Source organism: Polymorphospora sp. A560 (assembly GCF_045781765.1).
Classification (GTDB): domain Bacteria; phylum Actinomycetota; class Actinomycetes; order Mycobacteriales; family Micromonosporaceae; genus Polymorphospora; species Polymorphospora lycopeni.
The window spans coordinates 3,437,452-3,495,122 of the sequence record NZ_CP122282.1; the positions used below are offsets into that span (position 1 = coordinate 3,437,452).

Annotated in this window: 43 protein-coding genes (2 of these 43 only partly in view); 27 read left to right on the forward strand and 16 right to left on the reverse strand. The window is 72.1% G+C overall.

The genetic code is table 11. From position 1 onward, the window contains the following. Positions 1-226, forward strand: the 3' end of a protein-coding gene (locus QCD66_RS15550; protein ID WP_375733537.1) for a ricin-type beta-trefoil lectin domain protein. The gene continues 1,400 nt to the left of window position 1, outside the view; the window shows 226 of its 1,626 coding nt (coding positions 1,401-1,626); its start codon lies beyond the left edge, outside the window; the stop codon is at positions 224-226. Between the two features lie 629 nt (positions 227-855). Here the strand turns inward: QCD66_RS15550 and QCD66_RS15555 are convergent. The 3 genes from QCD66_RS15555 to QCD66_RS15565 all read right to left on the reverse strand — a co-directional run bounded on the left by QCD66_RS15555 (position 856) and on the right by QCD66_RS15565 (position 3,273). Continuing rightward, the gene (locus QCD66_RS15555) at positions 856-1,782 is read right to left on the reverse strand and encodes an NAD-dependent epimerase/dehydratase family protein (RefSeq protein WP_375733538.1); all 927 of its coding nucleotides are present in this window, start codon (positions 1,780-1,782) and stop codon (positions 856-858) included. After that, the gene (locus tag QCD66_RS15560; protein ID WP_375733539.1) at positions 1,779-2,423 is read right to left on the reverse strand and encodes a MerR family transcriptional regulator; all 645 of its coding nucleotides are present in this window, start codon (positions 2,421-2,423) and stop codon (positions 1,779-1,781) included. Before QCD66_RS15560 ends, QCD66_RS15555 begins: the two co-directional genes overlap by 4 nt. Before the next feature lie 454 nt (positions 2,424-2,877). Continuing rightward, on the reverse strand, positions 2,878-3,273 hold the full coding sequence (locus tag QCD66_RS15565; protein WP_364222439.1) for a VOC family protein: 396 nt from the start codon (positions 3,271-3,273) through the stop codon (positions 2,878-2,880). Positions 3,274-3,744: 471 nt separating this feature from the next. On the opposite strand from QCD66_RS15565, the gene QCD66_RS15570 reads away from it, so the two are divergent. The 4 genes from QCD66_RS15570 (at position 3,745) to QCD66_RS15585 (ending at position 7,582) form a co-directional block, all read left to right on the forward strand. Next, a complete protein-coding gene (locus tag QCD66_RS15570) occupies positions 3,745-5,043 on the forward strand; it encodes a CobW family GTP-binding protein (RefSeq protein ID WP_375733540.1) in 1,299 nt (432 codons plus the stop codon). Next, entirely contained in the window at positions 5,040-5,294 is a 255-nt protein-coding gene (locus QCD66_RS15575) for a type B 50S ribosomal protein L31 (RefSeq protein WP_364222445.1), read from the forward strand. The genes QCD66_RS15570 and QCD66_RS15575 overlap by 4 nt, the downstream gene beginning before the upstream one ends. Positions 5,295-5,548: 254 nt before the next feature. Further along, positions 5,549-6,580, forward strand: coding sequence for an LLM class flavin-dependent oxidoreductase (locus tag QCD66_RS15580; RefSeq protein ID WP_375733541.1), 1,032 nt, complete (start codon positions 5,549-5,551; stop codon positions 6,578-6,580). A gap of 279 nt (positions 6,581-6,859) precedes the next feature. Further along, complete coding sequence (locus QCD66_RS15585) at positions 6,860-7,582, forward strand: class I SAM-dependent methyltransferase (RefSeq protein ID WP_375733542.1); 723 nt, start codon at positions 6,860-6,862, stop codon at positions 7,580-7,582. A gap of 11 nt (positions 7,583-7,593) precedes the next feature. Here QCD66_RS15585 and QCD66_RS15590 read toward each other — a convergent pair whose 3' ends face one another. After that, entirely contained in the window at positions 7,594-8,838 is a 1,245-nt protein-coding gene (locus tag QCD66_RS15590) for an IS110 family transposase (protein WP_407566975.1), read from the reverse strand. Between the two features lie 239 nt (positions 8,839-9,077). On the opposite strand from QCD66_RS15590, the gene QCD66_RS15595 reads away from it, so the two are divergent. The 5 genes from QCD66_RS15595 (at position 9,078) to QCD66_RS15615 (ending at position 14,254) form a co-directional block, all read left to right on the forward strand. After that, the gene (locus QCD66_RS15595; protein ID WP_375734376.1) at positions 9,078-9,281 is read left to right on the forward strand and encodes a (4Fe-4S)-binding protein; all 204 of its coding nucleotides are present in this window, start codon (positions 9,078-9,080) and stop codon (positions 9,279-9,281) included. An 80-nt stretch (positions 9,282-9,361) separates the two neighbouring features. After that, positions 9,362-10,945 carry an ABC transporter substrate-binding protein gene (locus tag QCD66_RS15600; protein ID WP_375734375.1) on the forward strand — a complete coding sequence of 528 codons (1,584 nt, stop codon included), beginning with the start codon at positions 9,362-9,364 and terminating at the stop codon, positions 10,943-10,945. Further along, positions 10,942-11,904, forward strand: coding sequence for an ABC transporter permease (locus QCD66_RS15605; RefSeq protein WP_364218995.1), 963 nt, complete (start codon positions 10,942-10,944; stop codon positions 11,902-11,904). The genes QCD66_RS15600 and QCD66_RS15605 overlap by 4 nt, the downstream gene beginning before the upstream one ends. Further along, positions 11,901-12,743, forward strand: coding sequence for an ABC transporter permease (locus tag QCD66_RS15610; RefSeq protein WP_375734374.1), 843 nt, complete (start codon positions 11,901-11,903; stop codon positions 12,741-12,743). The genes QCD66_RS15605 and QCD66_RS15610 overlap by 4 nt, the downstream gene beginning before the upstream one ends. Further along, positions 12,740-14,254, forward strand: coding sequence for an ABC transporter ATP-binding protein (locus tag QCD66_RS15615; RefSeq protein ID WP_407567170.1), 1,515 nt, complete (start codon positions 12,740-12,742; stop codon positions 14,252-14,254). The genes QCD66_RS15610 and QCD66_RS15615 overlap by 4 nt, the downstream gene beginning before the upstream one ends. A 19-nt stretch (positions 14,255-14,273) precedes the next feature. On the opposite strand, the gene QCD66_RS15620 is transcribed toward QCD66_RS15615, so the two are convergent. From QCD66_RS15620 to QCD66_RS15640, 5 genes are read right to left on the reverse strand one after another with little or no spacing between them, the layout of a single operon-like run. Next, a complete protein-coding gene (locus tag QCD66_RS15620) occupies positions 14,274-16,001 on the reverse strand; it encodes an ABC transporter ATP-binding protein (protein ID WP_364218986.1) in 1,728 nt (575 codons plus the stop codon). Further along, the gene (locus QCD66_RS15625; protein ID WP_375734371.1) at positions 15,998-17,758 is read right to left on the reverse strand and encodes an ABC transporter ATP-binding protein; all 1,761 of its coding nucleotides are present in this window, start codon (positions 17,756-17,758) and stop codon (positions 15,998-16,000) included. The genes QCD66_RS15620 and QCD66_RS15625 overlap by 4 nt, the downstream gene beginning before the upstream one ends. Continuing rightward, on the reverse strand, positions 17,755-24,426 hold the full coding sequence (locus tag QCD66_RS15630) for an amino acid adenylation domain-containing protein (protein ID WP_375734370.1): 6,672 nt from the start codon (positions 24,424-24,426) through the stop codon (positions 17,755-17,757). The genes QCD66_RS15625 and QCD66_RS15630 overlap by 4 nt, the downstream gene beginning before the upstream one ends. After that, entirely contained in the window at positions 24,423-24,647 is a 225-nt protein-coding gene (locus QCD66_RS15635) for a 4-oxalocrotonate tautomerase family protein (RefSeq protein WP_364218977.1), read from the reverse strand. Before QCD66_RS15635 ends, QCD66_RS15630 begins: the two co-directional genes overlap by 4 nt. 37 nt (positions 24,648-24,684) lie before the next feature. Further along, the gene (locus QCD66_RS15640) at positions 24,685-25,953 is read right to left on the reverse strand and encodes a DegT/DnrJ/EryC1/StrS family aminotransferase (protein ID WP_375734369.1); all 1,269 of its coding nucleotides are present in this window, start codon (positions 25,951-25,953) and stop codon (positions 24,685-24,687) included. A 246-nt stretch (positions 25,954-26,199) separates the two neighbouring features. Between QCD66_RS15640 and QCD66_RS15645 the strand changes: the two genes are divergently transcribed. Together QCD66_RS15645 and solA are read left to right on the forward strand one after the other, a co-directional pair. Then, the gene (locus QCD66_RS15645; RefSeq protein ID WP_375734368.1) at positions 26,200-27,285 is read left to right on the forward strand and encodes an LLM class flavin-dependent oxidoreductase; all 1,086 of its coding nucleotides are present in this window, start codon (positions 26,200-26,202) and stop codon (positions 27,283-27,285) included. Continuing rightward, complete coding sequence (gene solA, locus QCD66_RS15650) at positions 27,266-28,411, forward strand: N-methyl-L-tryptophan oxidase (RefSeq protein WP_364218969.1); 1,146 nt, start codon at positions 27,266-27,268, stop codon at positions 28,409-28,411. Before QCD66_RS15645 ends, solA begins: the two co-directional genes overlap by 20 nt. Here solA and QCD66_RS15655 read toward each other — a convergent pair. Further along, complete coding sequence (locus tag QCD66_RS15655) at positions 28,389-30,068, reverse strand: (2,3-dihydroxybenzoyl)adenylate synthase (RefSeq protein WP_375734367.1); 1,680 nt, start codon at positions 30,066-30,068, stop codon at positions 28,389-28,391. The genes solA and QCD66_RS15655 overlap by 23 nt on opposite strands. A 127-nt stretch (positions 30,069-30,195) precedes the next feature. Here QCD66_RS15655 and QCD66_RS15660 point away from each other — a divergent pair, with 127 nt between their 5' ends. From QCD66_RS15660 to QCD66_RS15695, 8 genes are all read left to right on the forward strand, one after another. Continuing rightward, entirely contained in the window at positions 30,196-35,679 is a 5,484-nt protein-coding gene (locus tag QCD66_RS15660; protein ID WP_375734366.1) for an amino acid adenylation domain-containing protein, read from the forward strand. Further along, the gene (locus QCD66_RS15665; RefSeq protein ID WP_375734365.1) at positions 35,676-36,806 is read left to right on the forward strand and encodes a saccharopine dehydrogenase NADP-binding domain-containing protein; all 1,131 of its coding nucleotides are present in this window, start codon (positions 35,676-35,678) and stop codon (positions 36,804-36,806) included. Before QCD66_RS15660 ends, QCD66_RS15665 begins: the two co-directional genes overlap by 4 nt. Continuing rightward, complete coding sequence (locus QCD66_RS15670; RefSeq protein ID WP_375734364.1) at positions 36,803-38,656, forward strand: Gfo/Idh/MocA family oxidoreductase; 1,854 nt, start codon at positions 36,803-36,805, stop codon at positions 38,654-38,656. The genes QCD66_RS15665 and QCD66_RS15670 overlap by 4 nt, the downstream gene beginning before the upstream one ends. Next, on the forward strand, positions 38,653-39,849 hold the full coding sequence (locus QCD66_RS15675) for a cytochrome P450 (RefSeq protein WP_364218954.1): 1,197 nt from the start codon (positions 38,653-38,655) through the stop codon (positions 39,847-39,849). The genes QCD66_RS15670 and QCD66_RS15675 overlap by 4 nt, the downstream gene beginning before the upstream one ends. After that, positions 39,846-40,631, forward strand: coding sequence for a thioesterase II family protein (locus tag QCD66_RS15680; RefSeq protein ID WP_375734363.1), 786 nt, complete (start codon positions 39,846-39,848; stop codon positions 40,629-40,631). The genes QCD66_RS15675 and QCD66_RS15680 overlap by 4 nt, the downstream gene beginning before the upstream one ends. A 33-nt stretch (positions 40,632-40,664) precedes the next feature. After that, on the forward strand, positions 40,665-41,396 hold the full coding sequence (locus QCD66_RS15685) for a class I SAM-dependent methyltransferase (protein WP_375734362.1): 732 nt from the start codon (positions 40,665-40,667) through the stop codon (positions 41,394-41,396). Next, entirely contained in the window at positions 41,383-42,936 is a 1,554-nt protein-coding gene (locus QCD66_RS15690; protein ID WP_375734361.1) for a DHA2 family efflux MFS transporter permease subunit, read from the forward strand. The genes QCD66_RS15685 and QCD66_RS15690 overlap by 14 nt, the downstream gene beginning before the upstream one ends. A 275-nt stretch (positions 42,937-43,211) precedes the next feature. Then, positions 43,212-43,553: a penicillin acylase family protein gene (locus tag QCD66_RS15695; protein ID WP_375734360.1), complete on the forward strand. Its 342-nt coding sequence runs from the start codon at positions 43,212-43,214 to the stop codon at positions 43,551-43,553. Here the strand turns inward: QCD66_RS15695 and QCD66_RS15700 are convergent. The 5 genes from QCD66_RS15700 to QCD66_RS15720 are packed head-to-tail and all read right to left on the reverse strand — an operon-like array spanning position 43,515 to position 48,753. Further along, positions 43,515-44,189 (reverse strand): ATP-binding cassette domain-containing protein, encoded by a 675-nt coding sequence (locus QCD66_RS15700; protein ID WP_364218939.1) that lies wholly within the window; start codon positions 44,187-44,189, stop codon positions 43,515-43,517. The two genes, QCD66_RS15695 and QCD66_RS15700, sit on opposite strands and share 39 nt — an antisense overlap. Then, positions 44,183-45,166: an ABC transporter ATP-binding protein gene (locus QCD66_RS15705; protein ID WP_375734359.1), complete on the reverse strand. Its 984-nt coding sequence runs from the start codon at positions 45,164-45,166 to the stop codon at positions 44,183-44,185. The genes QCD66_RS15700 and QCD66_RS15705 overlap by 7 nt, the downstream gene beginning before the upstream one ends. Then, complete coding sequence (locus QCD66_RS15710; protein ID WP_375734358.1) at positions 45,163-46,146, reverse strand: ABC transporter permease; 984 nt, start codon at positions 46,144-46,146, stop codon at positions 45,163-45,165. Before QCD66_RS15710 ends, QCD66_RS15705 begins: the two co-directional genes overlap by 4 nt. Continuing rightward, positions 46,139-47,143, reverse strand: a complete 1,005-nt coding sequence (locus QCD66_RS15715; protein WP_364218930.1) for an ABC transporter permease — start codon at positions 47,141-47,143, stop codon at positions 46,139-46,141. Before QCD66_RS15715 ends, QCD66_RS15710 begins: the two co-directional genes overlap by 8 nt. Beyond that, positions 47,140-48,753 carry an ABC transporter substrate-binding protein gene (locus QCD66_RS15720; RefSeq protein WP_375734357.1) on the reverse strand — a complete coding sequence of 538 codons (1,614 nt, stop codon included), beginning with the start codon at positions 48,751-48,753 and terminating at the stop codon, positions 47,140-47,142. The genes QCD66_RS15715 and QCD66_RS15720 overlap by 4 nt, the downstream gene beginning before the upstream one ends. A 480-nt stretch (positions 48,754-49,233) precedes the next feature. Here QCD66_RS15720 and QCD66_RS15725 point away from each other — a divergent pair, with 480 nt between their 5' ends. Both QCD66_RS15725 and QCD66_RS15730 read left to right on the forward strand, forming a co-directional pair. Beyond that, positions 49,234-50,256 carry an RtcB family protein gene (locus QCD66_RS15725; protein WP_375734356.1) on the forward strand — a complete coding sequence of 341 codons (1,023 nt, stop codon included), beginning with the start codon at positions 49,234-49,236 and terminating at the stop codon, positions 50,254-50,256. After that, positions 50,246-50,761: an RtcB family protein gene (locus QCD66_RS15730; RefSeq protein WP_375734355.1), complete on the forward strand. Its 516-nt coding sequence runs from the start codon at positions 50,246-50,248 to the stop codon at positions 50,759-50,761. Before QCD66_RS15725 ends, QCD66_RS15730 begins: the two co-directional genes overlap by 11 nt. An 88-nt stretch (positions 50,762-50,849) precedes the next feature. Here the strand turns inward: QCD66_RS15730 and QCD66_RS15735 are convergent, their stop codons facing one another. Then, positions 50,850-51,635, reverse strand: a complete 786-nt coding sequence (locus tag QCD66_RS15735) for a BTAD domain-containing putative transcriptional regulator (RefSeq protein ID WP_364218921.1) — start codon at positions 51,633-51,635, stop codon at positions 50,850-50,852. Between the two features lie 147 nt (positions 51,636-51,782). On the opposite strand from QCD66_RS15735, the gene QCD66_RS15740 reads away from it, so the two are divergent. The 5 genes from QCD66_RS15740 to QCD66_RS15760 form a co-directional block, all read left to right on the forward strand. Continuing rightward, positions 51,783-51,998 carry a DUF6229 family protein gene (locus tag QCD66_RS15740; protein ID WP_364218919.1) on the forward strand — a complete coding sequence of 72 codons (216 nt, stop codon included), beginning with the start codon at positions 51,783-51,785 and terminating at the stop codon, positions 51,996-51,998. Positions 51,999-52,005: 7 nt separating this feature from the next. Then, positions 52,006-55,011 (forward strand): type 2 lanthipeptide synthetase LanM family protein, encoded by a 3,006-nt coding sequence (locus tag QCD66_RS15745; protein ID WP_407567171.1) that lies wholly within the window; start codon positions 52,006-52,008, stop codon positions 55,009-55,011. Then, positions 55,004-56,878, forward strand: coding sequence for an ABC transporter ATP-binding protein (locus tag QCD66_RS15750; RefSeq protein ID WP_375734353.1), 1,875 nt, complete (start codon positions 55,004-55,006; stop codon positions 56,876-56,878). The genes QCD66_RS15745 and QCD66_RS15750 overlap by 8 nt, the downstream gene beginning before the upstream one ends. 179 nt (positions 56,879-57,057) lie before the next feature. Further along, on the forward strand, positions 57,058-57,414 hold the full coding sequence (locus tag QCD66_RS15755; RefSeq protein WP_375734352.1) for an ArsR/SmtB family transcription factor: 357 nt from the start codon (positions 57,058-57,060) through the stop codon (positions 57,412-57,414). Beyond that, positions 57,411-57,671: the 5' portion of an SRPBCC family protein gene (locus QCD66_RS15760; protein WP_357539154.1), read on the forward strand. Its footprint extends 222 nt past the window's final position; the window shows 261 of its 483 coding nt (coding positions 1-261); it begins with the start codon at positions 57,411-57,413; the stop codon falls past the right edge of the window. The genes QCD66_RS15755 and QCD66_RS15760 overlap by 4 nt, the downstream gene beginning before the upstream one ends.

Consider the following 57,671-nt stretch of genomic DNA (forward strand, 5'->3'; position numbering starts at 1 on the left):
GTGCCTCGACGCCGAGAACAACGGCACCGCCGACGGGACCAGGGTGATCCTCTGGACCTGCGGCACCGGCACCAACCAGCATTGGACACTGCAATCCGACGGCACTGTCCGCGGCACCCAATCCGGCAAGTGCCTCGACGTCAACCAGGCCGCCACCGCCAACAACAGCACGGTCATCCTGTGGACCTGCACCGGCGCGCCGAACCAGCACTGGACCCGCATCTGAGCACTGCCGCAAGGCCGCTGGGGACTGTAAATAGCTCCTCTGTCAAGCCTCGGGCACACGGTCGGTGCGTAGGGCCCGGTCGACGACGTCGGATAGGCGCCGTTTGAGTATGCGGAGGGCTTCGAGGCCGCCGTCGCCGGAGTTTCGGCGGCGGGTGATTAGGTCTTTGGCGGGCTGGTGGCAGCGGGTCTGGGTCATCGCGATTCGGTGCAGGCCGTGGTTGTCTGCGACAGCCGGATCATGGCCCCGTCAGCCTTTCCGGGGCTCGTCGGTGACACTCGGTAACCCGGTGCTCGTTTGTGGTCGGAATACGATCACCGGTCCGGTGACGGTGACCGGGACACTGGGATGGAACGTCATCGCAGGAAACGTGATCACGGGCCCACTGGCGTGCAGCAACAACACCCCGCCGCCGGTGAACAACGGCCTCACCAACACGGCCGCCGGTCCGAAGTCAGGACAATGCCGCAGCCTGTAGCGATCTGAGGCTCACACCCGTGAGCGTTGCCGGGCCGAGTGACCGCGGCCCGGCAACGCTGCCGGTACCCGTGACGTCTTGCCCGCCTCGCGACTGCAGTCTCCGACGAGGAGTAGACGGTCGTTCAGCAGACGGAGGACTGCTGCCACGCTCACGTTGTCGTTCGCGCCGCGTCGAGTGAGGTCGCGATGCCCTGTGCGGTCGGCGTCGCGGTGATGCCGAAGGCTGTTTCGAACGCCTGGGAGTCGAGAGTGTATGGCGCGGTGTACTGGTAGGCCATCTCGAGTGTTTCGCGGGCGGCGGGGTTGAACAGTGCGCCGATGCGCATGGTCGTGCGGCCCATCACGTTGGTGCGGGCGCCGGGGCCGGCGGCGAGGTCGATGTACTGGTGGCCGGTGAGGGCTGGGGCGGTGGGTAGGTGCCAGGTGCGGCCGCGCGCTTCGGGTGCGGTGCCGAGGATGGCGAGGGCCTTTCCGATGTCGGGGGTGTAGGTGAGGGAGTGCGGCTGGTCGGCGTCGAAGAGCCAGGTACCGGTGTTGCCGGCGGCGATCTTGTCGAGTGCGAAGGTGTTGAAGACGCTGGTTGAGGCGGCGGGGCCGTAGAAGTCGGCGCTTCGCCCGATGGTGACGGTGAGGCCGCGCGCGGAGGCGTCGTCGAGGGTGCGGAGCGCGGCTGCGCGCACCTCGCCCTTCTTGCTGCGGGGGTTGATCGGGGTCTGCTCGGTCATGGGGCCGTCGACCTGGCCGTAGGCGTAGACGTTGTCGAGGTAGACCAGGTGGGTGTCGTGTTCGAGGGCCGCGTCGACGGTGTTGCGCAGGATCGTCGGCCACTGTTGCGCCCACACGCGGGCGGAGTACGGCAGGCCCACGGTGAAGTAGGCGACGTGGGCACCGTCGAGGACTCGGGAGACGTCGGCGGCATCGAGGAGGTCGGCGGTCACCGACCGCGCTCCGTCGGCGGTTGCGGGGCGTCGGCCGACGGATATCGGGCGCTCGCTGCGGGCGACGAGGGCGCGCACGGCCTGATGTCCGATGACGCCGTTGCCGCCGAGGATGACGTGGGTGGGGTTGGTGGTCATGATGGTGCTCGTTTCGCGTCGGTGGGGAAGAGGGTTCGGGTGACGTCTTGCTGGGCGAGGCGACGCAATCCGGCGAACAGTGGGTCACCGAGGATCGTGCCGACGACCATCAGTTCGGCCACCTGATCGGGGGTGGCGAGGCTGGAGAGGGCGCGAAGGTCGGCGGCGGCGACGGTCGCCGCCGCGGCGGCGTAGGCGCCGAGGTAGGAGTCCGGGGCCTCGAACCCGATCGCGCGGAGCCCGTCCAGGGCGCGTGCCGCCGCGTCGATGCCGGGGTTGTCGTCGGTCACCTCCCACCCCTGCGATCGAGCGAACGTGGCGATCCGTTGGCGAGCCGCGTCGCTCGGCGTCGAATCGGCCGTCCGCGGGGTGGCCATCGCGTGCTGCGCGACGCGGAAGGTCTCTGCCAGCGGTGCATCCTCCGCATCCAGTGCGGCGATGACATCCTTCGTCGCGGCGACGGAGAGGCCCCCCGTTTCCAGGAGGGCGCGGATCAGCCGGACGCGGTGCACGTGCGCGTCGCCGTAGTCGACCTGGTTCGGGGCCGAACGCACCCCTTCGGGAAGCAGGCCCTCCCGTTGGTAGTACTTCACCGCCGACAGCGGAACACCGGCGCGGCGGGACAGTTCAGATATTCGCACTATCGGATAGTAGCACTATCTGTCTGGTGATCGCCTCTGAAGGGGCACGGGAAGCTGGTAGGCGCCGAGAGAAGGCGCGACTCGACCAGAGGTGCCGTGTGCCGAAGGACAGGGCGAAGCGACCGGGGGAAGCCCCGTGGGTCAGGTGTTGTCGGCCTCGGGCACGGTGAGGGTGATAAGGGCTCATCCCGGATCCGGTGTTCCGCCGCGAGCGACACCCGACCAGGCTGGTGACCGGCCCGTGGCGCACAGGGCCGCGTCGGTCAGCTCGAACATCGCATCCGCCCGCGCGGTCAGGTGGCGGTGGTAGTCATGGCCACGGCCACCGCCTGTCCTTCGCGTCCTTGCAGGGAACCGAAGGATCATCAGGCGGTGGTCGCTCTCACGTCGGGCACCGGCACACCGAATCCACAAAGGATCAACGCGGCGACCGGCCGCCAAGGTTGAAGAAAAATCAGGATCCGGCGACCGGCGAGGCGATTCCCACGAGGACGCCGTAGGGGTCTCTGACATAGGACACCACCTGACCCCAGGCCGTGTCGTGCGGCTCGGTCAGGGCAGTGGCACCCGCCGCGACCGCGCGGGTGTAGGCGCCAGCTACGTCATCGGTGATGAAGGTGAACTCGAGCCCCGCCGGTGGCATGGCGGGGTCGAGGGCGGCGTAGGGAACTGGCACTGCCTTCGCTCCCAGTCGGTGGCTGGTGAAGGCAAGCGCCGTGCCGCCCGTGTCGAGCTGGGCGAAATCGCCTGACTCGTGAACGAACGCGCGGGAAAACCCGAAAGCCCGCTCGTAGAAGTCAACAGCTTGGACCACGTCCGAGACGTACACGATGGCGTAACCAAACCTCATTGCGGCTCCCGAGAAGTCGGTACGGAATACGGTCCAAGGCCATCACGGAGCCGACGCCGCAGTCTTGAACGAATCAGACACTGTGCGTGCGGCGGTGTAGGTGGCCCAGATGTGGTTTGGCAAATGTTCGTGCGGAGAGATCCGGTGGGCATGTGTCGGCAGGCGTCGGTCCGATGTGGGTCGCATCCGCGTCGGGAGACGTTGGAATCTCCCGGCTGCTTCCGGTGGGCCAGGGCGAGGGGGAGTGTGTGTTGCGCCCCGGCGGGCGGGGGTGGGGTCGCGGTCTCGGGGTTGCCTCCTGCGGAGTTGGTCGAGTGGCGCGGCGGATGTGCCTCGTCGACGCCCGCCGCCTCCACTGATCGCTGCCGTGCGTGGTCGCCGGGTTGTCGATGTTCGGCGACGTGTCTGTGTGTCGCGCTCCGGCGTCTGCTTATAATGACAATCGTTTTCAGTAAGCTCGAAGGGAGTGTGATGTCGACGTCACCGATCGCGCCGGCCGGTGCCGGCGTCTCCGCGGCGGACACGCGCCCGTCACTGACGGTGCTGAGCGGCTTCTGGCCGGCTGCCACGTACGCGGTCGCCCGCGCACTGCTCGCCGCGGACCCGGCACTGCTGCTGGTCCGGCATGATCTCGCCGACGTCGGGACCGGTTCGGTGCACCGGGTGGTGCGTGACGGTGCCAGCGTGCTCGAGGACGTGCGCATCGACCTGGCCCACGGCTGCGTCTCGTGCACCCTGCGCCAGGACGTGCTGTCGACCCTGGCCCGGCTGGCCCGAAGCCGCCCCGACCGGGACCTGGTGCTGATGCTGCCCGAGGTGGTCGAGCCGGAGACGGTCGCTGCCGCCTGTGTCCACTGCCTTGTCGACGGCGCGCCGATCTCCACCCTGCTGCGCGTCGACTCCTGCACCACCGTCGTCGACGCCGAGCACCTGCTCGACGCTCTGGCGAGCACCGACGACCTCAAGACGCTCGGTATCCACGCCGCGGCCGACGACGACCGTGCGTTGGCCGACGTCGTCGTACGACAGATCGAGTACGCCGACACCCTCGTGTTGTGGGGACAGTCCCGCGAAGGGCCGTACGACACCGGCCGGCTGTCGGTGCTGCTCGACCGGATGAGCCCGTGGGCGGCACAGGTCCACGTCGACGATGACATCGTCGACGCCGGCGCGCTGTCCCGCCAACTGCGCGACACCCGCCGGCACCGGCCGGACACCCCCAGAGTCCTGGCCCGCGGCCTCGAAGGGCGCGTCCTCGGCACCCACGAGCCGTATCCGGACTGTGGGGTGGTCTCCGCGGTCTTCCGTGCCCGCCGGCCGTTCCATCCCGGGCGGCTGAAAGACCGGCTCGAACGCATCAACGCAGAAGCGGTCCGTTCCCGAGGTCACCTCTGGCTGGCCAGCCAGCCCGAGACCGTGGTCGCGTGGGACTTCGCCGGTGGCGGCCTCGGCCTCGGCTCGCTCGGCCGCTGGCTGACCGTCTTGCCCGACGCCCACTGGAACGCGGTGCCCGACCAGCGGCGGCTCGCTGCGGCACTGGACTGGGACCCCTACTACGGCGACCGGCACCAGCACCTGGTCTTCATCGGCCTGGACCTCGACCCGGCCGAACTGCACCGCACGCTCGCCGGATGTCTGCTCACCGACGCCGAACTCGCCGACGGGGAGGACGTGTGGCGCACCTACGACGACCCGTTCGCCGGCTGCTTCCCGCTCGCCGACCTCGACCCCGGCCACACCCGCACCAACTCCGAAGGAGTGCCCTCGTGAAACCCGGTATCCACCCCACCTACCGGCCCGTCGTCTACCGCGACCGCGGCGCCGACTTCGCCTTCCTGACCCGCTCCACCGCGACCAGCGACCAGACCATCGAGTGGAGTGACGGCAACACCTACCCGGTCGTCGACGTCCAGATCTCGTCCGCGAGCCATCCGTTCTGGACCGGCCGCCAACGCCTGCTCGACACCGAAGGCCGGGTGGAGAAGTTCCGGGCCAAGTACGCGCGACGCGGGTCGCAGTGACCACGCTGGCCCACGGCGACTGAACGACGTTCGCCGCCAGCCTCGCCGCCGCCGATCAGGACCAGGACTGGTACGAGAGGGCGGTTCCGCGGGCCGGCTCACGACCGACGTCGGTTCCGGCGGTGTCCACGACCCTTTGGCGCCACATCGACACGAGAGGTGGCGGCGCATAGTCTTCGATGCGCCAGAGAGTGCAGCCAGGAGGAACGCATGTCGCTAACCGTTTCAACTGCTCAACCAGTCGCCCGAACCGTGTGACTGCTGACCTTTGGCGGGAGGCCCGGCGAGCCGTCGATCTGCACGTCTTCCTGCTCGCCGGGCAACAGTCGGGCACCAGCCATTCCGAGACACTGGCGGCCGCGATCGAATATGCCCTTGCCGCCGAGGAGGCCGGGTTCGCCGGGGTCTGGATGGCTGAGCACCACTTCATCAGGTACGGGGTGTGCCCATCGGCGGTCGCCTTCGCCGCGCATCTGCTCGGACGTACCAGCCGCGTCACCGTCGGCACCGCCGCGGCCATCCTGTCCACCCGGCATCCGGTCGCTCTCGCCGAGGAGGCGGTCCTGCTCGACGAGATGTCCGGCGGCCGGTTCGCCCTCGGCGTTGCCCGTGGCGGTCCCTGGGTCGATCTGGAGGTCTTCGGCACCGGGCTGGGCCGCTACACCGACGGCTTCGCCGAATCCCTCGACCTGCTGCTGGCCTGGACTTCGGGTAGGGAGGCGGTCGGCGCCGACGGTCCGCTGTTCCGGTTCCGGCCGGTTGACGTCGTACCCCGGCCACGGCGTCAGGTGCCCGTCCGGGTCGCCGCCACGGGTGCCGCAACCGTCGATCTTGCCGCGCGGCGCGGTCTGCCGTTGCTGCTCGGCATGCACGCCACCGACGCCGAGAAGGCGAGCATGCTGGCCCGCTACGCACAGGTGGCGGCCAGCTGCGGCCACGACCCCGCCACCGTCGAACATGCCAGTGTCCACCTTGCCCACATCGGCGACGACGATGACAGCGCGGGCGAGGTGGTGCGCCGGTGCCTGCCCGGGCTGCTTGCCGGTACCCGCGGGTATGTGCGCATCGACGGATCGGCGCCCGCGCGCCGCGACCTGGCGGCGTACACCGAGCACCTGATCGGTGTCGGTGCCGTCGGCTCGCCGGCCACCTGCCGGCGGCGGCTGGCCAGCAGCGTCGCCGCCACCGGTGCGCGGCATCTGCTGCTCATGGTCGAGGCGGCCGGTGAGCCGCGCAGAGTGACGGCCAACCTGCGGCGGCTCGCCGCGACGCTGCTCGCGGACTGAGCGTCGTCGCACGGCGGGCCGGTAGTGGTTGGCCAAGGGGCGGGGCCGCCGCCGTCACGCCGACCGTGTCCACGTCGGAACCCGTGTGCCGCGGCCTGACGGTGCCCCGCAACACGCCTGAATCTCAGCGAGGTCGGGCCGCGACCTTGCGAACCCACTCCACCTAGATAAAATGACAACCGTTTTCGTATGCTCGCGCATCATGTGCCGATCCGTCTGGTCGTCGCCGGGCGGTGCGTGTTCCCAGGGCTACGGCCAACCTGGCGGAGGGGGAGAGCGATGGTCGACCTGTACCAGGACTCCGGTGAGTTTCTCGACGTGATGAGCCTCGGCGCCTGGATGGCGCTCCGCGAGCCCGTGCGGCAGGCTCTCGCCGGTGTCGCCTCGTCGTCGGACCCGATCGTCGATCTCGGGGCCGGCAGTGGCCTCGGTGTCGCGGTCGCGGCCGAGGTGGCACCGCACGTCGAGATTCTCGCGGTCGAGCCGTCGCCGGTGCAGCGCGCCGCGCTGCACGCACGCCTCGGCATGGCGGCCGACCTCATGCGGCGGGTCACCGTCGTCGCCGGCGGCGCGGAGCGGTTCGGGTTGCCCGATCGGATCGGCGCCGTCCTGGCGATCAACATGATCGGTCACCTCGCGCCCGCCGAGCGGCGCGGGCTCTGGCGTCGCCTGGTGGGCCGACTGGGTGACGGCGCTCCGCTCGTGGTCAACCTGCAGCCGCCAGCCGAGCCTGTCGCGATCGCGGAGACGGTGTTCGGCACCGTCCAGGTGGGCCGGCTCCGCTACGAGGGCAGCGGATCCGTCGAGCCGGCGGGCGCCGACGTCGTCATGTGGCACATGCGGTACCGGGTGCTCGATGAAGGCGGTGATCCGGTACGTGAGTTCACCGCGGACTATCCGTGGCACGTGCTGTCGGTGCCGCAGCTCGTGGCGGAGTTGTCGGCGGCCGGCTTCCTGGCTCAGGCCGGTCCACTCGATGTGGTTCGGGCGGTGCGGGCGTGAGTTGCCCTGTGTCAAGCCGCCACTTGATGATCTTGTGTGAGCAGGTGTTGGAGGGCTCGGTGGCGGTCCGGGTCGTAGGGGGTGTTGGTGGTCCAGCACTTCCAGATGATGTCCAGCCAGGCGCGGGCCAGGATGCGGACCGCGTGGGGGTGGTCGTGGCCGCGGGCGCGGGCTTGGGTGTAGAGGTTGGCTGCCCAGGGGTTGGCGTGGCGGCTGTCGCCGGCGAAGTCGCAGACGGCGTCGTGCAGTTGTTTGTCCACGGCCCAGCGGAAGGCCACGATGCGGACTTTGCCGGATTCGCGGGTCGAGGGTGCGACGCCGGCGAGGCAGGCCAGGGACGCTGGGGTGGGGAACCGGCCGCGGGCGTCGCCGATCTCGGCGAGCAGCCGGGCGGCGCGGACGGTGCCGGAGCGGGGCAGGCTGGTGAAGATGTCCCGGTCGGGGTGCAGGTCGAGGGCAGCGGTGATCTGCTGGTTGAGGGTGTCGATCTGGGTCACGATGGCGGCCAGGGTGGCGAGGTAGGCGCGGGTGATGCCGGCCAGGGTCTGTCCGTGGTCACCGGTGGCGCCGCGAGGCGCGGCGTTGGTGCGGGCGTGCAGCACGGCTGGGTGGGCGCGGCCGCAGTAGCTCACGCTCTTCAGCCAGGCGGCCAGGCGCTTGGGCGACAGCCAGTCCAGGGCGTCCTGGGTGGTGAACCGGGTCAGGAACTGCCGGCTGATCGACGAGTCGATCTCGTTGAACAGCTGGACGGTGGCCGGCAGCGCTGTGGTCAGGTGAGCGCGCAGCTGGTTGGCGACCGCGATGCGGTGGGCGACCAGGTCTTTGCGAGCGCGGCACAGCTTACGCAGCCCGGTGGTTGTCTCGCTGTCCAGCACGAGCGGGGTCAGCCGGCGTCGGTCGGTGCGTACCGTGTCGGCCAGGACATGGGCGTCGAACCGGTCGTCCTTGTTCCCGGCCGAGCCGTAACGTCGGCGCAGTGCTTTGACCTGCGAGGGTGGGATCACGTACACGGTCGTGTCTGCGGCCAGCAACGCATCTACGATCGGCCCGTCCGGGCGTTCGATGCCGACCGCGTCCACCCGATGCCGGTCGAGCAGGTCGATCAGCCGTCTCAGGCCAGTCTTGGTGTATTTCAGCGTCAGCCGCTCCAACGGCTCACCGTCGGCGTCGACCACGCAGACCGCGTAGTCGTCCTTGGCCCAGTCCACCCCGGCCGAGTTCCCTCGCGCCGGCGCGGCGGTGTCGGTCACACTCATGGTTGCCTCTCCGCTGCGCTACCAGTGGGGAAGCACCTGGTGGTTTCGGGACACCACTGCCGGTCGCTCATTGAGCGGCGCTCGATGGCGCATAGCCCTGTTGCCAGTCGGGGTGTCCCGGGCCGCCGGGCCTCGCAGAACTCACGCTGGACCTCGAAGGTCGAGCGAGCTGGGCGATGGCCCGACGGTCACCGGTGCACTCGAACCAACATCAGCTCGAGTGAGACAAGGGTGCACCAATGAGCGGATTGGTGGTGGATCCGGACCGGTGTGTCGGTGCCGGGCACTGTGCGCGACTGATGCCGCAGGTGTTCGACCAGGAGCCGGAGACCGGTGTCGTGGTGTGGCTCGGTGGCCAGGTGTCCGGGGCTTCCGACGACGTTGTGCGTGAGGTGGTCGCGCTCTGCCCGTCGGGTGCGCTTCGACGACCTCCGGCAAGTTGACAATGGTTTTCATTTCGGTGATGCTGTCGGGCGCGGGCGACCGCACACCCCTGCACTCGACACCAACCCGGGAGCATGCCTTGGCGCGTACCTTCAATCGCCGTCTTCTGCTGCGGACCGGCGCCGCAGCCGTCGCAGCCACCGCCGGCCTGCCTCTGCTGACCGCCTGCTCCAACGACGACGCGCCCGCAGGCGGTACGTCGGACACCGCGCCGTCGCCCCGGCCCGGCGGGACGCTACGAGCCGCGTTCGTCGGCGGCGGCGCGGCGGAAACCCTCAACTTCCTGATGGGGCCGACCGGCCTCGACTACGTACGGGCCCGGTGCCTGCACGGCGCCCTCGGCGTACTCGACCCGGCTGCCGAGCACGGCGTACGCTACGGCGTTCTCGAGCGCATCGACGTCAGCGACGACCTGACGACCTACACGGTGAAGGTCCGCCCTGGCGTGACATTCACCGACGGAACCACGTTGACCGCACGCGACGTCCTCTACTCGCTCAACGCCCCGGTCACGCTCGGCTCCCTGCCGTTCCTCAAACCGCCGTCGCAGAACTTCGACCTGGCCAGGGCGACCGTCACCGACGACCTGACGCTGACCCTCCCGACCCAGCGGCCGATCGCCGACGGGCGGCTCGTGCTGTGCCAGAGCACCCTCGTCTTCAAGGACGGCACCACGCGGTTCACCCCGGACATGCCCACCTGCGGCCCGTTCAGGCTCGCCGAGTTCGAGCCCGGACAGGGTGCCTCGTTCACCCGCCACGACGACTACTACGGCCTGGCCCTGGGCACCGGACCGTACCTGGACGCCCTCGAACTGCGCACCATCCCCGACGCGACCGCGCGGACGAACGCACTCACCGGCGGCCAGGTCGACTTCGTCAGCGACATCGGCCCCGTGGCGGCACGGACCATCGAAGGCAACGGGCGGTTCACCCTCGCCGTCTCCGAACTGCCGTACGCGACGTCGCTGTCGTTCGGGCTGAACCTGTCCTTCGCGCCCTTCTCCGACGTACGCGTCCGCCAGGCGGTCAAGTACGCGATCGACCGCGAGGCGATCGTCCGCAACGTCTTCTTCGGACGGGCCTTCGTCGGCAACGACCTCAGCTCCCTCGGCTTCGGCGACTACGCCGACGAGATCGAGCAGCGTCCGTACGACCCGGACCGGGCCCGCGCCCTGCTCGCGGAGGCCGCCGTCGGCAAGATCACGGTGGCGGTCACCACCGCGCCCGAGGTCGCCGGCATGGCCGAGACCGCCACCGTCGTCGTGGAGAACCTCAAGCAGGTCGGAATCGAGGCCACCCTCGACCAACGCCCCACCGGCCAGCTCTTCTCCGACTTCCCCGCATACGTGAAGCTGCCGTTCGCCGCCAGCTACACCCCACCGGTGCCGCCGCTGTCGAGCTACGCCGCCACGCGTACGGCGGGCTCCCCGTCCACCTTCGGGTTCAACCGCCCCGACATCGACGACCTCGTCGGCCAGGCCCGCGGCGCCACCGATCCGAGCGGGCGCAGGGACGCCGCGGTGCGTGCCCAACGGCTGATCTGGGAGGAGGGCAACCAGGTGATCCCGGTCTTCGCGCCATCGATCAACGCCCACACGCCGGCCGTCCACGGCGTACGCGACGAACCGTTCACCAGCTTCGAGCAGGCATACCTGGCGTGAACCACGCCGCCCTGGCCGCCCTCGCCGTCCGGCGCACCGCCGCCGCCGGCCTCGTCCTGGTGGCCCTTTCCGTGTTGATCTTCGCGGCGACGGAGGTGCTGCCTGGGGACGCGGCCGGCACGCTCGCCGGCGCCGACGCCACCGAGGCCGAACGCGAGCAGCTACGCCGGGACCTCGGCCTGGACACCGACCCGGCGCGCCGGTACATCGACTGGGCGGCGGCGGCGATCCGCGGTGATCTCGGCACCGGATACGTCGGCCGCCGGGAGGTGGTCGAGGTGCTCGCCGACCGGCTGCCGAACAGTCTCGTCCTGACCACACTCGCGATGGCGGTGGCGATTCCGGTCGCCGCCGCCATCGGGCTGGTCGCCGGGCTGCGCGCCGGACGCCGTGCGGACCGGGCGGTCAGCACCGCCACGCTCGTCGCGGTCGGTGTGCCCGAGTTCCTCGTCGCCGCACTGCTGATCGCGGTCTTCGCGGCCGGCCTCGGCCTGCTGCCCGAGGTGTCGCTGGTCCCACTCGGAGGCCGGCCCTGGGACAGCCCCGAAGTGCTCGTCCTCCCGGTCGCGGCCCTCGCCGTCGCGGCGACGGCGGCCGCCGGCCGGCTGCTGCGGGCCTCGGTCGCGGACATCGCCGCGACCCCCTACGTCGAGGCCGCCCGGCTGCGGGGCGTCACCGGTGTCCGACTCGCCCTGCGACACGTGCTGCCCAACGCGGCGGGCCCGGCCGTCCAGGTCGTCGCCGTGATGTTCGCCGGGCTCGTCGGCGGCGCGGTGGTCGTGGAAACCCTGTTCAACTATCCGGGCATCGGCTACGAACTGCAGCAGGCGGTCGCCAACCGCGACGTACCCATGGTGCAAGGCATCACGCTGGCCATGTCCGCCACCACCCTCACCGTGCTGCTGCTCGGCGACATCGCCCACCTCCTGCTCAACCCCGCACTGCGGGGGCGGGCATGAACGGCATCGACACGGCCGAGACCGGCGCGGCGGTCACCGTCACCCGGTCCCGACACGCCCTGACAGCCGCCGGCACCGCCGCGGCCGTCGTCGTACTCGCCGCACTGCTCGGCCCCCTGGTCGCCCCGGCCTCCCCGACGGCACAGGTGGGGCTGCCGTTCGACGTCCCCAGCGCCGCCCACCCGCTCGGCACCGACGCCGTCGGGCGCGACGTGCTGAGCCGGCTGCTGCACGGTGGTCGGGCGGTGGTACTTCTCGCCGCCGGCGCCACCCTGCTCGCCAGTGTCGTCGGCGTGACGCTCGGCGTGCTGTCCGGTCTCGCCGGTCGCCGGCCGGGCGAGTTCGTGGTCCGCGTCGTCGATGTCGTCGCCGTGATTCCCGGTCTGCTGGTACTGCTGGTGCTCGCCGCCGGCTTCCCGGGCAGCGACACCGCGATCCTCGTCGGGGTCGGCCTGGTCAGCCTGCCGTTCTCGGTCCGGGTCATGCGGTCGGCGACCCGGCAGGTGGCCGTACGGGGCTTCGTCGACGCCGCCCGCGCCCGCGGCGACAGCCGGTGGCGGATCGTCCGCCACGACATCCTGCCCAACGTCACCGGCACCATGCTCGCCGAGGCTGGAATCCGGTTCTCCGCCGCGGTCCATCTGACCGCGACCGCCGGATTCCTCGGCCTGGGCGCGGGCACACCGACGGCGAACTGGGGACGCATGGTCAACGAGAACACCGCGGGAATCGCCCTGACCGTGTGGCCGGTCCTCGCTCCGGCCCTGCTGTTGGTGACCTTCACCGTCTCGGTGAACCTGCTCGCCGACGACCTCGCCGCCCGGTGGGCCGACCGGTGAGCACACCACTGGCCCGCATCGAAGGGCTCGTCGTCGGCCCGGTCACCGGTGGCCCGCCCACGGTGGCCGGCGTGGACCTGAGCGTCACCGGCGGACAGGTCGTCGCGCTGATGGGACGATCCGGATCCGGCAAGACGACCACCGCGCTGACCCTGCTCGGCCACCTGCGGCCCGGGCTGGCCCGGCGCGCCGGCACCGTACACGTCGCCGGCCATGATCCCTTCACCGCCACGGGCGCGGCCACGCTGCGGCGCGGCCGCATCGCCTACCTGCCGCAGGACGCCGCCGCCACACTCAACCCGGCCCGGCGGTTGGCGAGTCTTCTGGCCGAGGCCCTCTCCGGGCACGGACGGTTGTCCCGAACCGAACGCGCCGAACAGCTCACCCGGCTGCTCGATCTCGTCCACCTGCCCACCGACCGGGCGTTCCTGCGCCGCCACCCGCACCAGATCTCCGGCGGCCAGGCGCAGCGCGTCGCGTTCGCCGTCGCCCTGGCAGCAGACCCGGAGCTGCTGGTCCTCGACGAACCGACCGCCGGCCTCGACGCCGTCCTTGCCCGCGGCGTACGCGACCTGATCGGGTCGCTGGTCGGCCGGCACGCGACCGTCCTGATCAGCCACGACCCGGACCTCGTGCGTCCGGTCAGCGACGAGGTGGTGATCCTGGAGGCCGGGCGCACGGTGGCCAGCGGTCCTCCGGCGCGGATCCTGGCCCCGCGACGTCCGCCGAAGACCGCCACCGCCGTCCGCGTCCCCGTCGACGCCGCGCTGTCGGCCGCCGGAGTCTGCGCCACGTACGGCCGGCGGACCGTACTCACCGCCGTGTCCTTCACCGCACGGGAGCGGGAGTGTCTGGCCGTCGTCGGACCGTCCGGGTCCGGCAAGTCGACACTCGCCCGGTGCCTGGTCGGTCTGCACCCGTACCGGGGGACCGTGACACTGCACGGCCAGCCGGTGGCCCGCGCGACCGGCGACCGCACCGCGGCCCACCGTCGAGACCTTCAACTCGTCGCCCAGGACAGCGTCGCAGCCCTCAACCCCAGGGAAACCGTCGGCCAGGCCCTGCTCCGCCCGCTGCGGCACCTGCGCGGGCTGCCCGTCCCACAAGCCAGTGCAGAGGCCACCAATCTGCTTGCCCGGGTGCACCTGCCGGCCGGCTACGTCGACCGCCGGCCGGCCAGCCTCTCCGGCGGGGAGCGGCAGCGGGTGAACCTCGCCCGGGCGCTGGCCTGCCGGCCACGTGTCCTCGTCTGCGACGAGGTGACCTCCGCGCTCGACGTCCACACCGGCGAGGCGATGCTCGCCCTGCTCGCCGAGTTGCGCCGCGACCTGGGGCTCACCGTCGTGCTCATCACCCACGACCTGGCCACCGTGGCACGGTGGGCGGATGCCGTGGTCGTGCTCGACAACGGCCGGGTGGTGGAGTCCGGACCGACCGCCGCCGTGCTTCGCGCACCCGGGCACGCGGTCACCCGGGCCCTGGTCGGCGCCACCGGTGCCGCGCCCGACTGACCGGGCGCGGCACCGGGGATTAGCCTCCCACCAGCCGCCAGCCCTCGGCCTCGGCCCGCTCCCGCCAGAACGACGCGTAGAGCCCGGCGCCGTCGGCGAGGTCGGCGTGGGTTCCCCGCTCGCTGATGCGCCCGTCGGAAAGCACCAGGATCTGATCCGCGGCCCGTACGGTCTGCAGGCGGTGCGCGATCACCAGCAGCGTCGCCCGGCGGGCCAGGGCCGCCACCGCCGTCTGTACCGCCGCGTCGGCCTCCGGATCGAGCGACGCCGTCGCCTCGTCGAGTACGACGATGGGAGCCCGCTTGAGCAGCGCCCGGGCGATCGACACCCGCTGCCGCTGGCCGCCGGACAGGGCGGTGCCGCCCTCACCCACCGGCGTGCGCAGGCCGGCGGGTAGCGCGGCGAGGACGTCGTCGAGGCCGGCCCGGCCGGCGGCCTCCCGGACCTCGTCGTCGGTGGCGTCGGGCCGGCCGAGGCGGATGTTGTCGGCCAGGGTGCCGTCGAACAGGTACACGTCCTGGAACACGAACGAGACGCGGGCGGACAGGTCCGCGCCGGCGATGTCACGCACGTCGACACCGCCGATGCGGACCGCACCGGCCTGGACATCCCAGAACCGGGCGAGCAGGCGGGCCACGGTGGTCTTGCCCGCACCGGACGGGCCGACCAGGGCGGTCATGCTCTTCTCGGGAAGGGTGAAACCGACCCCGCGCAGCACCGGGCGGTCGTCGTAGCCGAACCGCACATCGTCGAAGACGACCTCCGTGGTCTCCGGCCTTTGGGGCCGGACCGGCTCGGGCAGCGTCGCGGCGTCCAGCACCCGGTTGACCCCGGCCAGGTTGCCGGCGGCCATGCGCAGCGAGGCACCGAGTTCGGCCGCGGTGGCCAGCGGCTCGGTGAACCGTACGGCCAGGACCAGCACGGCGACCAGCGTCGCCGCATCGAGGTCGCCGCCGAGCGCCAGGTGGACCCCGAGCAGCAGGACCGTCCCGAGCAGCGCCCGGACCGCGAAGCCGAACGCCACCAGTCCGGGAACCACGCGGTGCAGCAGGGCGCGGTCCGCCCGCCCCTGCGCCGTCAGGGCGTCGTCGAGGAGGCGGTGTTCCCGTGCCGTCCTGCCGTACGCCCGCAGCAGCGGCTGGGACTTCGCGAACTCGACGATCCGGGCCGCCGCGTCGTCCATGACGTGGTGCCGCGCGGCGTCGGCGCTTGCCACCGCCCGGTTGCTCCACCACAGGGTGAGCGCCAGCAGCGGTGCGGCGACGGCGACGGCCGCGCCGAGCCGCGGCTCCACGACGAGCAGGACCGACGCGACCACCAACGGGGTCACCGTGGCGGTGACGACCGGCCGCAGCAGATGCGCCGGAACGTTCATCAGTTGCAGGACGCTCTGGCTGGCCAGCCGGCTGAGCTCGCCGGTACGTGCCGGGGTGAACCATCCCAGCGGCAACCCGATGACCTTCTCGCCGAGCCGGTCGTGCAGCACCCGGGCCACGTCCTGTCCGAGGCCGAAGGCGAGATTCTGCGCCCACCAGGTCAGTGCCGCATAGCCGGCGGTCGCGGCGGCGAACCAGGCCAGCCAGGGCAGCGCCGCCGCCGGCCGGTCGCCGAGCAGGTTCTGGATCAGAGGCACCAGCAGGGCGTACGCGGTCCCCTGGGCGGCCGCGGCGGCGGCCAGGAGGGCGAGCAGCCGGCGCAGCGGGGCGGCGGACGCGGGGCCCAGCGCCGTGGCCAGACTCCTGATCACGGCGCCTCCTTCTTGCCGCCGGCCGCGACCGGGGTGATGGTTTCCTGGGCCCGCCACATGCGTGCATACCGGCCGTCGGCGGCGAGCAGGTCGTCGTGGCGCCCCCGCTCGACGACCCGCCCGTGGTCGAGTACGACGATCTGGTCGGCGGTGCGGACGCTGGCCAGCCGGTGTGCGATCACGAGCAGGGTGCGGCCGGCCGCGAGGGCGGACAGGGCCCGCTGGATCTGCGCCTCGGCGTGCGGGTCGGCGTACGCGGTCGCCTCGTCGAGGACCATGACGGGCGCGTCGGCCAGCAGCGCCCGGGCGATGGACAGCCGCTGCGCCTCGCCGCCGGACAGCGACACGTCGACACCGACGACGGCGTCGTAGCCGCCGGGCTGGGCCGCTATCCGGTCGTGTATCTGCGCCGCCCGGGCGGCGGCCTCGATCTCGGCTCGGGTCGCGTGCGGCCTGGCCAGGGCGATGTTGTCGGCGATGCTGGTGCGCAGGAGGATCACCTCCTGCAGGACGAAGCCGACGGTGCGGTGCAGCAGCGCGGGGTCGAGGTCACCGATGTCGGCCCCACCGACGGTGACGGTGCCGGTGGTGGGCTCGTGGAGCCCGGCGATCAGCCGTGCCACCGTGGTCTTGCCGGCTCCGGACGGCCCGACCAGGGCCGTCACCGTGCCGGGGGCGAGTTCCAGGTTCACGCCTTCCAGCACGCGGGAGGTTCCGTCGTAGGAGAACCCGACGTCGTCGAGCCGTACGGTGGTTCCCACCGGTTGCACCGGTTCAATGCGGCGGGAGTCGGCCGGCTCGTCCAGCAGTGCCGCGACGTCGCCGGCGGCGGTCAGTCCGGTGCGCAGCGCCTGGACGCGGGTGCCGATGCCGGCGACCGGTGCGGCCACGGCGGGGGCGAGGAGAATGAACGCCACCAGCGCCGAGGGCGGGATCCAGCCCGCGACGGCGGCGGGCAGGCCGCTCGCGAGAACCACCAGCAGAACCACCGGGGCGGTGACGACCAGCTGCGAGGTGGTGGTGACCGCCGTGGTGCCGGCCGCCCACCGGGCGAAGAAGTCACTGAACGCGTCGGCCGCCTCACGAAATCGTCGGTGTGCCGCGCCGGCCCGACCGAACGTCTTGAGCACGGCGATGCCGTCGACGAACTCCACCGCCGCACTGTTGATCTCCCTGGCGGCGCGGCCGTACGCGGCCATCTTCGGACCCGCTCCGGCCATCGCGTGCCGGAACAGGGCCGCGCCGGCGGCCAGCGGCAGTGTGCAGACCAGCGCCAGCCGCCAGTCGACCGTGGCCAGGTACGTCAGGGCCGCCACCGGGGCGACGACGACGGAGGTCACGTCGAGCACGGTGTGTGCCACCAGGTAGTGCATAGCCTGCACGTCGTCGTGGACGACTTTCTTCACCTGGCCCGATCCGCGTCCGCCGTACCAGGACAGCGGCACCCTTCCCAGCCGGTCGGCGAGGCCACGGCGCAGCCGTAGCTGCAGCGCGGTGTCGGCCAGGTGGGTCACCACGTTGGCGGCGGCGGCCAGCAACACGCTCGCCAGCGCGGCGCCGGCGCCGGCGAGCGCCACGGCCCACACCGTGCCGTCGGCGGCGGGGTCGAGCAGTCGTTTGCCGATCTCCGCCATCGCGACGAGCATGCCGATGCCGGCGGCGCTGGCCGCGGTCTGCAGCACGATCGCGGCAGCGAGCTGTCCTCGGATCGGGCCCAGGATCGTTGTCAGGGGCCGGGGTGCGTCGGTGTCTGTCATAGCAATCCGAAATCGTACTCGTTTTCATTAAGGTCGGTGCCGGCACTTTCCATCTCGGCCGCCAGGTCGGCCACCGTCGCCGCGGTCAGGAACCGCCGGATCGGCACCTCCACGCCGAACCGTTGCCGCAACATGGCGATCAGCCGCAGCGCGGTGACGCTGTCACCGCCCAGAGCGAAGAAGTTCGCCTCCCGGCTCGTCACCGCGGCGCCCAGCAACTCCTGCCAGAGCGCGGCCACCGCGGACTCGACCTCGCCCACCGGAGGACTGCCCTGCGTCGCGTCGTCCGCCTGTGCCACCCGGGCCTGCAACGCGGCCCGGTCGACCTTGCCGTTGGCGGTCAGCGGCAGCGCGTCGACCACACCGATGCGCGCCGGTACGGCGTACGCCGGCAACCGCTCGGCGAGGAACGGCCGCAGAGCGGCCACGACATCGTCCGGCGCGGCGGCGTCCGCCTCCACGAACGCGTGCAGCCGGCGGGCGTGGCGCTCGCCGATGGCGACGACCACCGCCCGTCCGACCGGCGGGTACGCCTCGAACGCCGCCTCGATCTCGCCGAGTTCCAGCCGGTGCCCGCCGATCTTCACCTGGTGGTCGGCACGGCCCAGGAACTCCAGGGTGCCGTCCGGCCAGTACCGGCCGATGTCCCCGGTGCGGTACCAGCGGCCGGTGGCGTCGGTGACGAACTTCGCGGCGGTACGGCCCACGTCGCCGCGGTAGCCGCGCGCCACCCCGCGCCCGCCGATCCACAACTCGCCCGGCACCCAGTCCGGCCGGTCCCGGCCGGCCCCGTCGACGACCCGGTACGCCTGGTTCGCCAGCGGGAATCCGTACGGCACCGAACGCCAGTGCGCCGGTACCTCGGCGACCTCCAGCGCGTTCGACCAGATGGCAGCCTCGGTCGCGCCGCCGAGCGCCACCAGCCGGCACGGCCCACCCTCCCGCCACGCCGTGGCGGCCCGCAGGCGGCCGGGAAGATCCAGCCCGACCCAGTCGCCGGAGACCAGCGCCAGCCGCAGACCTGTCGGCAGCGGCCCCGGCTCGGCCGCCACCAGCAGCATGTCCAGCAGCGTCGGCACCGTGTTCCACAACGTCACGCCGTGCTGGTCGACCAGGCGGAGCCAGCGGGGCGCGTCGCGGCGCTCGTCCTCGCCGGGAAGCACCAGCGCACCGCCGGCGCCCAGCACCCCGAAGATGTCGTACACCGACAGGTCGAAGTCCAGCGCGGACAGCGCCAGCACCCGGTCGGTGGGGCCGACACCGAACCGGGCGGTCACGTCCGCGCAGGTGTTGGCCGCCGCGTCGTGGCTGACCTCGACGCCCTTCGGGGTCCCGGTCGAGCCCGAAGTGAAGATCACGTACGCCGTCTCGTCGGGGTCGACCGGCACCGGCTCCGCCAGCGGCGTCGCGGTCGTCGCGGTGGCCGGGTCCAGCAGCGGCAGTCCGCCGGCATCACCGCCGGGGCGGGCGAGGACCGCGACCGCACCCGCTTCGCGGTAGATCCGGTGCCGGCGCTGGCGCGGCTGCTCCACTCCGACCGGAACGTACGCCGCACCCGCGGCCAGCACCCCGAGTACGGCCACCACCTGGTCCGGTCCCTTGGGCAGGGTGACGGCCACCGCGTCGCCCGGACGCACCCCCTGCCCGACCAGAGCGCCCGCCACCCGCAGCGCCCGGTCGCGTACCTCGCCGTGCGTCATCGCCGCCGGCCCGTCCGGGCCGTGCCAGATCAGTGCGGTACGCGCGGGCGCGCGGGCGGCGCCGGCGAAGAACGCGTCGTGCAGCGGGCGCCGGGGGATCGGCGCCACGGTCGAGTTGACCCGATCCCGCACCGCCCGCTGGCCGGCCGGCAGCAGCGGCGGCAGCGGCAGGTCCCACGCCGACTCCGCGAGCCGGTCGAGCAACTCCAGGTACGCGGCGAACATCGCCTCCAGCACACCGGGCAGGAACAACTCGTCGACGAAGTCCCATGTGACCAGCAGCCCCGACCGGGACTCCAGCACCTGGTTGTCCAGGCACACCTGCGGCGACTGCGAGATGCCCCAGACCGGCTGCGGGAAAGCGTCGGACCGGTCCATCGACACGCCGTCGCCGACCCCGATGGCACTGGTGAAGACCACCGGCATCGCGTCCATGTTGCCGGTGGTGCGGGCCAGTTGGCGCAACAACCACGACGGGCTTACCTCCCGGTGGTCCAGGTCCGCGCCCATCCGCCGGTGCAGGGCGGTCACGTCGGCGAGGAACGTTCCACCCGGCGCCGGCCGGTAGTCGGCCAGCGACAAGGTGGTGAAGTCGCCGAGGACCCGGTAGACGTGCGGGTGGACGTCGCGCCGGTTGAACAGGGTCAGGGTGACCGTCAGATCACGCTGAGAACTCCAGGCGCCGAGCACCTCCGCGTACGCGGCGAGCAGCACCGTCGACGGGGTGAGCCCGTATGTGCGGGCGCGGTCCCGGATCGCCGTCCACTGCCGGGCGGGCACAAGGTGCTGCCGGCGGCCGAACCGGGGCCGCGTGACGTCGGCGGGGTGCCGGGTGGTCGGCAGTTGCGGTGCGGGCGGCAGCCCGGCCAGCCGTTCGGTCCAGTACCGCTGGTCCCGTTCCACGATCTGTGGATCCGGTTCGACCTGCAGCAGGTAGTCGCGAAACGACACGTCGATCGGCGGCAGTTCGGCGTCCGGCAGGCGGTAGATCAGGTCGAGTTCGGTGTACAACGTCATGATCGACAAGGCGTCGAAGATGATGTAGTCCAACCCGACCGCCAGCCGGGTCCTGATCTGACCGGCCCGGCGATAGCGGACCGCGGCGAGATCGAACAACGGCCACCGGGACAGGTCCACCAGACGGTGCGACCGCTCGGCCCGCAACACGGCCAAGGCCGCCTGCGGATCTGCGTCACCGACGTCGACCAGGTCGATCTCCAGCCGGGGTACCTCGGCGAGGATGCGCTGGTTGCCGTCGGCGTCGAACACCGCGCGCAACATCTCGTGCCGCTCGACCAGCCGCTGGCACGCGGCCCGCATCCGGTCCAGATCCACGTCCGCACCGTCGAACTCGGTGTACTGCCAGGTGCCGACCCCGCCCAGCGGCAGCCGGTCGTCCCGGCCCAGGAAATAGGCGCGCTGTACGTCCGTCGGCGGGAACGGGTCGTGCCGGTGCGTCGGGTCCGCGGCCACCACCTGTGCGGCGGACTCCGCGCCCAGCCGCAGGTCGGCGGCGAAGTCGGCAAGGCGTGGGCTGGCGAACAGAGTCGCCAGTCGGGCCCCGGTCACGCCCGCGGCCCGCAGCCGCACCAGCAGCCCTGTGGCGAGCAGCGAGTCACCGCCGAGGGCGAAGAACGAGTCGTCGCGGCCCACCGGCGACACACCGAGCAACTCGGCCCAGATCGCCGCGACGAGTTCCTCCACCTCACCGCGTGGTGGCTCGGCCAACTCGCGGCCCGTGCGCCGTTGTTCCGCCTCCCGGGTGAGGGCTTTCCGGACCGCTGTGCGGTCCACTTTGCCGTTGCCGGTAAGCGGCAGCGACGGCCACACCAGCACGGTCTCGCAACGCATGTGTGCCGGCAGCCGCTCGGCGAGCCAGTCGTCCAGGTCGGCCGGTGGCCACCGGTCAGCCGTGCCGGTCGCCACGGTCACCGCGGCGGCAAGGTGGCGGCCGGGACCGGTGCCCGCCACCACGACGACGGCCTGCTCCACCGCCGGATGCGAGGTCAGCGCGGCCTCGATCTCACCCGGCTCGATCCGGTGTCCGCGTACCTTCACCTGGTGGTCGGCGCGTCCCAGGAACTCCAGGGTGCCGTCGGGCCAGTACCGGGCCAGGTCGCCGCTGCGGTACCAACGACGGCCCTCGACCGTCACGAACCGTTCGGCGGTGCGCTGCGGATCGCCGCGATAGCCGTCGGCGAGACCGGCGCCGCCCATCCACAGTTCGCCGGTGACCCAGTCGGGCCGGTCCCGCCCGTCGGTGTCGACGACCCGGCAGGCGACGTTGTCCAGCGGCACACCCCACGGCATCGACGGCCACGTCGGATCCGCCCGGTCCACCTCGAACACCGTGGAGTGGATCGCGGCCTCGGTCATTCCGCCGAGGGCGACGAACCTGCACGCCGGGGCGAGCGCCCGCAGCCGGGCGGGCAGGTCCACACCGACCCAGTCGCCGCCGAGCAGGACCACCCGCAAAGCAGGTGCCGGCGTTTCCCCGGCCGTCTGGTGCCCGGCGACGAGCAGCATGTCCAGCAGCGCCGGCACCGTGTTCCAGACGGTCACCCGGTGGGTGGTGACCAGTTGCCACCAGGCCGCCGCGTCGCGGCGGCGCTCCTCGTCGACGAGCACCAGCGCGCCACCGGCGGTGAGCAGGCCGAACGTGTCGTACACCGACAGGTCGAACTCCAGCGCGGACAGGGCCAGCACCCGGTCGGCCGGCCCGACGTCGAACCGGGCGTTCAACGCCGCGACCGTGTTCATCGCCGCCGCGTGCGTCATCTCCACGCCCTTGGGATCACCGGTCGACCCCGAGGTGAACAGCACGTACGCCAGCGAGTCCGGGGCCGGCGTAAGCGGGTCGCGCGGCGCCAGAGCGTCGGCGTCGGTCACCGTCAGCGGGCGGACGCCCCCGGCGGCCGTCACGACGTCGCGGTGCGCCGTGTCGGTCAGCGCCACCCGGGCACCGGCGAGGGAGTGCAGGTGGGTTCGGCGCCGTGGCGGCTGGTCGATAGAGACCGGCACGTAGCAGGCGCCGGCGGCGAGGATCCCGAGCACCGCCGCGATCTGGTCGGCGCCCTTGGGCAGCGTCACGACCACCGGGTCACCGGGCCGTACCCCGTGGGCGGCCAGCAGGGCATGTACCCGCATGGCGCGGCCGGCAAGTTCGCCGTAGCCGACCGTTCGGGCGCCGTCGACCAGGGCGATCCGTCGCGGTTCGGTCGCCGCGTGCTGGAAGAACCCGTCGTGCAGGCAACGTGGCGGCCGGACGACCGCGGTGGCGTTGACCCGTTCCCGCTCGGCGATCTGGGCGGCGGGTAGCAGCGCGCCGACCGGTCGCCGCCACGCGTCGTCACCGTCGACCAGGGCCTCGACCAGGTCCCGGTACGCCGCGAACGCCGCCTGCGCCACCCCGTCGACCAGCACGTCGAGGCGTACGTCCCAGTTGAGCAGCAGGCCCTGGTCGAGTTCGGTGACCTGCGCGTCCAGCCATACCTGCGGCCCCTGCGAGATGATCCACGACGGGGCGCCGAAGGTCTCCTGCAGGGCCGCGTCGTAGATCTCGCCGAGCCCGAGGGCGCTGGTGTAGACGACGGGGGCGAGCACCGCCTCGCCGGCCCGTCGGGACAGGTCCCGCAACACCTCCACGCCGGCGTACGCGCCATGGTCGATCGCCGAGCGCAGCCCCGCCTGCACCCGCCGTGCCCGCTCCACGAACGGCACGATCGCGGCGGTGTCCACGTCGAGCAGAACCGAGCTGGAGAAGTCGCCGACCAGCAGATCCACGTCGGACACCAGCGGTTCGCGGGCGAACAGGGGCAGGTTGAGCAGGAACCGGCGGTCGTCGCTGAACGCGCCGAGCACCTCGGCGAAGGCGGTTGCCAGCGCCGACGCGGACGTCACGCCGTGACCCGCGGCCCGCTCCAGCAAGGCGCGTTTGCGCTGCGGGTCCAGCCAGTGGTGCAGCCGTACGCTGCGGGCGGGCTGTCCGGCCCGGCCGGCGTCGGGACGCAGCGGCAGCCGGGGGCCGCCGGGCAGGCTGTCCAGCCGCTGCTGCCACCATTCGCGGGCCCGCTCGTGGGCCGCCGCACCCGCCTGCCGGTGCGCCACGAGGTACTCGGGAAAGCTCGAGGTGACCGGCGGCAGTGCGGCGGCCGGTTCCTCGTACAGCCGGCGCAGGTCGTTCAGCAGAATCCGCATGCTGAGCGCGTCGGCGGCCAGCATGTCCAGGTCGACGTGCAGCCGGGTGGCGCCGTCGGGCAGCAGGCTGAGCGCGACGGTGAGGACCTCGCCGTGTTCGACGTCCATCCGTCGGTGCGTGTAGTGCTCGCGCAGCGCCGCCAGCCGCTGCGCCGACCCGGCCGGCCCGGCGTCACGCAGGTCGTGCACGACCAGAGCGGGACCACCACCACCGATGCGCTGCCGGCCCTCGGCGTCGAAGCGGGCACGCAGCATCCCGTGCCGCGCGGTCAGCAGCGCCATCGCCGTCCGCAGCCGGCCGGGTTCGACGCCGTAACCGTCGAACTCGACGTAGAAGTGGGCGGCGACCCCGCCGAACGGCTGACCGTCCTGCCGGCCGACCCAGTATGCGTACTGCATCGTGGCCAGTTCGAACGGCGCCGCCGGGTCAACCTGGCCGACCGGTCCGGCGGCCGGTGCGGGAATCGCGTCTGTGGCGGGCGGCTCCGTCGACGTGGTGGCGGTCAGGACGGCCAGCCATCCGGAGATCGTCGGCTCGTCGGCGAGCTGCTCGAACGTGACCTGGTGCCCCGCCTGGCGCCACCGGGACACCAGGCGGATGAGGGCCAGCGAGTCGAGACCGAGACCGAACAGGTCGGCCTCGGCGGTCAGCTCGTCAGCAGCGACGCCGAGTGCGGCGGCCACCTCGGCGCGTACCGTGGCCGGGTCCGGCCCGGTCGCGTTGCGCCTGCGTGGAGCTGCGCCGGGGGAGACGGGCCTGGTCACGGTCACCGGGACCCGCCTTCGTCAGAGGCCGTCGGCGACGGCGGGGTTCCCTGCACCCCGCCGACACCCCAGCGGGTGGCGGGTGCGCCGGTGAGCACCACCCAGGTCTGGGCGCGCACGTCCGACCCGAGGACATCGGCCACGGCATCGGTGAGCCGGGCGACGAGGGCCCGCTCGACCGCCGGCGTGAGTCGCTCCTCGAATATTCGTACGTCGATGAATGGCATCGGTTCTCCGTTCAGGCGGGAAGGGGTGCGGTACTGGTCAGGCGCGGGCGGCGGCGCGCTCGTCCAGACCGGTCGGACCGGTCGGCGGCAGCGTCTCGTCGAGAGCCGCCGTGACCGCCTCGACCAGGTAGTCGACCTGCGCGTCGGTCATGCCGGGATGGCACGGCAGGTTGACCTGCTGGTCGAACCAGAGCCGCTCGGCCTGCGGGCACTCGCCGAGCCGGTGGCCCCGGGCCCGCCACTCCGGGGTCAGGTGCAGGGGGAAGTAGCGCAGCTGTACCTCGACGCCGCTGCGGTCGAGTGCCTTCACCAGGTGCTCGCGGGCAGCCTGTCCGGCCTCGACGAAGAACGTGTACAGGTGGTAGGCGTGGGTGACGCCCTCCGGTGGCCGATGCAGTCTGATCTGTCCGTACCGGCCGAGGCAGTCGTCGAGGCGGCGTGCGATCTCCCGACGCCGGGCGGCCAATTCCGCCAGTCGATCAAGTTGGACGATTCCGACGGCTGCCGCGGCCTCGGACATGGTGGCATTCGTGCCGGCCCGGAGGATTTGTGCGTAGTCGTACGCGTACACCTCCCCGGAGAACCGCATCCACGGCAACAGAGGCGTCGGTGGGGGAGTCGGGGACTGCGGTGTCCGACAGACCACGTCGGGCTGGTTGGAGCGTATTCGGTCAAGTCGCACGTACCATTCGTCCCGGTCGAACGTGAGCATTCCGCCTTCGCCGAGCGTGGTGAGGTTCTTCGTATTGTGGAAACTGAAACAGCCGATGTCGCCCAGGGCGCCGGGCCGGCGGCCGTGCCGCACCGCACCGAGGGCGTGCGCGCAGTCCTCGATCACCACCGCGCCGTGCCGGTGCGCCGCGGCGACGATCCGCTCCATCTCCGCCGGATACCCTCCGTAGTGGACCAGGAGAATCGCCGCGGTGCGGTCGCTGACGGTCGCCTCGACCTGTGCAGGGTCGATGTTGAGGGTCGCGGGGTCGATGTCGCAGAAGTGAACCCGCACGTCACGGTCTAACAGTGGGTGGATCGTGGCGGAGAAGGTCTGCGGTGTGGCGATCACCTCGTCGCCGGGACGCAGGTCGGCGAGGTGGATCGCGAGTTCGAGTGCGACCGTGCCACTCGTTACTGACAGTGCATGGCGGGAGCCTACATGGTCCCGGAAGCGGTGCTCGAACGCGCTGCGCCATCTGCCGTCGGAGAGCATCTGCTCCGAGTTGACGAGGTCGGCCAGGGCGGCCAGTTCGGCGGCGCCCAGGATGCTGCCACGTGTCGGAAAGGCGACCCGGTAGTCACGATCTTCCATAGGTTTCGCGGCTCCTGTTGCGGCGGTGATGTGAGCGGGAAAATAGCACGGGTGGCGCGGGATGCAAAAAGAGCAATGTGTCTCGGTAATTGTTTTCCGGGCAGCGTCGAATGCCGCATCCTCCAAGTTGGGAAAATGCGCAGAGCGTGTGATCAAGAAGATATTTCGGGGTGCTGCCCGTTGACTTTTCCTGAGGATTCGCCTTTCACTTGTCGGCGGCGACCGAACTCATCACGGAGGAAACGAATGCAATTTGGTGTGGGGTTCTTCCCCGTGCTCGGACCGGCCGAGAAGGGCGCGAGCGACTGGTACGACGAGAGCCTCGTCCTGGCCGTGCTCGCCGACGAACTCGGCTACGAACACGTCCAGATGGTCGAGCACTACTTCTCCGCCTACGGCGGGTACAGCCCGGACCCGGTGACGTTCCTGACCGCCGTCGCGGCACGTACCAGCCGGATCAGGGTGGTGACCGGCGCCGTCGTGCCCGCCTTCACCCACCCCGTCAAGCTCGCCGGCAAGCTGGCCATGCTCGACAACCTGTCGCACGGGCGCCTCGACGCCGGGTTCGGCCGGGCGTTCCTGCCCGAGGAGTTCGCGGCCTTCGGCGTCCCGATGAGCGCCAGCCGGATCCGCTTCGCCGAGGGCATCGAGGCCTGCCGTCTCCTGTGGACGCAGGAGGACGTCAGCTGGTCCGGTGACTGGGGCAGTTTCGGCCCGGTGACCATGCTGCCCCGGCCCTACCAGCAGCCGCACCCGCCGATCTTCGTCGCGTCCACGACCAGCGCCCAGTCCTGTGCCGACGCCGGACGGGCCGGCCACCACCTGCAGGTGGTCCCGACCGTGACCAGTCGCGAGAACCTGCAGGAGATGCTCGCCGCCTACCGGGAGGCGCGGGCCGCGGCCGGCCATCGCGGACCGGGCCGGGTGCAGATCAAGTACACCTGCTACCTGGCCGAGGACGCCACGGTCGCGCTGACCGCGGCCCGCCGGTGGGAGCTGAACTACATCGACAAGATGGCCACCGCGATCGCCTCGTGGGCGACCGTCCGCAGCGCCGACTATCCGGGTTACGAGCACCTGGTGGACAAGGTCCGCGGGTACGACTTCGACCGTTCGTGCGCCGACAACAAGGTGCTCGCCGGCGACCCCGCCCAGGTCCGCGACCAGTTGACGGCGATCGCCGACTGGTTCGGCCCCGACGTGTCGGTGTGCCTGCAGGTCAATCCCGGATGCACCCCGCTGCCGGACGCGGAGCGCGCCCTGCGGTTGTTCGCCGAACAGGTGGCTCCGCACTTCACCGGCGAGACCACGCATGCGCTCGCCGGACGCTGACGTCGCCGTCGTCGGACTGGGTGCGTTCGGCGCGGCGGCCCTGTGGCGGCTGGCCGCCGCCGGGGTCGACGTCGTCGGCCTCGACCGGTTCGCCCCCGGCCACGGGTTCGGGTCGTCGCACGGCGGAACCCGGATGTTCCGCACCGCGTGCCTGGAGCACCCGGACCTGGTGCCGTTGGCGCTGCGATCGCGCCAGCTGTGGCGGGAACTGGGCGATGCCGCAGGGGAGCGGCTGTTCGAGCCGACCGGCGGGGTGCTGATCGGTCCCCGGCACGGCCACGTGGTGGCCGGCACCATCGCGGCCGCCGCACGCCACGGCCTCGACGTGGAGGTCTGGGACGCCGCGACGGTGCGTGCCCGGCTGCCGCGGCATGCCGGACTCTGCGACCACCACGGCGCGGTCTGGGAGGCCGGAGCGGGGCTCATCGCGCCGGAGGCGGCGATCCGTGCGGCGGTGGCGGTCGCCGCCCGCCTGGGGGCGAGGGTGCACAGCGGAACCAGGGTCGACGGGGTCGAACTCGTCGCCGGCGGCGCGCTGGTGCGTACGGCCGACGACGTGCTGCGGGTGCGGCAAGTGGTCGTCGCGGCCGGGGCGTGGCTGCCGACCCTGCTGCCGGACCTGCCGCTGCGGGTATTGCGGGTGCCGATCACCTGGTTCCGGGCCGCCGACCCAGCGGCGACCGGCGCGTACGGGCTGGCCGACGTGCCGGTGTTCATCCGGGAACTCGACGACGGCACCTGCCTGTGGGGCCACGGCGTGCACGGCGGCGACGAACTCAAGCTCGGCCTGGAGGACCGTGGCGGGCTGATGCGCGAGATGGATCCCGACGGCGACGACCGGCGGGTCACCCCGGACGACTGGAGCCCGCTGGTGCGGCGGCTGGACCGGGCACTGCCCGGGCTCGCCGCGGCACCGTCGCGCGCCGCGGTGTGCATGTATCCGATGACACCGGACCGGCAGTTCCTGCTCGGCCGTCCGGGCGGCGACCCCCGCCTGGTCGTCGCCGGTGGGGACAGCGGACACGGTTTCAAGCACGCCACCGGGATCGGCGAGGTGGTGTCTGACCTGATCTGCGGCCGGACGCCGCAGGTCCCGGTGGCGTTCATGCATCCGGACCGGTGGTGACCGCCGCCGGTGCCAGCCGAGCCGCCAGCGCCTTCTTGTCTATCTTGCCGACGGCGGTCAGCGGCATGGCGTCGACGTACTCCACCCGGTCCGGCAGCTTGTACGTGGCCAGTCCGCGTCCGCGCAGGAATGCGACCAGCTCGGCGGCGGCGGGGCGCGGCTGCGTACAGACCAGCACCGCGACCGGGGCCTCGCCCCACTGTTCGTCGGGCACCCCGACCAGTGCCGCCTGGCGGACCGCCGGGTGGGCGAGCAGGTGACCCTCCACCTCGGTCGCGGCGATCTTCTCCCCGCCGCGGTTGATCTGATCCTTGACCCGGCCGACGACGTTGAGGTGGCCGGACGGCAGTTGGCGCACCAGGTCGCCGGTGCGGTAGAACCCGTCCGCGGTGAAGGAGGCGGCGGCCGCCGCGTCACCGCGGTAATAGCCCCGCAACGTGTACGGGCCGCGGGTGAGCAGCTCGCCGGGCTCGCCGGCCGCCACCGGCCGGCCGTCGCCGGGATCGACGACGCGGACCTCGTCGGCGGGGGAGCCGGGGCGGCCCTGGGTGGTGCAGACCAGGTCGTCCGGGTCATCGAGCCGGGTGTAGTTGATCAGCCCCTCGGCCATGCCGTACACCTGCTGAAGCCGCACGCCGAGGGTCGGGGTGAACCGGCGGGCGAGGTCGTCGGCGAGGCGTGCGCTGCCGACCTGCACGAAGCGCAGGCTCGACAGGTCGGGTCGGCTGTCGGCGTACTCGCTGAACCAGTAGGGAACCAGCGGCGGGTTCAGGGCGGTGAAGGTGACCCGCTCCCGTTGGATCAGCCGGAACGCGGTGGCCGGGCTCGGGTTGGGCGCCACGACGACGGTACCGCCGGCCATCAGGGTACCGAGCACGCCCGGACACGCGAGCGTGAAGTTGAACGCGATCGGCAGCACGGCCAGGTAGACATCGTCGGGTCCGAGCCCGCACACCTCGCCGCCGACGCGGGCGTTGTAGGCGTAGTCGTCGTGGGTGCGCGGGATCAGCTTCGGCATGCCGGTGGTACCACCCGACAGCAGCAGCAGCGCGAGGTCGCCGGGCGAAGGGCCGGCGTCGACGTGGTCGCCGTCGGGATCGGTTGGCAGCTCGGCGTAGCGGGTGAATCCGGAGTCCACGGGATCGCCGACCACGACGACGTGGCGCAGCGGTTCGTCGGCGGTGCGGCGTGCGTCGAGGACCTCGTGGGCCAGCCGGCGGTAGTCGAACCCGGTGTGCCGGTCGGCGACCACGTATCCGGCCGCGCCGGAGAGGGCCGCCAGGTGGACGATCTCGGCCCGGCGGTGGCCGGGCATGGCGTGCACGGGTACGGCGCCGAGGCGTTGCAGGCCGAACCAGGTCTCGACGAACTCGGCCCGGTTGGGCAGTTGAACGATGACGCGGTCGCCACGGCGCAGCCCGAGCCGGTGCAGGCCGCCGGCGATCCGGTCGGCGGCATGGTCGAGCTGCCGGTAGGTCCACCTGCGGTCACCGTCGACCAGTGCGGTGCGTTCGCCGTGCCGGACGGCCCAGTCCCGCAGCAGGTCACCGAAGGTGGCGCCGGCCCAGAAGCCGGCGTCGCGGTAACGACGGGCGTCGTCGTCCGGCCATCCGGTCCACTGGGGACTGTCGGGGGCTTCCTCGCGGTCTGGGGTCATGCCGGATTCCCTTCTGGTCCGTCGATCACGTCTGTGCTTAGATAGGTCTATCGCAGTTGAATTCCATTTTCAACAAGTCGTAGAGTGGCCGCAGCCTGACGCCGTAGCGACGACGAAGCGGAGCCCGATGGACGTCGACGAACTGATCTCCGAACTGAACGCCGAAGGCGTGACCCTGTGGCTGGAAGGGGACGACCTGCGCTTCCGCGCCCCGAAGGGAACGTTCACCGAACAGCGACGGGCGGCCGTACGCCAACACCGCGACGCGATCCGCGACCACCTGCGGCGCTCCGACCAGGTACACATCACCCCCGACCCGGCCGGGCGACACGAACCCTTCCCGCTGTCCGACCTGCAGGCCGCGTACCTCGTCGGACGCGGCCCGCACTACGAGTACGGCGGCGTCGCCTGCCACGCCTACGTCGAATACGACTACCCGGACCTCGACCCGCAGCGGGTTCAGCAGACCTGGGACCGCCTCGTCGCCCGGCACGACATGCTGCGCGCCGTCGTCCACCCCGACGGATACCAGGTCGTGCTCGCCGACCCGCCCCCGTACCGCATCGACGTCACCGACCTGCGCGGCCGTGACGCCGCCACCGTCGACACACATCTGCGCGACCTACGCGAGCGGCTGTCCCACCGGGTGGCCCAGACCGACCGCTGGCCGCTGTTCGCCCTGCACCTGACCCGCGCCGACGGCCGCGCGGTGCTGCATCTGTCCCTGGACCTGCTCATCGTCGACTACGCCAGCGTGCAACTGCTGGTCACCGAGTTCGACCGGCTGTACGCCGACCCGGAGACCACCCTTGACCCGCTGGAGGTCACCTACCGCGACTACCTCATCGGCCGCCGCCGGGTCACCGAGACCCCGGCCTACGACCGTGACCGGCAGTACTGGCTGCGCCGCCTCGACGATCTGCCACCCGCACCCGACCTGCCGGTCACCGACCACCGTCCCGAGACCGGCCCGGTCCGCTTCCGACGTCTGGAACGGCTACTGACCCCGCGAACCTGGACCGGACTGCGGGAACGCGCCGCCCGCCACCAGGTCACCGCCTCCGCCACGCTGCTCACCGCGTACGCCGAGGTGATCGGCCGGTGGAGCCGCAGCCCACGGTTCACCCTCAACATCCCCGCCTTCCAGCGGCTGCCGCTGCACCCCGGAGTCGACGCCGTCATCGGCGACTTCACCGTCGTCGAACCGCTCGCCGTCGACCTCACCGAACCGCGGCCGTTCGCCCAGCTCACCGCCGACCTCAGCGGGCAACTGCTGGAGGACCTGTCGCACAGCCTCTTCACCGGCAGCGAGATACTGGCCGAACTCGGCAGGCGCACCGGCAGCCGGCCCCTGCTGCCGGTCGTCTTCACCAGTACCCTCGACACCCCCGCCCCGGCACCCGATCGCGGCGCCGTCGGTTACGCCATCAGCCAGACCCCCCAGGTCTGGATCGACTGCCAGGTCATGCCCCGCGGTGACAGTCTCGCCCTGTCCTGGGACGTCCGCGACGGGGTGCTGCCCGCCGGCCTCGTCGACGACGCCTTCGCCGCCTGGGCCGACCTGGTCATTCGCCTCGCGGAACAGGACGGGCCATGGCGGGAGGCCGGGCCGGTCCGGTTGCCGGCCGGCCAGGTCGAGCGGCGCCACCGGGGCAACGCCACCGCCGGGCCGGTGCCCGACGGCCTGCTGCACGACGAGGTCGTCGCACAGGCCCGTCGCACCCCGGACCGCATCTCGGTCGTCACCGGGGAACGCGAGCTGACCTACCGCGAACTGCTGGACCGCGCCACCGCCGTCGCCGGCCGGCTCACCACCGCCGGCCTGCGTCCCACCGAACCGGTCGCGGTGCTCATGGACAAGGGCTGGGAACAGATTGTCGCCGTTCTCGGCACCCTGCTCGCCGGCGGCGCCTACCTGCCGGTGGACACCACCCAGCCGGCCGCCCGCCGCAACGCGATCCTCACCGACGCGGGCGTGCGCACCGCGCTCACCCAGTCCTGGCTGGCCGACGCCGCGCAGTGGCCGGACACCGTCACCCACCTCGCCGTCGACGACATCGAACCGGACAGCGTTCCCGTGCCCGGCTCGACGACCTCCGGCCCCGACGACCTCGCCTACGTGATCTACACGTCCGGGTCCACCGGCGTACCCAAGGGCGTCATGATCAGCCATCGGGCGGCGCGCAACACCATCGACGACATCAACCGCCGCTTCGCCGTCGGTCCCGACGACACCGTTCTCGGCCTCGCCAGCCTCGGCTTCGACCTGTCCGTGTACGACATCTTCGGCCCGCTGGCCGCCGGAGGCCGGCTCGTGCTGCCCGACGCCGACCGCCGCGGCGACCCGTCACACTGGGCCGACCTCGTCGACCGCCATGACGTGACCATCTGGAACTCGGTGCCCGGCCAGCTGCAGATGCTGCACGACTACCTGCGGGCCGTCCCGGGCCTGCGGCTGCCGTCGCTGCGACTGGCCATGCTCTCCGGCGACTGGATCCCGGTGAACCTGCCCGACGCGATCCGCGCCGCCGTACCCGGGCTGCGGGTGGTCAGCCTCGGCGGCGCCACGGAAGGGTCGATCTGGTCCATCTGGCATCCCATCGACGAGGTCGACCACGACCGGCCCAGCATCCCGTACGGGCTACCGCTGACCAACCAGACGTTCCACGTCCTCGACGGACACCTGCGCGACCGGCCCGAATGGACCGCCGGCGAACTCTACATCGGCGGAGCGGGAGTGGCCCTCGGCTACTACCACGACCCGCAGCGAACCGCCGAACGTTTCCTCACCCACCCGGACAGCGGCGAACGTCTCTACCGCACCGGCGACCTGGGGCGGTACTGGCCGGACGGAACGATCGAGTTCCTCGGACGCGAGGACGACCAGGTCAAGATCCGCGGATACCGGATCGAACTCGCCGAGGTCGAGGCCGCGATCCAGGCCCATCCCGGCGTTGCCCACGCCACCGTGCTCGTCGACACCGACCACCCGGCCGGCAAGCGGCTCGCCGCCTTCGTCGAACCGACCACCGGCGCCCCAGACCCGGCCGCCGCCACCGGAGCCGACCAGATCCGCACCGCCGCGGCCGCCGTCTCCCGCGCCGCCCAGGCCGGCGTGGATCCGGACGCGCTGGCCGCTTTCCAGGCCGCGCTGTCCGACGTCGGGCTCACCGCGATGGCCGGCACCCTGCGCGACGCCGGCATCGCCACCGCCGGCGCCCGGCACAGCGTCGAGGACGCCTGTACCGCTCTTTCCGCCACCCCGACGACCCGGCCCATCGTGCGGCGCTGGCTCGCCGCACTGGTCGACGCCGGACGTCTGACCCACGACGACGACGGGCGCCACACGGATCTCCGCGCCCCCACCTCCGACGCCCTCGACCGGGCGTGGCAGCGACTCGCCGAAGCCGAGCGTCGCGTCGACTACAGCACCGACCTCATCGACGCGGTCCGCGTCTGCACCGAGCGGCTGCCCGCCCTCGTCGCCGGCACCGTCGACATCCGTGCCCTGCTCTTCCCCGGCGCCCGGGCCGACGCGATGGCCGCCGCCTACCGGGACAACCTCGCCGTCGCCCACCTGCACCAGGCCGTCGTCGTCGCCCTGCGGCGGATAGCCGAACAGCATGTCGACGACCAGCCGCTGCGCATCCTCGAGGTCGGCGGGGGCGTGGCCGGTACCACCAGCGTCCTCGCCCCCGCTCTGGCGGAGTACGCCCCCGACTACCTGTTCACCGACCCGTCGACGTTCTTCCTCCACGAGGCCCGCGAGCAGTTCGCCCACCATCCCTGGATCCGCTACGCCCGCTTCGACCTGCGGGCCGACCCGCGAGCGCAGGGGCTACCGCCCAACAGCGCCGACGTGGTCATCTGCCCCAACCACCTGCACACCGCGCAGGATGCCGCGGCGGCGCTCGACCGTCTGACCGCGCTGCTCGCCCCCGGCGGCTGGCTGGTCGTCATGGAACAGACCCGCGACGCCGACCCCGCCCTGCTCGTCTCGATGGAGTTCCTGGAAGCCACGGCGGGCCCGTTCACCGACGTCCGCGCCGACAACGGCCAGTCGTTCCTCACCGAGCCGCAGTGGCGGGCGCTGCTCGCGCAGGCCGGCGCCGACCTCGTCACCAGCCTGCCCGAAACTGGCGAGCCGCTGCACCCCACCGGCCAGCAGCTCTTCCTGGCCCGGGTCAAGACCACCCGCACCCCACTGACCGCCGCCGGCCTGGCCCGGCACACCGCCACCCGGCTGCCCGAATACATGGTGCCCGGCGTCTGGCAACTCGTCGACGCACTACCACTGACCAGCAACGGCAAGATCGACCGCAACCGGCTCCGCGGCTGGCTGCCCACCACCGACAGCGGGCAGCAGACCGCCGCGGTCGCCGCGGAGCCGGTCGACGCCCTGGAACGGCAGCTCGCCGCACTCTGGGCGGAACTGCTCGACCGCGAGTACGTCGGCCGCCACGACGACTTCTTCGCCCTCGGCGGCGACTCCCTGCTGGTCGCCCGCCTCGTCGGCCTGCTGCGCGAACGCGTCCCCGACGTCGTCGCCCTCGAATGGGAGGTGGTGCTGCGGCACATGCTGCGCCAACCCACCATCGCGGCGCTCGCCGGCTACCTGCGTAGCGTCACCGCCTCCGACACCTCCGACGATGCTTCGGACACCCCGCAGCGCACCTCACCACTCGTCCGTCTGCACGGCTCCGGCAGCGACCCGGTCACCGTCCTGGTACACGCCGGAACCGGCACGGTCATGCCCTACCGGGCGGTGATCACCGAACTGCGGCGCCGCTCCGCCGGCACCGGCACCGTCGTCGGGCTGGAGGTGCCGCACCTGCGCACCTACCTCGACGCCGAACCGGGCGGGCTGATCGAACGCATCGCCAGCGACTACGTACGGTCCATCCTCGACCTCGACGCGCGGGAGCTGCACCTCGTCGGCTACTGCCTCGGCGGGCTGATCGCCACCGAGGTCGCCCGCGGCCTGGCCGAAGCGGGAGCGAACGTCGCCACCCTCACCGCCATCAGCAGCCACAGCCCCCGGTTCCGGCTCGACGACGAACTGCTGTCGGAGTACTCGTTCGCCGTCATGATGGGCATCGCCCCGGCCGACATCGGCTTCCCGGCCGACGAACTGGTCGTCGCACGGGCCGCCGACGCGGTCTTGGCCGGAAGCCCCGGCGTGATGCGTGACGGCGGCTTCGCCGACCTCACCGGCGAGCACGCCGACGTCGCCGCCGCCTTCCGGGCACTCGCCGCGACACCCCGCGAGCAGCGGATCGCCCGCATGTGCGCCGCCGTACCCGCCTCGGCCGGCATGTACGAACCCGAACACATGATGCGGCTGTTCCGCACCTTCCGGCAGAGCGTGTTCGCCATCACCCGGTACGACCCCGAACCGTACGCCGGCGACATCACCTTCCTGCGGCACAGCGGCGCGTACCCGTTCCCCGGCAGCCGCGACGCGGTCACCCAGCACTGGGCTGAACTCTGCCTCGGCGACCTACGCATCGTCGACGTACCCGGCGACCACTTCAGTTGCATCGACGTGGCACACGCCCCAGGCATCGTCAAGCTGCTCAGCGAGATCACCGACGGCGCGGTGACCCGATGATCGGGATCCTGGGCGCCACCGGATCGGTCGGCGCCGCCGCCACCGCGCACCTGCACCGGCTCGGCGCCGGACCGCTGCGGCTCGGCGCCCGCCGCCGCGAGCCCCTGCACCGGCTCGCCGCCGACCTGCCCGGTGCCACCACCGTCGAGGTGGACGTGCGGGACCCGGTCGCCCTCGCCACGTTCTGTGCCGGGTGCACGCTAGTGGTCAACTGTGCCGGGCCGACGTACGAACTGAAGGAGACCGTCGCAGCCGCGGCCCTGACCGCCGGGGCGCACTGCGTCGACGTCGCCGGCGACGACCCGGTCCAGGAGGCACTGGCCGCCCGGGGCCTTGCCGGAACCGACCGGACCGTGCTGCTGTCGGCCGGCACCCTTCCCGGCCTGTCCAGCATCCTGCCGCGCTGGCTCGCCACCGAAGAGTTCGACAAGGCCGACGCCCTCACCGCCTGGGTCGGCGGTGTCGAACACTGCTCCCCGGTCGTCGCCGTCGACATGATGCTCTCCCTGCAGACCGGCGGTGCCGGCGGCCAGGCATACGGTGAGGCGAACGCCGCCTGGCGGGCCGGCGCAGCCCGGTCGCGCATCCTGCGTCCCCTCGAGGACGCCGACGCACCGATGTTCACCGGACCGGTGGCCCTGCAACCGTTCCTCAGCGCGGAGACCCGCCGGCTGGCGCAGTCACTGCGCCTGCACGACGTCGACTGGTTCAACGTCTACCCGGGCCCGCAGGTCCGCAACCTGCTGGCCGCCCTGCCCGTCGCCGCCCGCGAGAACGCCGACCGGGCCGATCTCGCCCGGCGGATGATCCGCGCAGCCGATCTCGATCTCGCCGGCCGCAGCCCGTACTACCAGATGGTCTTCACCATGCGGGGCGTCCGGGACGGTGTGCCGGCGGAACGTACCGCCGTACTGCGGGTGCCGAGCAGCTATCGGCTCACCGGGCTGGTCGGCGCCCTGGCCGCCGTCGCCGTGCAGGCCGGTGACGTCCCCAGCGGCGTGCACTACACCGCCGACGTGCTCGACCCGGGCGCGGTCGTCGCGGCACTGCACGCATCCGGCGAGCCGAGCCTGCTGCGGGTCGTGTCGGGCGGGCACGACGCCGACACCGAGGAAGGAAGCCTGTGACCACACCGCTACGGGTGCTGGTCTGCGGCACCAACTTCGGTCGGTTCTACGTGCAGGCGGTCGCGGACCTGGCTCCCGACCTGGTGCTGACCGGCATCCTCAGTCGCGGCGGGCAGGCCTCCCGTACGCTCGCGCGGCAGTACGGCGTCGCCCACCACGACAGCCTCGACAGCGTCGGCGACGACATCGACGTCGCCTGTGTCGCGGTCGGCTCCACCATCTCCGGTGGTGTCGGCACGGACCTGTCCCAGGCGCTGCTCGCCCGCGGGGTGCACGTGCTGCAGGAGCACCCGGTGCACCACAACGAACTCGTCGCCAGCCTCCAAACGGCTCGCCGCCATAACGTGCAATACCAGGTCAACGCCCACTACCGGCACGTCGAGCCGGTAGCCCGGTTCATCGCCGCCGCCGCCCGGCTGCGGGCCCGGCAACGACCGGTGTTCGTCGACGCGGCCACCCCGGTACACGTGCTCTACCCGTTCGTCGACATTCTCGGCCGGGCGCTCGGCGGCCTGCGACCCTGGCGGATCGACGATGCCGTCACCGGCGGACCGCTGCGCGCGGTCACCGGGCAGCTCGCCGGGGTGCCACTGACCCTGCGCGTGCACCACCAACTCGACCCGGCCGACCGGGACAACCATGCCCTGCTGTGGCACCGGATCAGCGTCGGCACCGAGGCCGGGACGCTGACCCTCGCCGACACCCACGGCCCGGTGCTGTGGACTCCGACGCTGCATGTCGGCCGGGACGCCGACCACCGGCTGGTGTTCGCCGGCGACCGTCTGGGCCGGCCGAGCACCGCGCTGCTACCCGGCACGGCGGCCTGCACCCAGCAGGACATCTTCGACCGGCTCTGGCCACAGGCGGTCCGGCGGGCGCTGCGCGAGTTCGCCGCCGCGATCCATCGGGGCGACGACCCGCTGCGCACCGCCCAGTTCGACATCACCGCATGCCGGATCTGGTCCGACCTGGCCGCCCGGCTCGGCCCACCCGAAGTGGTCCGTCCCGCCGCCCCGGAGACCATCACCATCGCCGACCTCGCGGACAGCTCCGATCAGGCGGTGCGGGCACCAGCCGGCACGGTCAGCACCGAACCCTACTCACCGACCGCGGAGTTCTTCGACCTCGCCGCCGCGCCACACGTCGCCGAAGGAAGCGCACCCGCGGTCGTCGCGGCACTGTCCGGCATCGACGCCGCCGTCGGACCGGTGGTCGAGATCGGCGCCGGCACCGGACTGGTGACCGAGGCGATCGCGCGCGCCCACCCCGACCTGGAGATCCTTGCCTACGAGCCGGCCACCGGGATGCGGGCCGTGCTGACCAGCCGGATCTACCGCGACCCCGATCTGCGCCGGCGGGTCACCGTGTCGGCCGAAGCCGCCCCCGAGATCGAACTTCCAGACGTCATCGCCGCCGCTGTCGTCTGCGGCGTCGCCGGTCACCTGGCGACGGAGGACCGGGTACGGCTGTGGCGCCGGCTCGCGGAGCGGCTCGCCCCGAACGGCCGCATCGTCGTCGAACTGATGGCCATCGACCGGCCGGTGATCCTTGCGCCGACGCGACTTGCCCGAGCCGACCTCGGCCGCCAGAGCTACGAGTGGTGGTTCTCCGGCGAACCCGACGGTGCCGATCGGATGCGACTGCACACGACATGGCGGGTGTCGCGCGGCGACACACAGATCCGCGACGTCACCGACCAGTACCACTGGCACACCGTGACCCTTGCGCAGATTGCCGCCGAGGCGCGAATGGAACTGCGCGACGTGCCGCAGTCGCCCACCGAAGGCCCACCGATCGGGGTTCTGGTGCCCGCGGCCCGCACCGAGCAGGAAGAAGGAGAACACCGATGACCGACACGCCGCCGGCCTTCCCGGTGCCACGGGAGTGCCCGTTCGGCCCGCCCGACCGCTACACCGGGTTGCGCGCCACCGAGCCGGTGTCGCGGGTGACCCTACCCACCGGCAAGCAGCCGTGGATCGTCACCCGGTACGCCGACGTACGGGCGCTGCTGTCCGACCCCAGGGCAAGTGCCGACATCAGGCACCCGAACTTTCCGGCGATGGGCGTCGGGGAGCAGGAGGCCGGCGCGAAGTCCCGACCGTTCATCCGTACGGACCCGCCGGAACACACCCGCTACCGACGCATGCTGCAGGCGGAGTTCACCGTCAAGCGGATCCGCGACATGCGTCCCGCCATCCAGCACACCGTCGACAACCTGATCGACGCCATGATCGCCGCCGGCCCGCCGGTCGATCTCGTCTCCGTGTTCGCCAACGCCGTATCGACGACCACCGTGCTCGGCCTCTTCGGCGCCCCGACCGACGATCTTGAGTTCTTCCGCGACGTCACCCGGATCTCCGGCGGCCGCAACAGCAGCGCCGAAGAGGTCACCGCCGCCCTCGGAAGCATGTTCAGAATGCTGGACGAGCTGATCAGCGCGCGCGAGCGGGAGCCCGGCGACGACCTGCTGTCCAAACTGGTCGTCAACCATCTGAACACCGGTGTGGTGACCCGCCACGAACTGCTCTCCACGATCGGCATCACCATCGTCGCCGGTCGCGAAACGACCACCAGCATGATCGCGCTCGGCACGCTACAACTGCTGCGACACCCCGATAACCTGGCGAAGCTGCGGGCCCGCCCCGAACTGATGCCCGCCGCCGTCGAGGAACTGCTGCGCCTGCTGTCGGTGGCGGACTCGATCCCACTGCGGGTCGCAACCGAGGACATCGACGTCGACGGGACACCGATCGGAGCCGGCGACGGGATCATCGCCCTGCTCGCGGCGGCCAACCACGATCCCGAGGTCTTCGCCGAGCCGCACCGGTTCGACATCGAACGCCCGAACCGCCACCACGTCGCCTTCGGCTACGGCATCCACCAGTGCATCGGTCAGAACCTGGCCCGCCTGGAGCTCGAGATCGCGCTCGGAACCCTGATCCGGCGGCTCCCCACCCTTCGACTGGCCGACACCTTCGAGGAACTGGAGTTCAAACACGACGCCGCCACCTTCGGCATCGAAGCGATGCCGGTCGCGTGGTGAGCGGCACGACGCTCGGTCCCTGGCTGCGGCGCTACCAGCACCGCCCGGCCGCGGCGGTGCGGCTCCTCTGCTTCCCCCATGCCGGTGGTGGCGCCGGCACCTTCCGGGCCTGGGACGTCCTGCTGCCGCCGTCGGTGGAGCTGGTGAGCGTGCAGTATCCGGGCCGGGAGGACCGGTTCGCCGACCCGCTCGTCGACGACATGGACGAGTTGACCGCCCAGGTCGCCGCCGCGATCGCACGCATCATCGACCGGCCGTACCTGGTGTTCGGGCACAGCATGGGCTCGGCGGTGGCGTACGAGACGGTGCAGCGGCTGCGGCGGTACGGGGTTCCGGAGCCGGACTGGCTGTTCGTCTCCGGCCGGCCCGCCCCTGGCGATGTCACCGGCGGAGACGTACACCTGCGCGACGACGACGGCCTCTGCGCCGAGCTCGGCCGTCTCGGTGGCACGGACGACGTCGTGCTCGCCGACTCGGAGCTGCGCCGGGCCGTGCTGCGTTACGTCCGTAACGACTACCGCCTCATCGAAACCTACCGGCCGACGCCCGCCGCGGCACTGAGCTGCCCGGTCGCGGTGCTTCGGGGCGGCGACGATCCCGAACTGAGCGCGGACCAGGCCCACGGGTGGGCCCGGACGACCACCGGCAAGCTCGACGTACGCACCTTTCCCGGCGACCACTTCTACCTGGTACCGCAGCGTCGGGCCGTCGTGGCGACCATCGTCGGCAAGCTCGACCCGGTGCTGGCCCGAGCCCCGCACGGTTGGCCGAGCACGCCGTGACCCCCGCCCGCGTCGCGAACGGCAGGAGCCGCAATGCGTGACTACTACTCCCCGATGGCCGAGTTCTACGAGATGGTCGCCACCCGGCAGGTCGCCAGCAGCGGACCCGCTCTGGCCGCAGCCCTGTCCGGTATCGACACCGCAGCCGGCCCGGTCGTCGAGATCGGTGCCGGCACCGGCCAGGTGACCGAGGTGATCGCGGCCGCGCTGCCACAGGCCCGGATCGAGGCGGCCGAGCCGTCCAGCGTGATGCGGGCGGTACTGACCAGCCGGGTCGCCGCCGACATCGACCTGCGCCGACGGGTCACGGTGACCGACGGCGCCGCGCCGGACCTGCCGCTGCCACCGGTGATCAGCGCCGCCGTGATCTTCGGCGTCGCCGGCCACCTCGACGAACCCTCCCGGGTACGGCTGTGGAACCGGCTGCGGCAGCGGCTCGCCCCCGGCGGCGTGGTGGTGGTGGAACTGATGGGGGTGCGGCAACCCAGGTCGATCCCGCCGGCGCTGTCGCTGCGCGACTCGATCGGCCGCCACGACTACGAATGGTGGGTGGCCGGCGAACCCGGCAGCGACACGTCAATGCGTTTCACCACGACCTGGCGTGTCTACCGGTCCGGCCGGCTGCTGCGCGAGGTGAGCGACAGCTACGACTGGCACACTCTCGACAGCGCACGGTTGGCCCGCGAGTCGGGGATGGCCACGCGCCCGGCGGCGGCCGCCACCGGCGCCGGAGCCCCGGAGGTGGTCGTCCTTGCGCCAGCCTGACCCCGGCACCCTCGCCCGCCGGACACTGCTGACCGTCAGCGTCGCCAGCGCGATGACGACGATGGACATCACCATCGTCAACGTCGCCCTGCCCGCGATCGCCGGCGACCTGTCGGCGACCTTTCCCCAACTCCAGTGGACGGTCAACGCCTACCCGCTGCTCTTCGCCGCGTTACTGCTGGCCGGCGGTTCCCTGTCCGACCGGGTCGGCCGCCGACGGATCTTCGTCACCGGCGTACTGCTGTTCACCGGCGGTTCGCTGCTGTGCGGCCTCGCACCCGATCCGCTGGTGCTCATCGCCGGCCGGGCGGTACAGGGCATCGGCGGCGCGTTCATCCTGGCCCCGGCCGTGCCGCTGCTGGCCGCCGCATACCCGGGGGAGCGGCGGACAGTTGCCATCGGCGTGTTCAGCGCGACCGCCGCGGTCTCGGCCGCCCTCGCGCCGCTGATCGGCGGCGCGCTCGTCGCCAGCCTCGGCTGGCGGTCGGTGTTCCTGGTCAACCTGCTGCCCGGGGTGTTCGTGCTGCTCGGTGCCGCCCGGTGGCTCACCGGTGCCGGCCCCCAGGGGAAGCGCCGGCTCGACCTGGTCGGTGCCGTCCTGGGCGTCGTGTCCCTCGGCGCCGTGAACCTGGCGGTCATCTCCGGCGCCGACGACGGGTGGACCAGCCCGGTCGCCATGACCGCGGTGGTGGTCGCGCTCATCGGCCTGGCCGCCTTCGTCACGGTGGAGAGCCGGACGAACGATCCGATGCTGGATCTGGGCCTGTTCCGGATCCGGGCGTTCACCGGCGCGAGCCTGCTCAGCTTCCTCACCCGCGCCGTCGGCTTCGGCACCATGCCCTACCTGGTGCTGTGGCTGCAGGGCATGCTCGGATACTCGGCGCTGCAGGCCGGACTGCAACTGTCCGCGCTGTCCGGCGCGATCGTCGCCGGCAGCCTCGCTGTCGCCCGCCTGCAACGCAGGTACGGCAACCGGCTGGTGGTCACCGCCGGGTTCGTCGCGGTACTCGCCGGCTACCTGCTCGTCGCCCGGGTGTCGGCCGACTCCACCTGGTGGGTGGCACTGCCCGGCCTGCTGCTGGTCGGCGGCGGAATGGGCCTTCTGTTCGCTCCGCTGATGGGGATCTCGGTGTCGGTCGTACCACCGCAGCAGGCGGGCATGGCCAGCGGGACCGCAAACGCCTTCTTCCCCCTCGGTACGGCGGTCGGCGCGGCCGTCTTCGGTGCCGTCCTGTCGGCCCGGATCGGAGCAGGACTGCCCGACCAGGATCTGGCCCAGCATGGTGTGTCCGAGGGGGAGGAAGGCGGAGTAAGACAACTCGTCGCGTCCGGCCGCTTCACCGACCTGCCGGCCGATGTGACCGAACTGGCCCGGATCGCCTTCGCGGACGGTCTGTCAACGGTCGCCTGGGTCGCCGCGGCGGCCGCCGCGGTGGGGGTCGCGGTGGCGCTCCTGACCATCCCGTCCCGCAGATCGCCCGCAGATACCCGTGCCCGGCACGATCCGGCACCTCCCAGGGCGCATACGACCAACCAATGACCAGCGGCTGAGTGGCCGGAGTGGCAACTGCGTCGAGATGGCCGTGGCCAGCCTGAACCCTCGGCGGGCGGATGGGGTTTCCCGCCACGCCGCTGGTGGCCGGGCGGATCGCGGCCATCGCCCGCCGGGTACGCCCGCTGGTCGGCCTTGCATGAGGCGGTTCGACAAGCGCGACCCGGTCGTTGGTGTCGGACAGGGGCTGGCCGGTACGGGCGAACGAGTGGGCGAGGATGGCGACCGGGCGGTGACCATGTCCCTGACCGGTTTGCTGGTCGGTGACTGGCATCGGTGGACCAGGCGACGAATTCGGTGGCACCGCCACCCCGGTGCCCGGCGGCGGTCACTCGGTCTGCCTGATGACCCCGGACCCCGCCGGCAGGGCGGTGGAGGGCGCGCCGTGGCGCTTTGTCGCCGACCTTCGCGCCGACGGTCCACGGCTGCGCGACGTGCTCCGGCACGGCGCCTGCGAACTGCCGACCTCGCCCGACTACGACGACCAGACCGTGGCGCACGCCCGGGGCGAGACACACCCCGTACCTCTCACCGGTCCCCAGCCGGGGCGGGACCGGACGCTGACCCTACGGCCCCTGCGCCGACGCGGCGGCCGGTCCGGGTAGCTGCTCGATCCGGTCGGCCCAGTGGCCGAGCAGCGTGTCGTCGTGGCTGATCGCGAGTACCCCGGCCCGTTCGCGGCGACGGTATTCCTGCACGGCGTGTACCAGCGTCGCCGTCGAGGAGGCGTCGAGCATGGTGGTCATCTCGTCGCAGATCAGGTAGCGCGGCCGCAGCGCGAGGGCACGGGCCAGGCAGGCCCGCTGCAGCTGCCCGTCGCTGACCGCGTGCGCCCGCCGGGTCAGCAGCTCGGCGGTGAGTCCGACGGTCTCGACCAGCCCCGGCAGCCGGTCGCGGACCTGCCCGCGCAGCCCGTTGGCGAGCAACGGTTCGGCGATGACCTGCCGCAGCGTGAGGCGCGGGTCGACGGACAGCCTGGGCTGCTGGAACAGCACGCCGATCCGGGTCCGCAGCGCGCGGGGGGCGGCGTGCCGGAATCCGGGAACGGTGGTGCCGTCGATGCACACCGTGCCGGCGTCGGGGCGGTGGAGCAGGGCTAGGACGCGGGCCAGAGTGGACTTGCCACAGCCGGACGGCCCCTGCAGCCCGAGCACCTCTCCCTCGCGTACGGTCAGTTCGACGTCACGCAGGACGGGCCGGCCGGGTACCCAGCCGGCGGTGACCCCCAGCGCGGTCAGCATGGCCGGTGGCAGGCGACCGGGTGGCCGTCGCGGGGCCACAGGTCCGGCCGCCGTACGCAGTCGTCGCCGACCTGCGGGCAGCGCGCGGCAAAGGCGCAGCCGGGCGGCAGCGCGCTCAGCTGCGGTGGCAGACCGGGCAGGGGATGGAACCCGTTGCGTGGCAGGGCGGCGAGCAGCCCACGGGTGTACGGGTGCCGCGGCTCGTGCAGCACCCGGTCGACCGGTCCGGTCTCGACGATCCGGCCGGCGTACATGACCAGTACCGTGTCGGCGATCCGCGCGGCGGCGTCCAGATCGTGGGTCACGAGCAGGACGGCGTGCCCCGCATCGGTGAGCCGGCGCAGCTCGTCGAGCGTGCGCCGGACGAGCGGCGCGTCGAGCCCGGTCGTGGGTTCGTCGGCGAGGATCAACCACGGGCGGCCGGCCAGGGCGAGGGCGGTCACCGTCCGCTGGGCCATCCCACCGGAGAGTTCGTGCGGGTAGTGGTCGAGCGCGGTGACCGGCAGCCCGACGGCGGCGGCGACCCGTTCCGCCTCGGCGTGCCGGGCGGCCCGCCCGGCCCGTTCGGGCCCGACCGCCCCCAGGACGTCGACCAGGTGCCGGCGCACGGTGTGGACGGGGGTCAGGTGCGCCGCCGGCGACTGCGGCACCAGACCGACCCGACGGCCCCGGATCTGCCGGGCGAGCACGGTCTCACTGGCGGCCAGCAGGTCGGTGTCACCAGCCGGATCGGCGAGTACGGCGGTTCCGGTCACTTCGGCGTTGCCGGGCAGCAGGCCGAGCAGCGCACCGGCCATGACCGACTTGCCGCAGCCGCTTTCGCCGACCAGGGCGACGCACTGGCCGGAGCCGACCTCGAACGACGCGTCGGTGACCGCGTGCACGGTGGCGTCCGGCAGCCGGAATCGGACGGACAGGTCCGACACGGCCAGGCGCGCGTTGACGGCCCGGACAGGTCCGGGCGGCCCACTGGTCACAGCATCAGCTCCGCTCGTCGTTGCGGGTCGGTCCGGTCCCGCAGGTGTCCGGCAAGGCCGGCGATCGCCAGCGCCGCCACGACAACCAGCAGGCCGGGGAAGAACGAGGTCCACCAGACACCGGTCAGCAGCGACCGCTGACCGTCGTTGATCATGTTGCCGAGGCTGGCCAGGTGTGCCGGCAGGCCCAGGCCGAGAAACGACAGGGCGGTCTCGTGCCAGATCGCGTGCGGGACCATCAGCGTCGCTGCGAGTAGCGCCTGTGGTGCGACGTTGGGCAGCAGGTGCCGACGGATGATCCGCCATCTGGTCGCGCCGCCGACGATGGCGGCGTCGACGAACGGTCGCTCACGCAGGGACAAGATCTCCGAGCGCACGATGCGGGCCGTGCTCAGCCAGTGCGTCAGCGCGATAGAGGCGATCACGGCGGACAGGCTGGGCCGGAAGATGGCGACGATGAAGATGCCGAGCAGCAGGTGCGGCACCGATGCCAGGGTATCGACCAGGCGCATCAGGATCCGGTCGGTCCAGCCGCCGAAGGCGCCGGCGATCGCGCCCACCACGACGCCGATGGCGGTGGCGACCAGCGCCGCGACGATACCGACGGTGAACGACACCCGTAGGCCGTAGACGCAGCGCAGGAGGACGTCCCGGCCCACCTCGTCGGTGCCGAACGGATGGTCCGTCGAAGGCGGGAGGTCGGCCTGGCGGAGCACGACCTGCTGCTGGTCGAGATCGACGATCGGCGGGACGACGAGCACCGCCAAGCCCAGCAGCACCAGGATCGCGATCGACACGGTCTGCCGCAGCCGGGCCCGCCGTTTCTCACCCCGTCCGGGGCGGCCGGAGCCGGGGCGCCGGCGGCGGACCGTCCGACGCGACGACGGGCGTCGGTCGCCGGCGCCCTCCCGCCGGACGGACGACCGACGCCGCCGGTACGACCGCGCCTCGGTGGCGGGATCGGTGCCGGTGTCAGCCATCGGCCCGCACCCGGGGGTCGACGACGGCGTACAGCACGTCGGCGAGCAGGTTGCCGGCCAGGACGGCCACCGTGGCAAGCAATGTCATCGCGGCCAGCAGCGGGAAGTCCACCGACGTCGCCGCGGTCACCGTCGCCGCCGCGACGCCGGGCCAGGAGAACACCGTCTCGACCAGCAGCGCACCGGTGATGAGTTCGGGAATCCGGGCACCGACCAGGGTGATGGCGGGCAGTAGCCCGGTGCGTAGGGCGTGCCGCAGCACCACCGCCCGCTCGGCCAGTCCGCGCGCACGGGCGGCGAGCACGTAGTCGCTGGCGAGCTCGGTCAGCAGCGCCTGCCGGACGAAGAGCACGAACCAGGGTGCCTGGGCCAGGCCGAGCACCGCCGCCGGCAGGATCAGGTGCTCGGCGACCTGCGCGAACGAGACGTCGGCCCGGGTGTCGCTGACACCGGCGGCGGGTAGCCAGCGGAGTTGGACCGCGAACAGCGACAACGCGGCGAGAGCGAGCCAGAAGACCGGGGCGGCCTCGATCGCGTAGGCCAGTGAGGTCACCGCCCGGTCGAACCAGCCACCGCGGTGCCAGGCGGCGGCGACACCGGCGAGCAGTGCGATCGACAGCGCGGTCAGCAGGCCGACCCCGACCAGCAGCACGGTCCAGCCGAGGCGGTCGGCGATCACGGTCGACACGGGCTGACTGAACAGTCGCGAGTCGCCGAGGTCGCCGCCAGCGAGCCGGGACAGCCAGCGGCCGTACTGCAGCCAGGCCGGGTCGTCGACGCCCCAGTCCTGCCGGATCTGGGCCAGCTGTTCCGGCGACGCCCGCAGGATCCGTACCCCGAAGTAGGCGGCGACCGGATCGAACGGGGAAAGTTTGCCGAGTACGAAGATCCCGGCACTGACCAGGACCACGACGGGGAAGGCGAACAGCAGTCGTCGCAGCACGAGGCGCCACACCGCCGCGGCCAGCGAGGGACGCGGTGGGGCGGAGGGCTTCATCGGACCGGCGTCCACTGTTCCAGATTCCACCATGGACCATGAACCAGGCCGTGGTCGTGCGGCTCGACCTGGGACTGGAGGCCGCTCCACCCGTCACGCAGCACGTATGTGTGATCGAGGAAGACCAGGAAGGCCCAGCCGGGATCGGCGACGTACGCCTGCTGGAAGGAACGGTACGCGACCCGGCGCTCGGCGGTGTCGGCGGTACGGCGACCGGTGTCCAGAGCGGCGTCGACCGCCGGATTCTGGTAGCGGCCCATGTTCTGATAGCCGCCGGCGTCGGCGTACCGGGAGTGCAGCAGACTGTAGATCGCGCTGTCGGGATCGTAGGGGTCACCGCCACCCCAGACGCCGGCGGTCGTCGTCCGCCGCTCGAGCATCTGCTCGAAGGTCGCACTCTCCGCGCGGGCGGAGATCCCGACGGCGGAGAGGTCGCTCGCGGCGGCGATCGCCAACTCCTTGCGGAGCACATCATTGCCCGGATAGAGGACCGGCAGTTCGGCGCGGACCCCGTCCTTGCCGCGGACCCCGTCCGGTCCGGGCAGCCAACCGGCCGCGTCGAGCAGTCGGCCCGCCTCGGCCCGGTCGAAGGCGAACGTGGCCGTGGGGTCGTGCCAGTCGGTCATCGCGGGCGAGATCGGCGTGGCCGCCGGCACGCCCTTGCCGGCCAGGATCGTGTCCACCATGGCCTGCCGGTCGATGGCGAGGTTGACCGCGCGGCGCAGCTGCGGGGTCGAGGTGATCGGCAGATCCCACGGCAGGCCCATACCGCGGTAGTCCGCGCTCCGGTTCGTGATCACCTGGTGGCCCGGCCGGTCCTCGTACGATCTGGCCAGCCGCGGAGGCAGTGCGGTGGCGTCGAAGTCGCCGGCGGCCATCCGCTGGGCACGAACGTTGTCGTCGGTGGCGAAGATGACGGTGACGTCGGTGACCTCCGGCGCGCCCCGGTAGTAGTCGCGATTCGCCCGCAGTGTCATCCGCTCACCGGCCCGCCACTCGACGAGCTGGTAGGGGCCGGTTCCGATCGGCTTGCGGTTGAATTCGGCCGTCGCGATGTCCTGCCCGGCGAGCGCGTGCCGGGGGACGATGCCCAGCGCCATCCGCTGGGCCCACGGCTGGTAGGCGAACGAAAGCCGGAACTCCACCGTGTCGGTGTCGACGGCGCGAACCGTCTCCAGCGCCTCGAACTCCGCCGCGATGGGGGACTGCGACTCCGGCGCGACCACCGACCGGTACGTGAACACGACGTCCTCGGCGGTCACCGGGCTTCCGTCGGAAAACTGCATGCCGGGCCGCAGATCGACCGTCCAGGTGAGTCCATCGGCGGACACGGTCGGCAGGGTGGCCGCCAGGGCCGGCCGCAGGGTCAGGTCGGCGTCCCGGTCCAGCAGCCCGTCAAAGATCTTGCTGGCACCGTTCGGGGCGTAGCCGAGGATCGGGTTGAGGTTCTCCGGCTCCCAGGCGGCCCCGATCACGATGCTCGTGCCGTCGCCGCTGGCCGGAGCGGCGGGGGCGGAGCAGGCCGCCGTCGCCGTCACCGCCAGTAGCAGCCAGCCGGCCTGCTGACGGCGGGACAGCCGGATCTGCACACCTGGTAGCTGAATCGTCACCCCTGCAATCTAGGTGTAACTGCCATCAATTGGCGATAGGGAGCCGAAGGGTATCCTGATCGGTTCGGCCCGGGCGGGTGGGAAGACCCCGCTCTGGTGGGCGGCGGTGACCACGGCGCGGGCGAGTGGGTGTCGGAGCCGTTCTCCGTGGCGGCGGCCAGGCTGACCGAGTACCGCTCGGCCCTTTCGATGAAGAGCTGGACGCGGCCTTGGTGGCGCTGGCCTCGGCGATCATTGCGACGATCCGGGCGATGGCCGTGTCGGCTGGCTGGTCGGGTGACCCGTACCCGAAGTGCGCTGGTGCCGACGAAACGGGCTCGCGGGGCGCGCCCGCCGCCGCCTATGCTGATCACGACCTCGCGGCTGCTGAACCGTCAGGCACACAACCAAACCCTGTACCGGTACGACCCGGATCCACACGCGGGCACGATCGCGTGTCGGTTTCCCGTCCCCATTTTCAGCAGCTTTGAAAGGCATTCCATGCCCGCTACCCAGCGGCCGGACCACCGTCTGGTCCGGACCGACGACTCCTGGCTCACCCTGCCCAACCCCGCGAACGTGCCGGTGGAGATCTGCGCCGGTCCCGAGGTCCCGATCGAGTCCGCGGCGATCGACGAACTGCTCACCGTGCTAAAGACCACCGACACGTTGCGGGCGTTGGCGGAGGCCACGCCCGGCCTCGACGTCGAGCCCCGCATTGACCGGGTGGTGTGTACCCCGGACTTCCACAAGGGCGCCGGCATCCCGATCGGCACCGTGCTACGCACCGTCGGCGCCCTCATCCCGCAGGCGGTCGGCAACGACATCAACTGCGGAATGCGGGTCGAGGCCACTGACATCACCGTCGACCGGCTGCGCCCGCACCTGGACACCCTCGAGCGACGGCTGCGCCACCTCTTCTTCGAGGGCGGACGCCGTATCGGCCTGACCGCGACGCAGCGCGAAGGGCTACTCCGCGACGGGCTGCCCGGCCTGCTCGACGGCGGTGTCCCGACCGACGCCGACGGCGCCTGGCGGCAGGTCCGCCCGGACGACACGACCGACCTCGACGGACGGCTCCACGCGACCGGATTCCCGGTCGCGTCCGCGTCCGGGTTCCGTGACTGGATCACCAGCGGCGGCGGGACGAGCTACGACAGCATCATCGGCAGCATCGGCGGCGGCAACCACTTCGCCGAGCTGCAGTACGTGTCGGCCATCCACGACGGTGCGGCCGCACACGCCTGGGGCCTGGCAGCCGGCCGGGTCGTGCTGATGGTGCACAGCGGCTCCCTGTCGCTGGGGCACCAGGCCAACGCCACCGGCCAGGACCAGGCCCGCGCCGCCTGGCCGCGCGGCGTACCGATGCCGAACAACCGGATCCTGCCGATGCTGCTCGACGAGGCCGGCGCACCGCGGCGTGAGCGTTACCTGACCGCGTTCGCCAACGCGGCCAACTTCGCGATCGGCAACCGCTTCTTTCTGGCGATGATGCTGCGCCGGCCTCGCCGACGTGGTCGGTGAGATCGGCTCCCGGCTGGTCTACGACGCGCCGCACAACCTGCTCTGGCCCCATGACGACGGCACCGTCGTGCACCGCAAGGGCGCCACCCCGGCGGGCGGGATCACCGACCACGCGCACCGCGGCCCCGAGCTGTGGGGCGAGCCGGTCATCGTTCCCGGCTCCATGGGCGCACCCAGCTACCTGCTGCGCGGGCTCGGCGAAACCCGCGCGCTGGGTAGCGCCTGTCACGGCGCCGGCCGTCGGGTTCCGCGTGGTGCGGCGGCCCGTGGCAGCGACGCCGAACTGGACGATTTCCTCCGCGAGTTCCGGGTCGTCACCCCGCTCGACCACCGTGACCCGGCCATCGCCGCCCGGCGGGACATCGTCGACGCCTGGCGCCGCGACCTGAAACAGGAAGCGCCGTGGGCGTACAAGGATGTCGGGCCGGTCGTCGACAGCCTCCGACGGGCGGACGTTGCCCGGCCCGTTGCCGAACTTCAGCCGGTTCTGACCGTGAAGGGCTGACCGGCGTCGTGCCGGTGATCCCTTCGGCCCGCAGCAGGGTTCGACCGGACCACCGGCGCGGCGGTCCGGTCAGCCGACCAGGGCATGGTCAGGCGGGCCGGTCGAGCGGATCCGGGCCGGTCAGGTCGAGGGCGGGATCGTGCCGCAGCACGGCGACGTGGAGTCGTTTCAGCTCCGGCGCCGGGTCGACGCCCAACTCGGTGGACAGCCAGACCCGGCGCTTGTGGTAGACGCTGGCCGCCTCGGCGCTACGCCCGGCGCGGTGCAACGCGAGCATCACCGCCACCGTCAGCCGGTCCCGGGTCGGGTGTGTGGCCGACAGGGCCATCAGTTCGTCCGCGATGGACGTGTGGTTCCCCAGTCGCAGCTCGGCCTCGTAGAGATCTTCGGCGGCGGTCAACCGGGCCGACTCGAGGCTGCCCAACAGCGGGTCCGTTGGACCGGCCGGCGACCACCCGCCCAGGACCGGTCCGCGCCACAGGTCGAGTGCCTGCCGCAACACGTCCCGTACCTGCGGGTCGGAGCCGATCCTGCGGGAGGAGGAGACCAGCTCGAAGAACCGGTGGGCGTCCACCATCCGTTTCGGGATCCGCAGCGTGTACCCGTCGTCACCCGTGGCTATGGCCCGGTGGGCCGTGCCGCCACCGAGCGCCCGCAGCGCGGCCCGCAACTCCGACAGGCGGCTGTGCAGGACGGCCCGCGGGCGGGCGGGTGGCCGGTCGCCCCACAACAGCTCGATCAGCCGCCCGCTCGACACATTGCGGTTGGCCTCGATGGCGAGGACGCCCAGGATCAACCGGTGTTGCCGCTTGGCGAGGCGAACCGGAGCGCCGTGGATGACCACCTCGACCGGTCCCAGGACCCGTACTTCCAATAGAGCTCCCGACGGTAAGAGACCTGCCACCCAAAGTAATGGCCAGGTCAGGACACGGGAACCGTCCGGGAAGCCGGGGGGAAGGACCCGGCAAGCGCGCAGTCGAAGAATCGCATGTATCGATCAACCAGTGAAGGAGAGATGATCATGCCGACCACCACACTGCCCGATCTTGACCGGCTGCCGACGCCGGACCACATCACCCGGTGGTTGACGGACACGCCGGTCGACGGCTGGGAGAACCCGGCCGGCCCGCTGTTCACCGGCGGCGACTACGCCCTGCAGGAGATCACCATGACCCAGCGGTGCCTGGCCACCCGCTGCAGCTCCTGCACCGGCTCCCGACCCGTTCTGTGCTGCTGACCCGAACATGACCGATACCTCGGCTCCGCGGGCACCCCGCGCAACCGGCACCGCGACGACGGCGTCGAACCCCACGACGGGCCCCGCGGCGGGGGTATCGAACCGGGCGACGGCAAGTTTCGACCCGGTGCTGGACCGCCTGATCGCGCCGGAGGCCGGTCGGTTGGCGGCCCAGCTCCGGGTTGTTCCGGACCTGGGCGCCGACGAGCAGGCGGTGATCCTCGCCGCCGCGACCCGGGCGTGGCGGAACTCCGTACGACCGAAGGTGACCCGGACACTGGTGCTGGAGGTCTACGCCGCCCGGGCCGGTGGCCGGCTGGCGGGCCCCGATCCGCGGTCCCGGTGGGAGCACTGGCTGGAACTGGCCACCACGGACGGCTTCTGGCCGTCGATCGACGACCGCTACCCGACCCTGCGCCCGCGCCTGGACCGGGTCCTGGCGGGCGGCCGCCGCGCGGCGGCGACGTTCGCGCACCGGTTCGCCGCGGACCGGTCCGCGCTGCACGCGGTACTGCCGTCGGGTGATCCGACGCTGCTCGACCTCGACTTCGGCTCGGGCGACACCCACCGCGGCGGGCAGACGGTCGCGATGGTCCGGTGTGCCGCCGGCCCGGTCGTCTACAAGCCGCGTCCCCTGCACGTCGACGCGGAGCTGGCCGGGCTCATCGCCCGCCTGCTGCCCGACGAGCCGCCGGCCACCCGGATCCGGGTGCCCACCGTCGTGGTCCGCGACGGGTACGGCTGGGCCGCCCATGAGGCCCACCGGTACTGCGGTACCGAGGAGGAGCTGCACGCGTTCTACCGGGGACTCGGCCACTGGGCCGCGGTGATGCGGATGCTCGGCGGCAGCGACCTGCACGCGGAAAACCTCATCGCGGTCGGACCGGTGCCGGTGATCGTCGACTGCGAGACCCTGTTCACGCCGCAACCGCCGCTCCTGCCGTCGGGGTACGGTCTGGCCAGTGACCGGGCCGGCCGCGCCCTGAGTTCGTCGGTGCTGGGAACCGGACTGCTGCCCGGGCGTGGTGTCGCGCTGGCGTGGCGTGGCCTGGACCCGTCCGGTGCCGGCGGGCTGCGGGGCGAGCAGCCGACGGTGCGGGTGCCGGTCCTCGTCGACGAGGGCACCGACCAGGTCCGGGTCGGCTTCGCCGAACTCGATGCCCCCGAGGCCGCCAACCAGCCGAGCCCCGAGCCCGTCCTGGCCCGCTACTGGGGCGACGTCTGCGACGCCTTCGACGAGTTGACCGACCGGCTGCGGAGCCTGGACCGGCGTGGCCGGCTCGAGCCGTTGCTGGCCGGGTTCACCGGCTGCGAGGTGCGGTACGTCCGCCGCAACACCGAGACGTACGCCGAACTGGCCCGGATGCTGTGGCATCCGGCGTCCCTGTTCGACGAGCCGGCCGCGCGGGCCAGGGCCACCGACCTGCTGGCCCGCCACGCAAGAAACGACGCGGAGGCACCCGACGATCCCGACGTCATCGCCGCCGAGGTCGCCGACCTGCTCGTCGGGGACATCCCGATGTTCACGTCGGCCGCCGACCCGGACCTGATCGCGGGCACGCTGCGCCGCTGGCGCGGAGCCGATCCGGAACTGGACGGCCAGGTACTGCGGTCGACCCTCATCAGCGCCTATCTGAACGAGGCTCCGCCCGCGCCGGCCGGTCCACCGCTGATCCCGCGGCAGGTCCGTGCGGAGGGGCTCGACCGCCGCCGACGGGCGCTCGCCGCCGAGGTCGTCCGTACGCTGCTCGCCACCGCCGTCCGGGCGCAGGACGGTACCGCCACCTGGATCGCGCCGGTCCTCACCGCCGGCTCCGGGTGGGCGGTGCAGCCGCTGACGCCCGACATGTACCTCGGTACCGTCGGTATCGCGGTCCTGCTCGCCGCCTACGACAACGAGGTCCGGGCGGGGCGGGCCGACCCGGTCGACGGCGCCGCCGAGCTGCTCGATGCCGTACTGGCGACCATGCGCGCCGACGAGGACCGGGCTGAGGCCGACCGGGGCTCCGGCATCCCGATCCGACCGGAACCCTCGGGCGGCTACCTCGGACTCGGCGCCCGGATCTGGGGCTGGCTGCTGCTGCGCCGGCTCGGCCGCGGCGACGCAGGCCTTGCCGGCGCGGGCCGCTCCGGCGCCGGGGAACACGGCACGAGCGACGAGGCGCTGCGCCGCGCCCAGGCCCTCGCCGCGCTGCTGCCCGCCGCCGTACGGGCGGACGAGGCGTACGACCTGCTGCGCGGGCCGGCCGGCGCGATCGTTCCGTTGCTACGACTGGCCGAGATCGACGGTGACCCCCGATGGCCGGCGACGGCCGCCGCGATCGGCGAGCACCTGCGGACCGCCGCCCGCCGGGCCGACGGAGACCCGGCGGCCGTGTGGTGGCCGGGGCCGTTCGCCACCGACGGCCTGGGCGGGGTGTCCCACGGCGCCACCGGCATCGGCTGGGCCCTGTCCCACCTCGCCGGGTGCGGCGATCTGGCGGCGGCGGCGTTCCGGTACGAGGAGTCGCTCTACGACCCCGGCCTGCCGGGCTGGCTCGACATGCGCAAGCCGGAGCGGCCGACCGACGCGGCGGCGTGGTGCCACGGGGCGGTCGGCATCGGCATCGTCGCCGCCGACCGGTGGCGACGCGCCCCCGACCCGGGGACCCGCGAACGGTGGGCCGACATGCTGCGCCGGGCCGCGGCGGCGAGCTGGCCGGCGGGCATGGGGGCCAACCACACCCTCTGCCACGGCGAACTCGGCACCTGGGAACTGCTGCGGGTGGCGATCGACGCCGGCGTCGCCCCCTCCGATGTGGGCCGTGCCGAGCTCGACGCCCGAGTGCTCACCGGGATGGAGGAGTTCGGGGCGGTCGCCGGCCCGAACCGTGACGCGTTCCGGCCGGGGTTGCTGCTCGGCCTCGGCGGCATCGGCTACCAACTGCTGCGCATGCATCCCGGGTGCCGCCTGCCCTCCGTCCTGCTTCCCGATCCCGGCCCGCCGGACCGGATCTGGCCCACCGATGGATGATGTGGCCGCGCCGTACTGGCGGCTGGAGACACCGACCGACCGGATGGGGCCGTGGCAGGTCATCCGGGGGATGCCGGCGGCGATCGGACCCGCCGTCCGGCTGATCCGGCAGGCGGCGCCCCGCGCCGCCTGGACGGTCGTCACCCTCCACCTCGCCGCCGGCGTCGCGACCACGTACGGGCTCGTCGCCACGGCCGGGGTGCTGGAGCGGCTCTTCGCGGCCGGGCCGACCGGGGCCCGGTTGGCGTCGGCCGCGCCCGCCCTCGCCCTCGTCGTGCTCGCCTTCGCCGGCCGCGCCGGCCTGGAGATCGTGGCGACGCTGGCGCAGGCGCGGATCGCCCCGGCGGTGCGCCGCCTCGCCGACGAGCGGCTGGTGGCGGCCGGCCTGTCGGTGGAACTGACCGCGTTCGACGACCAGCGGTTTCTCGACCGCATGTTCCGGGCCCGCGACCGCGGCCTGCTCTACCTGCAACGCGTCGTCGAGAACCTGGTCGAGGTGATCGGAGCGGTGCTGGCCGTCACCGCGGCCGCGGTCAGCCTGACCGTGCTGCATCCGGTGCTGCTGCCCGTACTCCTGGTGACCGTACTTCCGGACGGGTGGGCCGCGTTGCGGGCGGCCCGACTCGGCTATGCCAGCAATGCCCGGCTCGTCGCGCTGAACCGCAGGGTGGCGATGGTGACCGACCTCGCCACGGAACGGCAGCCGGCCGCGGAGGTCCGCGCGACCCAGGCCCAGGGCAGCGTCCTCCTGCGGTACCGGGAGGCGGCCGACCGGGTCCGCGACGAGGAGGTCGCCGTCGCGTCAGCACAGGTCAGGGTCCGGGCGCGGGGCCGACTGCTCGCCGGCGTCGCTCTCGGCGGCGTCTTCGCGGCCCTGTGGCTGCTGCTCGACGCCGGCTGGATCCCGCTCGCCGTCGCCGGTACGGCGCTGATCGCCACCCGGACCGCCGTCGCCGCGCTGGCCCGCCTGGTACGCGCCGCCGACCAACTCTTCGAGCAGGGCCTGTACGTCGCCGACTTCCACGCGTTCCTCGCCGACGCGGCCACCCGGGCCCGTCCGGCGACGGGGCCGCCGGCGCCGGCCGCACCGCAACGGATCGAGCTACGCGACGTCGGCTTCCACTATCCGGGTTCCCGGCTGGTGCTGCGGGGAGTCGACCTGACCCTGCACGCGGGCCAGACGGTGGCGCTCGTCGGCGAGAACGGCTCCGGCAAGACCACCCTCGCGAAGATCATCGCAGGTCTGTACCGTCCCACCACCGGATCGCTGACGTGGGACGGCACGGACCTGGCCGACCTGCATCCGGACACCGTCGCCGACCGGGTGATGATGGTGCTGCAGGATCCGGTCCGCTGGCCCGACTCGGCCCGGGTGAACGTCCGGATGGGACGTTTCGACCGCGCCGACCCGGACGACCAAGCCCTGCGGCAGGCGGCCCGCGAGGCACTGGCCGACGAGGTCGTCGACTCCCTTCCCCAGGGCTGGGACACGCTGTTGACCACCGCGTTCCGCGGCGGCGTGGACCTGTCCGGCGGTCAGTGGCAACGGCTCGCGGTGGCCCGCGGCCTGTTCCGCGACGCACCCGTGTTGATCTGGGACGAGCCGACCGCCCCGCTGGACGCCCGGTCCGAGTACGCGGTCTACGAGGCACTGCGCCGCCTGGCCGCGGGCCGTACGGTCGTCCTGATCACGCACCGGTTGGCCAGCGTCCGCAACTGCGACCAGATCTACCTGCTCCACGAGGGCGAGATCGTCGAGCGGGGCAGCCACCACGAGCTGCTCACGCTCGGCGGCCGGTACGCCGAACTGTCCCACCTGCAGGCCCGGATGGCCGAGGACCCGTGGCTCTCGCTGCCGCACCGCTGACCCGGCTCGCCGCCTGATTGCCCGCAGGGGTCGAACCAGGCAGGTCGCCTTCAGCCGAACCCACCCGTTTGTCCACCCCGCCGCTGAGCAGGACTTTCAATGCGATGGTTGACGAAGTCAAGAACGCGATCTAACGTCAGTTTCAACCAGATGGTTGAAACTGCTCGGAAGAGGTGGAGATGACGGCGGACGGGCTGTCCCGGATCTTCGCGGCACTCGCGGAACCGACCAGGCGTGACATGGTGACGCGGCTGGCGGCCGGCGACGCGACCGTGCACCAGCTCGCCGAGCCGTACCAGATTTCGCTGCAAGCGGTCTACAAGCACCTGAAGGTGCTCGAGGACGCCGGGGTGGTGAGCCGGCCGCCGGGGCCTCAGCCTCGGCCGGTGCGGTTGGAGGTGGAGGTCTTCGACCTGATGGACAGGTGGATCGAGCGCTACCGGCGTCAGGCGGAGGAGCGTTACCGCCGCTTGGACGACGTCATCGCGCAACTGAACGAGACCGGCAACGACCAGCAGGAGGGAACCGCGGCATGAGCACCATCGCCGAAACCAGGATCGAGGCCGACCCGAACGTGCCGATCATTCGGATCGTGCGCGAGTTCGCGGGCACGCCCGAGCAGCTGTTCCGGGCGCACACAGATCCCGAGCTGTTCGCGCGGTGGATCGGCCCGAGTTCCTTGCGGACGCGCATCGAGGAGTGGGACGCGCGCTCCGGCGGCAGCTGGCGGTTCGTGTCCAGTCGAGACGGGGAAGAGTACGCGTTTCGCGGCTGCTTCCACGAGGTCCGGCCG

Excerpts from the sequence above, each read along its gene's own strand:
- QCD66_RS15585 (WP_375733542.1), top strand. The coding sequence starts at position 6,860 with ATGGTCGACCTGTACCAGGACTCCGGTGAGTTTCTCGACGTGATGAGC.
- QCD66_RS15660 (WP_375734366.1), top strand. The coding sequence starts at position 30,196 with ATGGACGTCGACGAACTGATCTCCGAACTGAACGCCGAAGGCGTGACC.
- QCD66_RS15700 (WP_364218939.1), bottom strand. The coding sequence starts at position 44,189 with ATGCTGACCGCGCTGGGGGTCACCGCCGGCTGGGTACCCGGCCGGCCC.
- QCD66_RS15725 (WP_375734356.1), top strand. The coding sequence starts at position 49,234 with ATGCCCGCTACCCAGCGGCCGGACCACCGTCTGGTCCGGACCGACGAC.
- QCD66_RS15665 (WP_375734365.1), top strand. The coding sequence starts at position 35,676 with ATGATCGGGATCCTGGGCGCCACCGGATCGGTCGGCGCCGCCGCCACC.
- QCD66_RS15595 (WP_375734376.1), top strand. The coding sequence starts at position 9,078 with ATGAGCGGATTGGTGGTGGATCCGGACCGGTGTGTCGGTGCCGGGCAC.
- QCD66_RS15645 (WP_375734368.1), top strand. The coding sequence starts at position 26,200 with ATGCAATTTGGTGTGGGGTTCTTCCCCGTGCTCGGACCGGCCGAGAAG.
- QCD66_RS15610 (WP_375734374.1), top strand. The coding sequence starts at position 11,901 with ATGAACGGCATCGACACGGCCGAGACCGGCGCGGCGGTCACCGTCACC.
- QCD66_RS15555 (WP_375733538.1), bottom strand. The coding sequence starts at position 1,782 with ATGACCACCAACCCCACCCACGTCATCCTCGGCGGCAACGGCGTCATC.
- QCD66_RS15640 (WP_375734369.1), bottom strand. The coding sequence starts at position 25,953 with ATGGAAGATCGTGACTACCGGGTCGCCTTTCCGACACGTGGCAGCATC.
- QCD66_RS15590 (WP_407566975.1), bottom strand. The coding sequence starts at position 8,838 with ATGAGTGTGACCGACACCGCCGCGCCGGCGCGAGGGAACTCGGCCGGG.
- QCD66_RS15655 (WP_375734367.1), bottom strand. The coding sequence starts at position 30,068 with ATGACCCCAGACCGCGAGGAAGCCCCCGACAGTCCCCAGTGGACCGGA.
- QCD66_RS15710 (WP_375734358.1), bottom strand. The coding sequence starts at position 46,146 with ATGGCTGACACCGGCACCGATCCCGCCACCGAGGCGCGGTCGTACCGG.
- QCD66_RS15745 (WP_407567171.1), top strand. The coding sequence starts at position 52,006 with ATGACCGATACCTCGGCTCCGCGGGCACCCCGCGCAACCGGCACCGCG.
- QCD66_RS15635 (WP_364218977.1), bottom strand. The coding sequence starts at position 24,647 with ATGCCATTCATCGACGTACGAATATTCGAGGAGCGACTCACGCCGGCG.
- QCD66_RS15570 (WP_375733540.1), top strand. The coding sequence starts at position 3,745 with ATGTCGACGTCACCGATCGCGCCGGCCGGTGCCGGCGTCTCCGCGGCG.
- QCD66_RS15715 (WP_364218930.1), bottom strand. The coding sequence starts at position 47,143 with ATGAAGCCCTCCGCCCCACCGCGTCCCTCGCTGGCCGCGGCGGTGTGG.
- solA (WP_364218969.1), top strand. The coding sequence starts at position 27,266 with ATGCGCTCGCCGGACGCTGACGTCGCCGTCGTCGGACTGGGTGCGTTC.
- QCD66_RS15625 (WP_375734371.1), bottom strand. The coding sequence starts at position 17,758 with ATGACAGACACCGACGCACCCCGGCCCCTGACAACGATCCTGGGCCCG.
- QCD66_RS15750 (WP_375734353.1), top strand. The coding sequence starts at position 55,004 with ATGGATGATGTGGCCGCGCCGTACTGGCGGCTGGAGACACCGACCGAC.
- QCD66_RS15685 (WP_375734362.1), top strand. The coding sequence starts at position 40,665 with ATGCGTGACTACTACTCCCCGATGGCCGAGTTCTACGAGATGGTCGCC.
- QCD66_RS15675 (WP_364218954.1), top strand. The coding sequence starts at position 38,653 with ATGACCGACACGCCGCCGGCCTTCCCGGTGCCACGGGAGTGCCCGTTC.
- QCD66_RS15755 (WP_375734352.1), top strand. The coding sequence starts at position 57,058 with ATGACGGCGGACGGGCTGTCCCGGATCTTCGCGGCACTCGCGGAACCG.
- QCD66_RS15565 (WP_364222439.1), bottom strand. The coding sequence starts at position 3,273 with ATGAGGTTTGGTTACGCCATCGTGTACGTCTCGGACGTGGTCCAAGCT.
- QCD66_RS15740 (WP_364218919.1), top strand. The coding sequence starts at position 51,783 with ATGCCGACCACCACACTGCCCGATCTTGACCGGCTGCCGACGCCGGAC.